Below are 54,720 nucleotides of genomic sequence, written 5' to 3'. Positions count from 1 at the left end.
ATGCTCCAGCGCTGCAACTCGGGGCTGAACACGCGCAGCGCCATGCCCACATATCCGGGCTTCCAGGCCTGGGGCGTGAAGCTGTCGTAGTTGCCGATGCCGGCGGGCAGTGGGTGAACGCTGCCGGTGGCGTCGAACACCTCCCAGTCGTTGCAGCCTGCCAGGCGCCGCACCAGGCGCATGTTGCGGATGCGCCAGGGGCCCATGAGGAAGTCGAAGTCGTTGGCTGCGCTGGGCACAACGGCGGGCGAAGGGATGGTGATGAGATGGGGGGTGATCATGGTGGTGCTGGTGGTGCTGGTGGTGCTCGGGTGGGTTTTCATGCGTGCAAGGCGCTGCGCGCCGTGGGCTGCAGGCGCAAGGTGTGGGGCGGGCCCGCCAGCCAGGGGGCCAGGCCCGGGGCCACGCCGCGCTCCCAGGCGCCGCTGGTGGTCACGGCCTGGGCCGCTGCGGCGTTGCCAAACAGGGCCAGCGCCAGCAGCACGGGCTCGCCCTCGCGCACGGGCAGGCGGGGGAAGGTGTTGGCGCTGGCCTCGGTGCAGTACCACGCCACCTGGCGCGCGCCGCTGCGCTGCAGCAGCGGGGCCATGCGGTGGTGGCAGAAGTCCAGCAGCGCAGGCGTGGGGCTCTCGCGCAGGGCGAAGACAGTGGCGGTGAGCACGCCCGGCGCTGCGCCGCTGCAGCCCGGCGCGGGCCGTGCGTGCTGGGGCAGTGCGATGGCGGCGCCGGGCCATGCGGGGCGCAGCAGCAGCACGTTGTCCGAATCGGCCATGGTGGCGTTGGCCGCGCTGCGGTGCGCGGCCCACACCGGGCCGCCATAGAAGCCTTCGAGCGCGCGGCGGCGAGATTCCATGTGGGCAAAGCCGCGCAGCCACACAAACATGTCGGGCCGGTCCAGGTCGCGGAACTGGCCCAGCACACGCATGCCCTGGGCCTCCTGCGTCTCCACGAACTCGCGGTCGAACAGGTCGATGAGCACCTCGCGCTGCTGCGGGTGCAGTGTGTACTGGCGCAGCTCGACGACGGCGCATTCGTCGGCGGCGGGCGGGGCTGCGCAAGGAGGGGGTGGCGGGGCCATGAGGGCTTCGGGCATGCGGGGCTCCTGGTGTGAAAGGGGCAGAAAAAGCACAACGAGCCCGCAGTCTGCGCCGCCATACCTGCCACCTTGTGGCAGGTATTTGAGATATCTTTGCGCATCGCCTTTTCGAGCGGCTCACAAACTCTTCTGGCCAGAACCGCTTCGCTGAGTTTGTTAGCCGCTCTTTTCGCACCCACCACGCCCTTCTTGCCCCATGCGCGCCAGCCGCCTGCTCTCCCTTCAGATGCTGCTCGAAACCCGGGGCCGCATGAGCGCAACCACGCTGGCCGATGCGCTGGAGGTGTCGGTGCGTACGCTCTACCGCGACGTGGACCAGCTCAGCGCGGCCGGTGTGCCCATCTATGCCGAGCGGGGGCGCCACGGCGGTTTTGCGCTGTTGCCGGGCTGGAAGACCACGCTCACCGGCCTCACGCCATCCGAGGCGCAGGCCGTGTTCTTGAGCGGCCTGCCCGGCCCCGCGCAGGACCTGGGCCTGGGTGGCGATGTGGAGGGTGCGCGGCTCAAGCTGCTGGCCGCGCTGCCCGCCGGGTGGCGCGACGATGCCCAGCGCGTGAGCGCCCGCCTGCACCTGGACCCGGTGGACTGGTACCGCGAAAGCGCGCCCACGCCCCACCTGACTGCCGTGGCCGCCGCTGTGTGGAGCGGCCACCAGATCCGCATGCGCTACGAGAGCTGGACGGACACCGTGGAGCGCACGGTGAGCCCGCTGGGCCTGGTGCTGAAGGCCGGGGTCTGGTATCTGGTGGCGCTGCCCGTAGCGCCCGCCGTGGCGACGGCAGCCTCAGGCACGGCAAAGGGCGAGCCGCGCACCTACCGCGTGTCCAGCATCCGTGCCGCCACCGCGCTGGCGACGCCGGTGCGCCGCCCCGCGCGGTTTGATCTGCCGGGCTACTGGGCCGCGTCCGTCCAGCGTTTTGAAGCGGAGATCTACACCGGCCAGGCGCAGGTGCTGGCCACGCCTGCGGGGCTGCAGGGCCTGCGTGCGCTCAGCAGCGCCGTGGCGCGTGCGGTGGCGGCGGCCCCGCCCTCGCGCCGCGCGGATGGGCGTGTGGCCGTCACCCTGCCCATCGAATCGGTGGAACATGCCTGTGGCCAGCTGATGCGCTTGTCGCCGCAGGTGGAGGTGCTGCGCCCCGCCGCGCTGCGCCGCGCGCTGGTGCAGCGGCTGCGGGACACGGCGCGGTTGTATGGTCTTGGTGTGCTATGAATTGAATAGCTTAAAGGGCAATATGGGTGCGCGCAAAGGGCCTAAAAAGCCTTGAAAAACTTCTGAAAACCCGGGCTCAGAGCCCCCGCTCCACCACGTCCAGCAGCCGCTGCCCCAGCCCGTCCAGCACCGGCTGCGGCGTGCCGCGCAGCGGCCCGTCGATGGCGAGCAGGGCCATGCCATGCACGGTGGACCAGGCCAGGTATTCCGCGCCATGGCGCCGTGCGGCGGGCAGTGCGCCTGCGGTCACCAGGTCGTCGAGCGCCGCGCTCAGGTGCTCGAAGGGGTTGAGCCCCGTGGCGCCGCCCATGGCTGGGTCGGGCTGCTGCAGCACGGTGAAGCGGCCGCCAAACGCGGAGCGGAACAGCCCCGTCTCGGCCTGGGCAAATCGCAGGTAGCCCGCACCCACGGCGCGCACCTTGGCGTGGGCCTGCTGGGTGGCGGTGCCGGTGGCGGGCACCTGGGCCAGTTCGGCCTCCATGAAGCGTGCGGCGGCGGCCACTGCGGCGGCGCGCACGGCGCCCAGCAGGTCGTCGCGGTTGGCAAAGTGGCGGTAGGCCGCGTTGGGCGCCACACCCGCGCGGCGCGTGGCCTCGCGCAGTACCACGGAGTCGGGGCCGCCCTGGCGGGCCAGTTCGATGCCTGCGTCCAGCAGCGCGCGGCGCAGGTCGCCATGGCGGTAGGTGCTGCGGGCCGCAGCGCGGGCCGGTTCGGGCGTGTTGCCGGTGGTTACGTGCATGTTGTTCTGGATGTGGACGCTGTCCATTATCTTTGTTATGGTTTGTGGACGGTGTTCACAATTGTGCGCCGATCGGTTTTTTTGCCCCTCAACCTCGCCAGGAGACCCCATGAAAGTCGAGCCCTATCTGATGTTCGAAGGCCGCTGCGAAGAGGCGCTGGATTTCTACCGCAGCGCGCTGGGCGCCCAGGTCAAGCTGCTCATGCGCTACAAGGACAACCCCGACCCGGCCGGTGCCCCGGGCTGTGCCGATGGCAGCGGCGCCGGGCCCACGCCCGAGATGGTGATGCACGCCGAGTTCTCTGTCGGCCAGACCACGCTGATGGCGTCGGACGGCATGGGCTCGGGCAAGGCGAAGTTCGAGGGCATCTCGCTGGCCCTGAGCCCCGCCAGCGTGGCCGATGCCGAGCGCCTGTTCCATGCGCTGGCCGACGGTGGCCAGGTGCAGATGCCGCTGGGAAAGACCTTCTTCTCGCAGGCCTTTGGCATGGTGGCCGACCGGTTTGGCGTGCCGTGGATGGTGGTGGGGCCGGAGTGAACGTGCGCTGGCCGTGCCTGCATCCAAGCATCCTTTCTTCCTCCCTTTGATCGTCAGGAGACACCCATGATGAATCCCGCACCCCATGCCATGCACCGCTGGCTGCAGCAGTTGCTGGGCCACTGGACCAGCACCTCCAGCTGCGACGCGCCACCCGGCGGGTCGGACGAACAATCCGTGGGCGCCGAACATGGCCGTGCGCTGGGCGATCTGTGGGTGATCCTGGAAGGCACGGGCACCATGCCCGATGGCGGCGAGGCGCGCATGCAGATGACGCTGGGCTACGACCCCGAGAAGCAGGTGTTTCTGGGCACCTGGGTGGGCTCGATGATGAGCCACATGTGGATCTATCGGGGCACGCTCGATGCCGACCAGAAGGTACTGACGCTGGAGACCGAGGGCCCGAGCTTCAAGGGCGACGGCAAGACGGCGCGCTACCGCGACGTGATCACCATCGTGGGGCCGGGCGAGCGCACGCTGACCTCGTTTGGCGAGCAGCCGGACGGGAGCTGGAACCAGATCATGCAAGCAAAATACCTGAGAACCCCCTGAGCCGCTGCGCGGCTTCCCCCGGAAGGGGGACGCACCCGGTGGACTGGCGGAGCCAGATCCACGGGTGCACTGGCCTTGCGCCGCGCCAGTTGCCGCCGCCGCGCGTGACAAACTGTGGGGCGCGTCTTCTGCGCTTTCCACATTCCCATTGACCTCCATGACCCTCTCCATCGAAGGCCGCGCACGCTGGCCCGCGCTCATCCTGCTGTGCCTGGGCGAGCTGATGATCGTGCTCGACACCACCATCGTGAACGTGGCGCTGCCCAGCATCAAGGCTGATCTGGGCTTTACCGAGACATCGCTGGTGTGGGTGGTCAATGCCTACATGCTGACCTTTGGCGGCTGCCTGCTGCTGGGCGGGAGGCTGGGCGATCTGTATGGGCACCGGCGGCTGTTCCTGGCAGGAATCACGCTGTTCACCGTCGCGTCGCTGGCCTGCGGGCTCGCAAATACGCAGGGGCTGCTGGTGGCGGCGCGTGCAGTGCAGGGCGTGGGCGGGGCCGTGGTGTCGGCCGTGGCGCTGTCGCTCATCATGAATCTGTTCACCGAGCCCGGCGAGCGCGCGCGGGCCATGGGGGTGTATGGTTTTGTGTGCGCGGGAGGCGGCAGCATTGGTGTGCTGCTGGGCGGTGTGCTTACCAGTGCATTGAGCTGGCACTGGATCTTTCTGGTCAACATCCCCGTGGGCGTGGCGATCTACGCGGCCTGCCTGGCACTGCTGCCGGGCGGCAAGGGGCAGGCCCACGGGCAGCGGCTGGATGTGGCGGGCGCGGTCACCATCACCGCGTCGCTGATGCTGGCGGTTTACGCCATCGTCAACGGCAACGAGGCGGGCTGGACTTCGCTGCAGTCGCTGGGCCTGCTGGGTGCATCGGCCGCGCTGCTGCTGGTGTTTCTGTACGTTGAATCCCACGTGGCCGCGCCGCTGGTGCCGCTGGCCTTGCTGCGGCTGCGCAATCTGGCCATCTCCAACGTGGTGGGCGTGCTGTGGGCGGCAGGCATGTTTGCGTGGTTCTTTCTGTCGGCGCTGTACATGCAGCTGGTGCTGGGCTACGACGCGATGCAGGTGGGCCTGGCGTTCCTGCCGTCCAACCTCATCATGGCGGGCTGCTCGCTGGGGCTGTCGGCCTGGGTGGTGATGCGCTACGGCATTCGCAGCACGCTGGGCTGGGGCCTGGTGCTGGCCACTGTGGGGCTGGCGCTGTTTGCGCTGGCGCCGGTGGACGGCCAGTTTGTGCTGCATGTGCTGCCCGGCATGGTGCTGCTGGGCGTGGGTGCGGGCATTGCGCTCAACCCGCTGCTGCTGGCCGCCATGGGCGATGTAAAGCCCGAGGATTCGGGCCTGGCCTCGGGTGTTGTCAACACGGCTTTCATGATGGGTGGCGCGCTGGGCCTGGCCGTGCTGGCCAGCCTGGCCGATGCACGCACGGGCGCGCTGCGCGGGGCGGGCGCATCGGCGCAGGTGGCGCTGAACGGCGGCTACCAGCTGGCCTTCTGGGTGGCGGCCGGGGGCTCGCTGGTGGCGGCGCTGCTGGGCGGCCTGGTGCTGCGGCCTGCGCAGCCGCCGGGCTCGGGGGCGCAGGGGGCGTTGCACTGAGAACAGATTGATATCAGAAGTGAAGCTATTGGGGCAATGCCAGCAGGCGGAAGGGCCGAATTCCATTCAGATCCTGTGCTGTGTACACCTGCCAGGGCTGCCCCACTGTCCTGTTCGGCGGCCCCCACTGTTCCACGCAGCGCACTTCTGCTCGGGCACCATTGGCGCCATATTCCACAGGCATGCCGCCCGATAGTGGCGGTGCACAACCCAAGGAGCCTTCCATGCCCTCGTCCACTTCTGCTGTTGCCCCTCTGCTGCCCATCGTGCGTGCGCAGTTGCTGGGCCCGCAGTGGCCCACGATGGACCCGTTTCTTTTCTGCGCCCACCACGACGATGCCTACCCCGCAGGCAACGGCGCCTTTGCGCCTGCCGTGCCCATCGACGACCGCCAGATCGGCAGCGACTTCAGCCGCAAGGACGGCTGGAGCATGTACCACGGTGATCCGGTGCCCGGTTTCCCCGGCCACCCGCACCGGGGTTTTGAGACGGTGACGCTGGTGCGCAAGGGCCTCATCGACCACTCCGACTCGCTGGGCGCGGCCGCGCGTTTTGGCGGGGGCGATGTGCAGTGGGTCACGGCGGGCAAGGGCATCGTGCACTCCGAGATGTTTCCGCTGCTCAACGCCACCGAGCCCAACCCGCTGGAGCTGTTCCAGATCTGGCTGAACCTGCCCGCGCGCAACAAGATGGTGGAGCCGCACTTCACCATGCTGTGGAACGAGCGCATCCCGCGCCTGGTGCATGCCGACGCCGCAGGCCGCAAGACCACGGTGACGGTGGTGGCCGGTGCGCTGCCCGGCGCGTCCGCCCCCTTGGCGCCGCCGCCCGAGTCCTGGGCCTCGCAGCCCGAGGGCGATGTGGCGATCTGGACGCTGCACCTGGAGCCCGGTGCCGAGTGGACCCTGCCCGCCGCGCAGGGCGCGAACGGCGATGAGGGCACGCAGCGCATGCTGTACTTCTTTGTGGGCGACCGCCTGCGCGTGGGCCCGCAAGAGGTGGACCGCCACGCCGCGCTGCAGGTGCGCGCCGGTGAGGACTGGCTGCTGACCAACACCGGCACCACGGCCGTGGAATGCCTGGTGCTGCAAGGCCGCCCCATTGCTGAGCCCGTGGCGCAGTACGGCCCGTTTGTGATGAACACCCAGGCCGAGATCATGCAGGCCATGAACGACTACCGCCGCACCCAGTTTGGCGGCTGGCCTTGGGCCCAGCAGGACCCGGTGCACGGTGCCACACCGCGACGGTTTGCACGCTACCCCGGCCAGACCGAGGAGGAGCGCCCGGCGGAAGAAGCAGCCGCATAGGCCTGAGGCCGATGCGTGAACACGCGGGTCGTGGACAATCCACGGTCCCGATCCGCGTTGTTATCCAAGACCTATGAACATCACCAAAGACTCCGCCGTCACCATCAGCTACAAGGTGACCACGCCCCAGGGCAAGCCGCTGGACGCGGGCAACCTGGCCTACCTGCACGGCGGCTATGCAAACATCTTCCCCAAGGTCGAAGCCGCGCTCGAAGGCCAGGCCGTGGGCTACAGCACCACGTTGCAACTGGCGGTGGAAGACGCCTTTGGCGCGCGCGACGAAAGCCTGGTGCGCACCATCCCCAAGAGCGAGTTCCCGCCCGGCGTGAAGGTCGGCGGCCAGCTGCAGGGCGTGGGCAACGACGGCCAGCCCGCCGTGTTCAACGTGGTCAAGATCAAGGGCCCCGAAGTGCACCTGGACGGCAACCACCCGCTGGCAGGCCAGGCGTTGACCTTCAGCTGCAAGGTCACGGAAGTGCGCGCCGCCAGCCCGGAAGAAATTGCGCACCGCCACGTGCATGGTGGGCATGGCCATCACCATTGACTGGCTCCCGCCAGCGTCAGTCTGGCAACGCCTTCAGAGTTGTCGCGATCGGAGGCTTCACCCCTGCACACTGCGCGGTAGGCAAAGAGCGCAACGGCCTTGGCCGATACCCCCTTCGCGCGCTGCGGCAGATACCGACGCACCCAGCAAAAAAGCCCGCATTGCGGGCTTTTTTGCTGGGTGAGGCGGCTTGAATTACTTGGCCGCTTCAGGCTTGGCGGCGTCGGCTTTTTTCTCTGCCGCTTCCTTGGTCTTCTTGGCCTTCACTTTCTTTTCGGTAGGGGCCGACGCTGGGGCTGCGGCGGGCATCACTGCGGGCTTGGCTTCGGCTTTGGCCGCCGGAGCGGCAGGCGTGGCCGCAGTGGCGGGGGTAGCAGGGGTCGCGGGCATGGCCGATGTGGCAGGTGCCGCTGCCTTCGCGGGAGTTGCTGGCGTTGCAGGCGCCGCAGGGGCTTGGGCAAACGATGCGGTCACAAAGAAACCGGCGAGCAGGGCAGCGAAGAGCTTGTTCATGAGAAATCCTTTCAGATCGGATAATCGCCCGACACAGCGTCAGACTTAGCTATGCAACGGCGCTTGGATGCGGCGCGATGACAGGTTACGAAGTCATTGGCAACAAGGCGTTACCGCGCCCCAGGCCCCGCCCGTTCAGCACCGGTTCCCTTGCCAGGCGCTCGCGTGCCCACTCCACAAAGGCGCGCACCTTTGCCGGGGCCCGCCGCCCTGCGGGGTAAACGATGTGCACGGGCACGGGGGGTAATTCGTGGTCGGCCAGCACGATGCGCAGCCGCCCGGCGCGCAAGCTGGCCGCAGCCTGGTAGGCCAGGCAGCGGGTCAGGCCGATGCCGGCCTCTGCGGCGGCAATGTCCACCTCGTTGCTGTTGCTGATCCATGTGAATTGCGGCTGGCCTGTGGCGCCATCGCGAAACTTCCAGGGCGCTGGCGTGCGTGCGTCGAAGGCGAAGCCGATGGCACGGTGGCTGCTGAGGTCTGCCGGGTGGCGTGGCCTGCCGTGTTGCGCCAGGTAGGCGGGTGACGCCACCAACAGGCGGCGCAGCGCGCCCACCTTCATGGCAGTGAGGCCCGAGTCGGGCAGGTGCGCGATGCGGATGGCGACGTCCATGCCTTCATCCAGCAAATGCACCAGCCGGTTGACGAACAGCGTGCGCACCTGCACACGTGGCTGGGCCTGCAAAAAGCCCTGCACGATGGGTGCCACATGCTGGATACCGAACATCTGCGGCGCGGTGATGGACAGCAGCCCCTGGGCCTCGGCCTGCGCCCCGCTGGCCGCCTGCTCGGCTTCATGCAGGTCGTTCAGGATGGGGCGGCAGTCGGACAGGAAGCGCTCACCCGCTTCGGTCAGCCGCACCATGCGCGTGCTGCGCTGAAACAGCAGCACACCGAGCCGCGCCTCCAGCGCCGCAATGGCGCGCGTGACGGCCGCCGCCGAACAGCCCAGGCGCCGCCCCGCCACGGCAAAGCCGCCCGCATCGGCCACGGTCACAAAGCAGCGCAGGGTGTCGAGGTGGTCCATTGTTGCGTCTCGCGAAATTCTGAAAGCCGCACTATCGCTATTCACGCCGCAAAGTGCAATAGATAAGGTCGAGTCCTTCACAGAACCTGTTTTGACAAGGACGTACCCCATGGCCGCCACCCACCTTCCCGCCGCCCCGTTCACGCTGCACCGCACCGCCATCTCCGGCCACTGCCACCGCGTGGAGCTGCTGCTGTCCCTGCTCGGCCTGCCCCACCGGCTGGTGGAGGTGAACCTGCTGCAGGGCGAGCACCAGCTGCCCGCGCACCGCGCACTCAACCTGCTGGGCCAGGTGCCCGTGCTGGTGGATGGCGACGTGGTGCTGAGCGACAGCAATGCCATCCTGGTCTATCTGGTGCAGCGCTACGCGCCCGGCAGCGCCTGGTTACCGCAAGACCCCGTGGGCCAGGCGCAGCTGCAGCGCTGGTTCAGCCTGGCGGCGGGCTTTCTGGCACCGGGCATCGGTGGGCCGCGCTTTGCGACGTTGACGGGCAAGCCCATCAACGAGGTCGCGCAGGCCCAAGGCCGACGGTTGCTGGACTTCATGGAAGCCGAACTGCAGGGGCGTGGCTGGTTGCTGGGCGGCGCTGCGCCCAGCCTGGCCGATGTGGCGATGGTCAGCTACACCTCGCAGGCGCACCTAGCGGGCCTGCCACTGCCTGCCGCCTACCCGCGCATTGCCGCCTGGGTGGCGCGCGTGCAGGCGCTGCCCGGCTATGTGCCGTTGCTGGACCACCTCAGCGGTGTGACTCCCCCGCCTGCGGAGGCCGTATGACCGCCCTGCCCACAGGCGGCAGCGAAGGCCCCGCCCCCAGCGCCTGGCACGCCGGTGAACAAGCGCTGCAAGCCCGCGCCGGCGTGCACGAGCGCATGGCCGCCGTGGGCGAGGTGGTGGTGCGCGACCACATGCCCGACCAGCACCGCGAGCTGTTCGAAAAGCTGCCCACGCTGCTGCTGGGCGCACTCGACGCGCAGGGCCAGCCCTGGGCCACCATGCTGGCGGGCCCGCCCGGCTTTGTGCACACGCCCCACGCGCAGCGCATGGACATTGCAGCGGCCATCGACCCGGCCGACCCCGCTGACCCCGTTGACCCAGTGATGGCGGCGTTGGCCGCGCACGGCACCGGCGCGCCCGTGGGCGTGCTGGGGCTGGAGCCGCACACACGCCGCCGCAACCGTATGAACGGCCATGTGGTGCGCTGGGGCGCGCAGCAGGGCCTGTCGATCACGGTGGCGCAGAGCTTTGGCAACTGCCCCAAGTACATCCAGGCCCGCGCACCTGGCCTGCGCGCCGCCGTCACGCCGCCGCAGCCCGCGCAACCGTTGGGCCCTTCACTGGATGCGGCGGCGCTGGCACTGATTGCGCGCAGCGACACGCTGTTCATCGCCAGCGCCTCGGCCGCCCGGCCTGGCTTGCAGCGCGGGGAGGGCGTGGACATGTCCCACCGGGGTGGCGAGCCCGGCTTTGTGCAGGTGAGGCACACGCCCCAGGGCCTGGAACTGTGGCTGCCCGACTACCCCGGCAACCTGTTCTTCAACACCCTGGGCAACCTCGCCCAGCACCCGCTGGCCGGGCTCTTGTGGGTGGACTACGACGATGGCGGCCTGCTGCACGTGGCCGCCCGCGCCGAGCTGCTGTGGGGCGAGGCCGAGCGCGCCCCATGGCCCGGCGCGCAGCGCGTGCTGCGGTTGTTGGTGCTGGGTGGGGTGTGGCGCGCCCAGGCGCTGCCCTGGCGGTGGACGGCGGCGCAGCCCGCGCCGCAGTTCAACGCCATGCGCAAGGCCGTTACGGCTGACCCTGCGGCACCGGGCGCTTGAGGGGTTCAATCGCCTTGCGCGGCGTGGTGGCCTCGGCCGCCACCATCTTCGCGCTGCGCTCGTGCGCCGTCTGCGCCAGCTCGGTGATGAGCGCGGCCTCGGGCAGGTTGTGCCAGTAGCGTGTGGGCATTTCCTTTTTCATCATGGCCAGCTTGAGCCGCGCGGGGTTGAAGATGTGGCGGTAGTAGGTGAGCCACAGCGCCTCGCCCGCGTCGGGTGGCGGTGCATCGCTGCGTTGCGCACCCGGGCCGGTGTGCAGCTGCTGGCCGTCCCAGCGCACGCTGGCGTCGGGCGTGAGGATGGCCCAGCGCATCTGCGTGAAGCGGCGATGAAGAAGCCCGCGTTGGCCACGGTGATGTAGTGGTCGGGCTCGAACCAGGCCATGTGCAGGGTCTGGCCGTCGGGCTCCACCACGGGCCGAAAGCGCGCAAACGCGTGCATCTTGTGGATGTCGTGCCCCACGGCGCGGACCATGTGGTGGGCCAACATGCGGTCCGCGTCCAGTGGGTCGTGCCGCGCGGCTTCGGCCTCCGCACCGCCCTGTGCCATGCGCCACAGCAGCCGGTACATCAGCGCAAAGCGGGCGGGGTCGCGGTGCAGGATGAGTTGCTCGCACAGGTGAAAAAAGTCGGGCGGTACGCGCAGTGGCGGCGCATTGGGGACGCGGGGGGAGATGGAGGCGGTGGTGGGGCCGGTGTTGAACAGGTAGGGCGGACTCAGCGGGCAGGCGCCCTGCATAGGACGCCGCTGGCAGGCTGTGCGGACCTTCGCGTCGCGATCGTCCATGGGTACCATGGCTGCGGCCCGCCCGCAGCGGTCAAATGACCGAGGAAGAAAGCACCGCATGAGTGACCCCAAGCCCGCCCCGAAAGAAGAAGTCGCCCCAAAAGAGCGCGAGAGCATCAACCGCCATTTCCTGCGGGAGAGGCGATGGATGGTCTGGCTGGGAGTTGGCCTGCCCGTGATCCTGCTGATTGTTGGCTTCTTGCTGGGCCCAGTGCTCCTCAATGCCTTGAACAAGTAGCGGGGCCAAGGGCGTGCAAGCAGCGCCTGGCCAGACGTGTGGGCAGGCTGCTCCACCGCATCCCCTTCACGCTTCTTGTGCCAGGTCCCTGCGCAACGCCCCGCGCAACAACCGCGTCGCCCTGTCCCGCAACCCCACCGGCTTGCCCGGCCGCACCGGGTGCTCCTTGGCCTGCACACAGGCCGCCAGAAAGTCCTGCAGGATGGCCGTGTCGTCCAGCGTGTCCGAGCCCTGCTTGTGAAACTCCGGGTGCCATTGTGTGGCCGCGATGTAGCCGCGCCCCGGTGCGGGTTTCAGGCGGATGGCTTCGGGCACGCCGTCCGGCTCGCTCAGGGCCTCGACCTCGAACTCCAGGGCCAGGCGCTTGATGCCCTGGTGGTGGATGCTGTTCACGCGCGCACGGGGTGCGTCGGGGTAAAGCTGGGCGAGGCGCGAGCCGGGCACGATCTGGATGTCGTGGAAATGCTGGTCGTAGGTGGTGGCGTTGCGGTGCTGCAGTGCGCCGGGGTGCTGGGTCTCGATGTCCTGGTACAGCGCACCGCCAAAGGCCACGTTGATGAGCTGCAGGCCCCGGCACACGCCAAAGATGGGCTTGCCCACTTCGGCAAAGGCCTTGACCAGGGCCAGGTCGTAGATGTCGCGCACGCGGTCGCCAGTCCATTCCTCGCGCAGGGGCTCCTCACCATAGTTGCCGGGCCACACGTCGGCGCCGCCGTGCATCACCACGCCATCCAGCCACTCGGCGTAGTGCTGCAGCGTCACATCGCCGCGCGCCGTCTCGCCCGTGGGGCAGGGCACCATCACCACGATGGCGCCGGACGACATGATCCAGTGCGCGATGGACTGCTCCACGTACTGCAGCGTCTTGTTGGTGAACAGGGGGCGGGTGGGGTCAGCGTGCTGGAAGCAGGCAGACAGGCCGATCTTGAGGCGGGGGGCAGCGGGCATGGCAAAGGGCTCCGGGCGGCACACGCAGGGCGTGGCGGGCAACAAGAAGAAGGGGGTGGCGGGAGGGGGCGAAAGGGCCCACGGGTTTGTTTGTATCACCGCCTACTTTGGCCGTCTGTAGGAAAGGGCCGTGCGGGGCAGGCTTCGCCGCTGCGCGGCCCCTTCGCCTGTTACACAGTGCTACGAAATGTGGCTTTCTTCATGAAATGCCCGGCAGAGGTCCGTGCGCCGGGGGGGGGGCGCAGGGCGCTCGCGATAATTTCTGCTTGCCGGCTTTGGGGAGGGTCCCGGCGAAGTTGATGTGTTTCCTGCCTTCCACGAAAGCCCCACATGCACCAAAAGAAAAATCGCCTGCCCGCGCTCACTACCCTGGCAGCACTGGCCGCCATGGCCTGGCCCCAGTTCGCCCAGGCCGTTGTGCCCCCAGGTGCCGCTGCCGAGATCGTGAGCCTGCAAGGCACGGGCGACCAGCGCGCTGCGGCTGCGGCCGACTGGGGCCCTGCGCGCCTGGCGCAGCCGCTGACCACGGGGGACTTTGTGCGCACGCGCCAGGCCGCCCGCATGGCGCTGCTGTTTGCCGATGACACGCAACTGCGCCTGCACCAGAACACGGTGCTGCAGGTCAAGGGCGTGGCCACCCCCGCCCAGCCGGTGACCACCTTGCTGCTCAATGCGGGCCGCGCCTGGACCCAGACCAAACGCGCCGATGGCAGCCGCCTGAACCTGGAGACCCCTGCGGCCACGGCTGCGATCCGGGGCACAGATTGGGACATCAGCGTGGAGGACGATGGGTGCACGCTGATCACGGTGCTCTCGGGCACCGTGGAGTTCTCCAACGCACAGGGCGCGGTATCGGTGGGCGCCAACGAAGCCGCCGTGGCCGAGGTGGGCAAGGCCCCGGTCAAGCTGGTGCTGAGCCAGCCGCGCGACCGCATCCAGTGGGTGAATGCGCTGCGCGCCGACCCGCTGCCCTACCTGGCCGCAGAGCCCATGCCCGATACCCTTGCCCCGGTGCGCACCGCACTCGCGGCCCGTGACCTGTCTGCCGCACGCGCCGCCCTGGCGCAGGCCCGCAGCAGCGGCGCCCCCGCCGCCTGGCTGGCGGTGATGGACGCGGCCATTGCCCTGCAGGCGGGCGACCTGCTGGCCGCACGCGAGCAACTGGCGCGCCAGGTGGCGCAGCCTGCGGCGCCGTTCCCCGCCTGGCTCATGCAGTCCGACGTGCAGCTGGTGGAGGGCGAAGGCGCCGAAGCCGCCGACACGCTGCGCACGGCTTTGCAGCGCTGGCCCGCCCACCCCGCGCTGACGGCCCAGCTGGCCCGTGTGCTGATGCTGAGCGACCGTGTGGACGAGGCCAGCGCCGCGCTGGCTCCCGTGCAGGCCACGGCCCACGCGGAGGTGGCCCTGGTGCGCGCCGAACTGGCCCGGCGCCGGGGCGATGCGCCCGGCACGCTGGCCGCCTACACCGAGGCCACGCAGCTGGCCGCTGGCGATGCGCGTGCCTGGCAGGGCCTTGGCAGTGCGCATGTGGAGCGCGAAGACCCGCGCCCCGCCCGCGAGAACTTGCAACGCGCATTGGCACTGTCGCCCCAGCAGCCCGGCGCCTATGGTGAGCTGGGCACACTCGAAACCTTTGTGAACCAGTTCACCGAAGCCGGTGCGGCCTTTGCCACGGCCCTGGGCGACAACCCGGCGGACTACGTGGCACTCACCGGCCAGGGCCTGCTGCACCTTAAGCAGGGCAACCCGCAGGCCGCGCTGGATGCGTTCTTGCGCGCGGGCGTGATGGAGCCGCGCTATGCCCGCGCCAAGACCTGGACGGCCGTCGCCTACTACCAGCTGGGCCGCCACCAGGATGCGCTGTCCACCCTGCACCAGGCCGTCGTGCTGGACGACAAGGACCCCGTGCCGCACATGCTGCTCGCGCAGATCCACACCGACCTGTTCCAGCCCGGTGAGGCCGTGGAAGCGGCCCGCGCTGCGGTGGAGCGCATGCCCTATCTCAAGTCGCTCAACCAGGTCGCCAACGACCAGAAGGGCAGCGCCAACCTGGGTGCGTCACTGGCCTTCTTTGGCATGGAGGACTGGGCGCTGGAGCTGGCGCAGCAAAGCTTTTACCCGTACTGGGGCGGCAGCCACCTGTTCATGGCAGACCGGTATGCGGGCGAGTTCAACAAGAACTCCGCGCTGTTCCAGGGCTTCCTCACCGACCCGATGGCGTTTGGCGCGAGCCAGCGGTATGCGTCGCTGCTGCAGCAGCCGGGGGCGCATGGGGCCGTGGGTGTGACGCTGGACCGCGATCTCTACCGCATGCGAGCCCCCTCCGTCACGCTCAACGGCATGAACAACACCCATGTGCCCGTGTCGTGGTTCTTCAAGGCCCAGTCGGCCAACGCCAGCGAGTTCCCGTTTGATCTGCAGGTCAACAATGCGCCCGCCGTGCGCGGCGGCTATGGCGATGTGCGTGCACGGGCCATCACGGTGGGTGCAGGCATGCAGCCCACCGAACGCATCAACCTGTTTGCCTATGTGAACCAGTTCGACATGCGCCTGGCCAGCCAGAACCTGTTCGAAACGGCCCTGGACAATCAGAGCACCCAGGGCGCCGTGGGCCTGGCCTACCGCTGGGGGCCCACCGAGCAGACCTGGATCAAGCTCGGCCGCAGCGTGGAGCACATCCTGCTGCAGCGCTACCCCACGCTGTACCTGGAGCCCCCGTTCATCAACCTGATGGGCGTGAGCAGCCTGCCCCAGAAGCAGTTCAACGACCTGCAGCTGCGCCACACGGTGGACACCGCCCCTGGCAGCCGCTGGAGCGTGGCGCTGGAGCATGTGCGCGAGCGCCAGCACAACCTGATCGCTGGCGAGGCCGCAGTGGCGGCCGATATCCCGGGCGTGGGCCCCTTCCGCGACTCCCTTTTGGTGGCCGGTTACAACAACGTGGACCGCCGCTACACCGGCCTGACCCTGGCCACCACCCAGCGCCTGGACCCGGCGCTGAACCTGGACGCCGCCCTGGGCTTGCAGCAGATCCGCCACCGGGTGGACGGCCTGACCCAAAGCTACCTGGTGAACCTGGACAGCCTGAGCGAAGAGCAGGCGCGCCGCGCCGAGATGGAGCGGGTGGTCACGCCGCGCGTCGGTGTGGTGTGGCAGCCCGCAGCGGGCACCACGGTGCGCATGGCCTACCAGGACTGGCTGCGGCCGCTGAGCGTCTCCACCCTCACCAGCGTGGAGACGGCGGGCATCCCGGTGGAAGACCGCCTGGTCGAAGCGGGCGGCCGCCACAAGCGTGTGGTGGCGCAGCTGGGCATGGAGCTGGGCCGAAGCACCTTCGTGAGCCTGCGGGCCGACCACCTGCGGGTGCGCAACCCCGGCACCGTGGGTGTGGACCTGCGCACACCCAGCCTGCCGTTTCTGGAGGAAATGCGCAATGTGCAGATGGTCAACCTCTCGACCACCGACCTGCTGGAAGACACACCCAGCTTCGACTCCGGCAAGCTCAAGACCCTGGGCGCGGGCGTCAATCACATGTTCAGCCGCCGCTGGTCGGGCTATGCCAAATACCTGTACCAGGGCAGCGAAAGCCGCAGCTACGACGCCGACGGGGCCGTGGGCCGCATCCCCTACATCCCGCGCCACACGGCCGTGCTGGGCGCGACCTGGGTCAGCCCGCAGCGCTTCTACGTCAGCGGCCGGGCGGTGTACCGGTCGGAGCGTTTTGAAGACGCGGAAAACCTCACGCGCATCGCGCCCGGCTGGGGCGTGGACCTGATGGGGTACTGGGAGTCGCAGGACAAACACTGGGTGGTGGGGGTGGCTGCCATGAACCTGTGGGCGCCCAAGTCCGACCGCCGCAAGACCCGCTATGTCCTGGACGCCCGCTACCGCTTCTGACCGGGCATCGCCTGCCACCTGGCGCAGCCAGCCATGGTGGCCCCTGGCCGCCTGCCTGCTGGCGCTGCTGCTGGTGGGCGCCGCCACGTTCACGCGCACCTGGCATGCGCTGGAGTTCAAGACCTTTGACGTGCTTACCGCGCTGGCGGCGCCGCAGCGCAGCACGCTGCCGGTGGTGATCCTGGCGATCGACGAGCCCACCTTCCAGGAGCTGCAGCAGCCCTGGCCCTTCCCGCGCAGCGTGCACGCAGCCCTGCTGCAGCGCCTGCATGCCGAAGGCGCCGCTGCCGTGGGGTTTGACGTGGTGTTTGCCGAGCCCTCCACCGAGGCCGAGGACGCGGCCCTGGACCGCGCCATTGCCGAGGCGGGTCCGGTGGTGCTGGCCGCCACGCGCGAGAAGATCGACAGCAGCAACGCTGCGCTCTGGCTCGACGTGTTGCCGCTGCAGCGTTTTCTGGATGCGGGCGCCGACGCGGGCGATGCCGGGGTGGAGCCGGACGACGACTTTGTGGTGCGCCGCGCCCCTGTGGCGCGCGAGAGTTTTGCGCTGCGGCTGGCCCAGCGCGCGGCCGAGGCGCGCGGCCAGCCACGGCCCGCGCTGCGCCATTTCGACTGGATTGGCTACCGAGGGGCGCGCGGCACCTTCGACACGCGTTCGTACTACCAGGCGCTGGAGCCGGGCCTGCTGCCTGCGGGCTTTTTCAAGGACAAGATCGTGCTGGTGGGGCGCTCTGCGCGCACGGCCACCGAGCTCACGCGGTCGCAGGCCGATCTGTTCAACTCGCCGTTTGGCACGGCGGGCGGCGAGCGCCTGTTCCCGGGTGTGGAGCTGCAGGCCACGCTGGTGGACAACTACCTCACGGGCGGAGGCCTGCGCAGCGTGCACGAGAGCTGGACGCTGGCCCTGGTGTTGCTCTTGCTGCCCGTGCTGCTGTGGGGCAACCGCAGGCTGCCCCTGGCCGGTGCGGCGGCGCTGGCGGCTGCGCTGGTGGGGGCCATCGCGCTGGGTTCGTGGTGGCTGTTTGCGCGGTTTCAGCTGTGGTGGCCGCCGCTGTTGCCTGCGGCGGCCACAGCGGCGATCTACGGCGGGGCAGCGCTGGCGGGTTATGCGGCGGTGCGCCAGCGCGCGCGCCAGACGCGCGCGATGTTTGCGCAGTATGTGCCGCCCTCCGTGGTGGCGCGCCTCATTGCGCAGCCCGAGCTGATGCGCCTGGGCGGCGAGTCGCGCGAGGTCACGCTCATGTTCACCGACCTGGCCAGCTTCACCACGCTGTCCGAGCAGCTCAGCGCCGACCAGACGGTGGAAGTGCTCACCGCCTACTTCAACGCGATGACGCCCATCGTGCACGCCACCGGTGGCACGCTGGACAAGTTCATCGGCGATGCGGTGATGGCCTTCTGGGGGGCGCCGCTGGACGACGCGCAGCACGCCGAACACGCCGTGGCCGCCGCCGTCGCCATGCAGCAGGCCATGCAGGCGCTGGTGGCGGGCCTGGCCGCGCGCGGGCTGCCGCCCATCCATATGCGCATTGGTCTGCACACGGGGCGCGTGGTGGTGGGCAATGTGGGTTCGGACCAGCGCTTTTCGTACACCGCGATTGGCGACGCGGTGAACCTGGCCGCGCGGCTGGAGGGCGCCAACAAGGCCTTTGGCACCGGCATCCTGCTGTCGGCCTCCACCGCCGCGCAGCTGCCGCCCACGGTGGCGCTGCGCGCGCTGGACGATGTGATCGTCAAGGGCAAGACCGAGCCCGTGCGCGTGTTCACGCCCTGCGACGACGCCACGGTGCGCGAGGCCAGCAGCGCAGCGCTGGCTGCCTTCCATGCCCGCGACTGGCCCGGCGCCGAGGCGCAGCTGGCGCGGGTGCTGGAGCGGCTGCCCGGCGACCTGGCCGCCACCCGGCTGCGGGAGCGTGTGGCCGAGGCCCGGCTGCTCCCCGCCGATGCGCCCTGGTTACCTGCCGTGGCGCTCGACAAGTTGTAGTGCTGGCGAATCCAGCATCCTTTGACATGTGTTTACCGGGGGTATGGACGCCGGTGCCATGATGGGGTCTTCGCAACTTCATCAGGAAGGACCCTCGCCATGCAAGTACAAGTCAACACCGACGACCACATCCACGGCGGCGAATCACTGGCCCGCTGGATCACGGACGAGTGCAAGAGTCGGCTGTCGCGTTTTCAGGACCATGTGACGCGGCTGGAAGTGTTCCTGAGCGACCTGGATGCGGGCAAGTCGGGCGCCAATGACAAGCGTTGCCGCATCGAGGCACGCGTCACCGGCCGCCAGCCCGTCACCGTGACTGACGAGGCCGACAAGATGGCCAACGCCTTTATCGGCGCGGCCGACAAACTGGCCCGCGCGCTCGATACCGACCTGGGCCGCGTGAAGGACCGCAACGGCCGCGAGACCATCCGGGCGGCTGTGGATGAGTGAAATTTGATTAAAAAATGGCTTCTGCGCGCGATGGATAAGCGCTGATAGCTACTGATTTAATAGCATGAAGAAAGGCGCTGCAATCGATGGTTGCAGCGCCTTTTTGCTTGAGACACTCACAGATCCAGCACCAGCAGCTTGCTGCGCGCGCGCGAGCAGCAGGGCATGAACTGCTCGTTAGCGGCTTTTTCCTCGTCGGTCAGGTACATGTCGCGGTGGTCCACCTCGCCCTCCAGCACGCGCGTGAGGCAGGTGCCACACACGCCTTGCTCGCAGGAGGTCAGGATGTCGATGCCCTCTTTGCGCAAGGCCTCCACCACCGATACATCGGCCGCAATCGGGTAGACCTTGCCGGTGCTGGCAATGCGCACTTCAAAGCCCTGATCGCTCGAGGTGTCCTGCGCCGGGGCGCCAAAGTATTCGAGGTGGATGTTGTCCGGCCCCCAGCCCATGGCCTTGGCCGTGCCCACCACATGGTCGATGAAACCTGCGGGGCCGCACACATACAGGCGCTTGTCCGCACCGGGCGCGGCCAACACGGCAGCCAGATCCAGCTTCTGCTCGGGCGCCCCCGCGTCGAAGTGGAAGTGCACATGGGGGCCCATCGCTGATGCCGCAATCTCGCTGGCAAATGCGGTGCGCTCCACCGAGCGGGTGCAGTAGTGCAGCGCAAAGTCGGCGCCTGTGCGGGCCAGCCGGTCGGCCATGCACAGCAAGGGTGTCACGCCAATGCCGCCCGCCAGCAACACGGTGCGCTGCGCCGGGTGCAATGCAAAGTGGTTGCGGGGCGTGCTGATGGTGATCACATCGCCCTCGTGCACGCTGTCGTGCATGGCCACCGAGCCGCCGCGCGATGCCGCGTCGCGCAGCACGGCGATGCGGTAGCGGTGCGACTCGTGCGAGGCATTGCACAGCGAGTATTGCCGCGTCAGCCCGCCGGGCAGGTGCACGTCGATGTGCGAGCCCGCGCTGAACGGGGGCAGCGCGGCGCCGTCCACGCGCGCCAGCTCAAAGCTGGCGATGCCTTCGGCCTCGGTCCGCTTCTGGACGACGCGGACCTGCAGGGTTTCCTGCGCGGTCATGCGGCCACCCCTGGTTGTGGTGCGGGGGCCTGTTCGGCCGCCAGGATGCGGTCCAGCACCTTGCGCGACTGCACGCCGCCCGCGTCGATGTTGAGCATGAGCAGCTTGCGGTCGGGGTAGCGCAGCAGGTTTTGTTGCTGCATTTCCAGCATGTCCTGGTCCTCGGCAAAAATTTTGCCCTGGCCTTCGCGGATCTGGGTGGTGAGCGATGGGTCCTGCGGCTTGAAGTTGCGCGCCATGCCCCAGAAGTAATGGATGGACGTTTCCGTCTCGGGCGTGATGAAGTCCACCACGATGCTGGATGCCTTCTTGTCGGCCGGGGCGTTGTAGCCGCCGTGGCCTGCCAGCGCCACGCCCACCTCGATCAACACATGGCTGGGCGGCGTGAAGTGGCAGATCTGCCAGCGGTCCACCGGCTGGTCGTCGGGCAGGCCGTTCATGCGCAGCGCCATCTGCCAGAAGGGTGGCGGCTGAATGCCTTCCATGAAGCGGCTGGTGATGACCTCGTCGCCCTCCACGCGGGTCTTGCAGGGCACCTCGTCGATCTCCTTCTGGCCGATGCTGGTGGAGTGCACATAGGTCTCGTGCGTCAGGTCCATCAGGTTGTCGATCATCAGGCGGTAGTCGCAGGCGATGTGGTACAGCCCGCCGCCGTAGGCCCATTCGGGGTTGTCGGCCCAGGGCAGGTGGTGGATGGTTGCGGGGTCGGCCTTGTCGGCATCGCCCGGCCACACCCAGATGAAGCCGTAGCGCTCCACCACCGGAAAGCTGCGCGCCTTGGGAAAGCCCTGCACACGCTGGCCGGGCATGGAGACGGACTTGCCCGTGCATTCCACCCGCAGGCCGTGGTAGCCGCACTGCAGGTGGCCTTCGCACACCGTGCCCAGCGACAGCGGGGCGCCCCGGTGGGGGCAGAAGTCGTCCAGCGCCGCGACCTGGTCGGGCGCAGGGCGGTAGAACACGATCTTCTCGCCGCAGATGGTGCGGCCCAGGGGCTTTTCGGCGATCTCGTCGGGGGTGCAGGCGACGTACTAGGCGTTCTTGGGATACATGGGGCTTGTCTCTTTGTGTGGCGGGGCCGCGCTGCGGAACGTGTGTCGCCGCGCGGGGTGGGGCTTGCTGGGCGGATTGTGCGAAAAAGCGGCATCAATGTATACATTGAATGGTGATAAATCAGCTATTGCAACCTGTGATATCGCATAAATCATTGTTTTTAATAGATTTTCATTGAAATCTATGGAGGTGATTCTTTGGTTATGTATACATTAATGGGCGGCGTCTCTCCGGCGGAGCGCCACCCCCAACCTCTTTGACTTGTTTGCTTATGAACCCCAGTGAATCCCCGGTGGCGGAGCCCACCCTTGGCGACGGCGCCGAAGCGGGAGCCTCCCAGTCGGTGAAAGCGCAACTGCGCCTGCGCGAGATGATCCTGGCGGGCGAGCTGCCCGGCGGCGCGCGCATTGCCGAGCTGGCCATCGTCGAGAAGCTGGGGGTGTCGCGCACGCCCATCCGCGCGGCGCTGATGCGGCTGGAGCAGGAGGGGTTGCTGCAGCGCCTGCCCGGCGGCGGCTACGCCGTGCGCACCTTTTCTGAAACCGATGTGGCCGATGCAATCGCGCTGCGCGGCACGCTGGAGGGGCTGGCAGCGCGCCTGGCGGCCGAGCGCGACGTGGATACCGCTGTGCTGGCTGACGCCCATGCCTGCCTGGATGCCATCGACGCCACGTTGGCTCCCCCAGCCCTGGACGACCAGGGCTTTGCGCGGTATGTCGAGCTGAACGCGCAGTTCCATGTGCTGCTGGGCCGCATGCTGGGCGGCAGCGTGGTGGCGCGCGAGCTGGAGCGGGTCAAGGGCCTGCCTTTTGCCTCGCCCTCGGCCTTTGTGCTGGTGCAGACCCATTCCCCCCAGGCGCGCGACATGCTGGTGGTGGCGCAGGACCAGCACCGCCAGCTGCTCGACGCCATCGAACACCATGAAGGCGCACGGGCCGAGGCCATCCTGCGCGAGCACTCGCGCCTGGCCCAGCGCAACCTGCGCGCGGCGCTGTCGGCCCAGGCGGCCGGGCAGGGGCATGCCGGTTTGCCGGCCCTCACGCTCATCCGCCGCCGATGAGCATGTCTTGCTGCCGGTCTGCGGGTTTCACCGGTTTCATAACGGTCTGGCATAGCTGAAAGTCCGCCATAGAACTGGCATGTGGCTGCGCCCGCATGCACAGTGGGGGTGAGATGCACCCCATGTGCCATGCCGCAGGCCCTTCGGGCGCCGGGGCGTGGCCTCGTAGAAAAGATGTGCAGCCCCATCGAGACCGGAGACAAAAAATGAACTTCCTCAAGCGACGCGCCGCATTGACGGCCCTCGGGGCAGCCGCCCTGGCCACGGTGGCGGGCAGCGCCATGGCGCAGACCGTGACCTTGCGGCTGCACCAGTTTCTGCCGCCACAGGCCACCATCCCGGCCAAGGCCCTGGTGCCCTGGGCCCAGAAGATCGAGGCCGAATCGGGCGGCAAGATCAAGGTGCAGCTGTTCCACGCCATGCAGCTGGGCGGCGCGCCCCCGCAGCTGTTCGACCAGGCGCGCGACGGTGTGGTGGACTTCACCTGGACGGTGCTGGGCTATACGCCGGGCCGCTTCCCCAAGACGGAAGTGTTCGAGCTGCCCTTCATGAGCGGCAACGCCGAAGCCTCTTCGCGCGCTATCCAGGAATATGTCGAGAAGTTCGCGGCCGACGAATTCAAGGACGTGAAGCTGATCGCGGTGCACACCCACGGCCCCGGCCTGTTCCACACCAAGACGCCCGTCACCGGCCTGGAAAGCCTGCGCGGCATGAAGGTGCGCGGCGGCTCGCGCATCATCAGCAACATGCTCACCAAGCTGGGTGCCACGCCGGTGGGCATGCCTGTGCCTGCGGTGACCGATGCGCTCAGCAAGGGCACCATCGACGGCACCACCATCCCCTGGGAGGTGACGCCTTCGCTCAAGGTGACCGAGCTGGTGAAGAACCACACCACCTTTGCGGGCAAGGAAGGGCTGTACACGCAGACCTTTGCGTTCTCGATGAACAAGGCCAGCTACGACAAGCTGCCCCCCGACCTCAAGGCCGTGATCGACAAGAACTCCGGCATCGAGACTGCCGCCATGTTCGGCCGCGCCATGGACGAAGGCGACAAGGTGGGCCGCCAGATTGCCGAGCGTGCCAAGAACAACATCGTGGCCCTGGACGTGGCCGAGACCCAACGCTGGCGCCGCACGGCCTCCACTGTCGAGACCGACTGGATCAACGAGGTCAAGAGCAAAGGCATCGACGGTGCCAAGCTTGCCGCCGAGGCGCGGGCCCTGATCGAGAAACACAGCAAGTAAGCGTGGTGTTGCCTTCAGGCGCACCCGGGCGTGCTTGGGGGTGCTTGTGCACGCCGATCCGTTCCGGTGGATGCCGGGACGGATCGGTTTGATTTTTCTGACAGGACCCTGCCTTGAAGTTCCTATCGTTTCTCGCCCAGGCCTGCGCGGTGCTGGCCGGGGTCATTCTCACGGGGGTGACGCTGGTCACCTGCGCAAGCATTGTGGGCCGCAACACCACGGGCTGGACCGTCCTGGGCGACTACGAGCTCACTGCCGTGGCCGCAGGGGCCGCGATCGCACTGTTCATGCCCTGGTGCCAGTTGCGCCGCCAGAACATCATCGTGGACTTTTTCACCGCCCGGGCCTCCTCGGCCGTGAACGCGCGGCTGGACCGCTTCGGCGCGTTGCTGCTGGCCGCCATGTTCCTTGTGCTGGCCTGGCGCACGGCCACGGGGGGGGGCAGCGCCCGCAATTCCATGACCACCACCATGATGCTGGGCTTTCCGGAATGGATCACCTACGCCGCGATGGTGCCGCCCCTGCTGCTGACGGGGGTGATTGCCCTGGTGCAGGCCTTCGGCCCGGCGCAAGACGAGGAGGATGCTGCATGAGCCCGCTGCTCCTCGCCCTTTGCATCTTCGGCGTAATGCTCGCGCTCATGGTGGTGCGTGTGCCCATTGCGGCCGCCATGTTTGCCGCCGGTGCCTTTGGCTACCTCTACCAGGTGGGTCTGCCCCCGTTCCTCAACAACCTCAACGGCCTTGCGTTTGCGCGGTTTGCAAGCTATGACCTGTCGGTGATCCCACTGTTCATCCTCATGGGCAACTTTGCCACGCAGGGGGGCATCTCCAAGGCGCTGTTCCAGTTCGCCAGCGTGCTCATGGCGCGCTTCAAGGGCGGGCTGGCCATGGCGGCCGTAGGGGCGAGCGCGGCGTTTGGCGCTATTTGCGGCTCGTCAATTGCCACGGCTGCCACCATCACTTCCGTGGCGCTGCCCGAGATGAAGCGGCACGGCTACTCCGGTCGCCTGGCCACCGGCACGCTGGCGGCGGGCGGCACGCTGGGCATCCTGATCCCGCCCTCGGTGCCCCTGGTGATCTACGCCATCCTGACCGAGCAGAACATCGCCAAGCTGTTCGCTGCGGCCACCATCCCCGGCATCCTCGCCATGCTGGGCTACATGATCGCGATTGCGATCTACGTGCGCATCCGCCCCGGCCACGCGCCCGACCACACGGTGGATCTTCCCAAGATGTCGTTGCAGGCGCTGCTGGGCGTGCTGCCCATCGCCGTCGTGTTTCTGGTGGTGTTTGGCGGCATCTACGGCGGCCTGTTCACCCCCACCGAGGGGGCGGGCGTGGGCGTGGCCTGTACCTTTGTCGCGGCGCTGCTCAAGCGCGAGCTGACGCTGGAGAAGATCAAGCAGTGTTTCCTGTCCACCGCGTCTGCCAGCGCGATGATCTTCATGATCTTCATCGGCGCCGACATGATGAACACGGCGCTGGCGCTGACGCAGGTGCCTGGCCAGCTGGCCAGCCTGATCCAGGGCTGGAACGTCTCGCCCTACATGGTGGTGGTGGGCATCCTGCTCTTTTACGTGGTGCTGGGCGCGGTGATGGACGAGCTGTCCATGATCCTGCTGACCATCCCCATCTTCTTTCCGGTGATCATGGGCCTGGACTTCGGCATGTCGCAGGAACACACGGCCATCTGGTTCGGCATCATGGTGCTCATGACCGTGGGGTTTGGCCTGCTGGCGCCGCCTGTGGGCCTGAATGTGTACGTGGTCAACGGCCTGGCGAAGGACGTGCCGATTGCCGAGAGCTACAAGGGCGTGATGCCCTTCCTGGCCAGCGATGTGGTGCGCACCACGCTGCTGCTGGTGTTCCCGCCCATCTCGCTGTGGCTGGTGCAGTTCGTGGGCTGAGGGGCTAAGGTGCCGATGGATCGCCGCAAAGCACTCCGCGCGTTGGCCGCAGCAGGACTGGCGTGCTGGGGTGGGCTGCAGGCCCAGCCCGCCTTTCCGTCCAAGCCGCTGCGCATCGTGGTGCCGTTTGCGGCGGGTGGCGTGGGCGACCTCACGGCACGCGCGGTGGCCACCGGCCTGGCGGCGCGGCTGGGGCAGCCGGTGGTCATCGACAACCGCCCGGGCGCAGGCGGTGTGGTGGCGGCCGATGCCGTGGCCCGCGCCGAGCCCGACGGGCACACCCTGTTCCTCATGTCCAACGGCACGGCCGTCACGGCCAGCCTGTTCAAGGCGCTTCCCTACGACACCCTGGCCGACTTCACGCCCGTCAGCACGCTGGGCGTGTTCGACATTGCGGTGCTGGTGCCTGCCGATTCGCCACACCGCACGCTGGGCCAGCTGCTGGCGCACGCGCGTGCCCATCCGGGGCGGCTCAACATCGGCAGCATCAACACCGGCAGCACCCAGCACCTTGCGGCCGAGCTGTTCAAGAGCAGTGCCGCCATCGATGCGCAGGTGGTGCCCTTCAACGGCACGCCCGCGCTCATCACCGCGCTGCGGGGGCGCCAGGTGGATGTGGGCGTGGAAATCCTCGGCCCCGCGCTGCCCCAGGTGCGTGCAGGCGCGCTGCGGGTGCTGGCCGTGGCGGGCGAGCAGCGGTCTGCCACCTTGCCCGATGTGCTCACGGCGGTGGAGTCGGGTGTGAAGGGTTTTGTGGCCGCATCGTGGAACGCTCTGGCCGCGCCCGCACGCACCCCGCGTGCCGTGGTGGACCGCCTGCAGCACGAGGTGGCCGCCACCGTGGCCACGCCTGCGGTACAGCAGCAGCTGCGCGCGCTCAACGTGGAGCCGCGCACCTCCACGCCCGAGCAGGCCGCCGCGCTGCTCAAGTCCGACATCGAACGCTGGCGCGCCGTGATCGAGCGCGCAGGTATCCCCAGGCAGTGAGTGAACACCGACCCCACCATGCAGACTGAGAACCACCACGCCCCGCTCCCATTCGACCGCCTGGGCATCGTCGGCTACGGCGAGGTGGGCCGCATCTTTGCGGCGGGCCTGCGCGCACGGGGTGTGGGCGATCTGGAGGTGTGGGATCTGAAGTTCGTCCACCCCGCGCAGCAGGCGGAGCCGCTGTCCCACGCGCAGGCCGCAGGCGTGCACGCGGCCGACAGTGTGGCCGCGCTGTGCGCCGGGCGCCAGCTCATCGTGTCGGCTGTCACGGCCAGCAGCACGCTGGCGGTGGCCGAGGCGGTGGCGGCGCACATCGTGCCGGGCGCGGTGTTTCTGGACCTCAACTCCGCATCGCCCGGCACCAAGCAGCAGGCCGCGCAATGCATCGAGGCGCGCGGCGGGAGGTATGTGGAGGCGGGCGTGATGACCTCGGTGCCGCCCTATGGCATGGCCGTGCCCATGCTGCTGGGCGGCCCCCACGCTGCCGCGCTGGCGCCCGTGCTGCAGGCCTGGGGCATGGATGCCAAGCCGGTCAGCGACCGCCTGGGCGTGGCCAGCGCCATCAAGATGTGCCGCAGCGTGATGATCAAGGGCCTGGAGGCGCTGGTGATCGAGAGCTACGCCACCGCCCGCCACTACGGCGTGGAAGACCATGTGCTGCCCACACTGGCCGAGACCTTTCCGTCCATCGACTGGCACCAGCAGGGCCGCTATTTCTTCAGCCGCGTGGTGCAGCACGGCCAGCGCCGCGCCGAGGAGATGCGCGAGTCGGCCCGCACCGTGGGCGAAGCCGGCATGGAACCGCTGATGACATCGGCCATTGCCGACAAACAGCAGTGGGTGGCCGACCTGGCGCGTGCCGGTGTGTTTGCGGACCTGCCCAAGGATGCGCGCTGGCAGGACTATGCGGACAGGGTGTTGGACATCTTGCGCAAGGAAACCCCTGAGCGCTGAGGAGGTTGCGCGGGCCCGAACGGAGACTCAGCCCGGCGCCTTGTACAACGCCTGTAGCGTGGTGCGAATCAAGTCGGCCATCGCCTGCTGCGTGAGCGTCGCCGGGCGCTGCGAACTCACGGCCAGGTAGAGCTTGCTGCGCAGGCGGGCGCCGTCGTCGTTTCCGTCATCGCTGCTCGCGCCGTGGATGGGGCGGGTGCTGAACACCTCGGGCTTGCCCGAGGTGGTGACCGCGTTCATGGGCAGCACGGCGCAGCCCGCGCCGTCGGCCACCAGGTCCAGGATGGCGGCCACGCCGTCGATCTCCAGGCTGATCTGCGGGCGTTTGCCGCGTGTGGCCAGTTCAGACTCCACCAGCATGCGGATCGAGTTGGGGCGCGTGGGGATGACCAGCGGATACCGGGGCAGATCGCCCAGGGGCAGCGGGGTGCTGGTGTCGGCCTCGGCACCGGGTTGTGCGCCACCGCGCCGCTGCACCAGGAACAGGTCCTCCTCCAGCAGCGCCGTGATCTCGATGCCCGGCGCGGGGGGCGTGTTGTAGAGCAGTGCGATGTCAAGCAGCCCGGTGGTCAGCGACTCGCGCATGGCCACCGACAGCCCTTCGCTGATGGCCAGCGCCGCATCGGGCATCTTCACGCGGAAGGCGCGCGTCAGTGGCACCGTCAGCACCTTGGCAATGCTGGGTGGCAGACCAATGGCCACACGCCCGGCCAAGGCGCCGCGCACGCGGCCCAGCTCCTCGCGCGCGCGCTCCACCTGGTGCAGGATGCCGCGCCCATGCTCCAGCAGCAGTTTGCCCGCCTCGGTGGGTGTGGCACCCCGGCCGTTGCGCACCAGCAGGTTCTGGCGCAGCTCCACCTCCAGCAGGCGCACCTGGCGGCTCAGCGCGGGCTGGGCTATGTCCAGCACTACCGAGGCGCGCGTGAAGCTGCCCAATTCGGCCACCCGCACAAAGTATTCGATCTGCTTGAGGTCCATGGGCAAGGCTCTCTGCTATTTGCAATAGCTGTGGGTCAACAATCACGGAATGATATAGCTGGTAGTGCGGGTGCCGACTTCATGAATGCAGCCGCCCTCTCCACAATCGGTGCCACAGAAAGCCCCGTTGCGGCTTTCCACGAGGCCCCTCAGGAGCCCGCGCAGAGCCCGCCAGGAGACAAACACCCATGACCACCGCACCGCTGCTTCGCGGCATCTCTTCCATGGCCACCCGCCAGGTGCTGGCCGAGCTGACGGCGGCCTATGCCGCCAGCGCTCCTGAGGCCAGCCCGGTGCAGATCGAATCGGTGGGTGGTGTGGATGCGGCCAAGCGCGTGGCGGCAGGCGAGGTGTTCGACGTGGTCATCCTCGCTGCCGACGCCATCGACAAGCTTTTGACCGCAGGCCACCTGCTGCCCGGCAGCAAGGTGGACTGGGTGCACTCCGGCGTGGCCGTGGCCGTGCCTGCCGGCGCGCCGCTGCCCGACCTGTCCAGCGAAGACGCTGTGCGCGCTGCCGTGCTGGCTGCGCCCAGCATCAGCCTGTCCACCGGCCCCAGTGGCGTGGCACTGGCCAAGCTTTTTGAGCGCTGGGGCATTGCCGAACAGATCGCACCGCGCATGGTGCAGGCGCCCCCGGGGGTGCCGGTGGGTTCGCTGGTGGCCAAGGGTGAGGTGGCGCTGGGCTTTCAGCAGTTGAGCGAGCTGCTGCATGTGCAGGGCATCCAGATCGTGGGCCCGCTGCCACCGGCCATCCAGATCACCACCACGTTTTCAGCGGGCGTCGGCGCGTTGTCGCAGCAGGTGGATGCCGCGCATGCACTGCTGGCCTACCTGGCTTCGCCCGCTGCGGCCGAAGCCAAGCAAAAGCAGGGCATGACCCCTGCCTGACCAATCACAAGAACACCTTCCAGGAGCACCCCAAAATGAGCCTCATCATCGACTGCCACGGCCACTACACAACGGCCCCCAAGGCGCTGGAGAACTGGCGCAATGCGCAGATCGTCGGCATCAAAGACCCCGCAGCCATGCCCAAAGTGGCGGACCTGCACATCAGCGACGACGAGTTGCGCGAGTCCATCGAGACCAACCAGCTCAAGCTGATGAAGGAGCGCGGCAGCGACATCACCCTGTTCAGCCCGCGCGCCAGCTTCATGGCCCACCACATTGGCGACTTCAATGTGTCCAGCACCTGGGCCGCCATCTGCAACGAGCTCTGCTTTCGCGTCTCCACGCTGTTCCCTGACCACTTTGTGCCCGTGGCCATGCTGCCGCAATCGCCTGGTGTCGATCCCGCCACCTGCATCCCCGAGCTGGAAAAGTGCGTGCACGAATACGGCGCGGTGGGCATCAACCTGAACCCCGACCCCTCTGGCGGCCACTGGACCAGCCCCCCGCTGACCGACAAGCACTGGTACCCCATCTACGAAAAGATGGTGGAGTACGACCTGCCCGCCATGATCCACGTGAGCACCAGCTGCAACGCATGCTTCCACACCACCGGCGCGCACTACCTGAACGCTGACACCACGGCCTTCATGCAGCTCATCCAGGGCGATCTGTTCAAGGACTTCCCCACGCTCAAGTTCCTGATCCCGCACGGCGGCGGCGCGGTGCCTTACCACTGGGGCCGCTTCCGGGGCCTGGCGCAGGAGATGAAGAAGCCGCTGCTGGACGACCATGTGATGAACAACGTGTTCTTCGACACCTGCGTGTACCACCAGCCGGGCATCGACCTGCTCAACACCGTGATCCCGGTGAAGAACGTGCTGTTCGCCAGCGAAATGATCGGCGCGGTGCGCGGCATCGACCCCACCACCGGCAACTACTACGACGACACCAAGCGCTACATCGAGGCGTCCACGATCCTGAGTGCGCAAGACAAGCACCAGATCTACGAAGCCAACACGCGCCGCGTGTTCTCCCGACTGGATACCCGTCTGAAAGCAAAGGGGCTTTGATATGTACGAACTAGGCGTTGTCTACCGCAACATCACCCGCGCCGACCGAGCAGCCGCCGACGGCCTTGGCGCTTTGGGCTCGGCCACCGTGCACGAGGCCATGGGCCGTGTAGGCCTGCTCAGGCCCTATATGCGCCCCATCCAGAGCGGTGTGCAGGTCAGCGGCACGGCCGTCACCGTGCTGCTGCACCCGGGCGACAACTGGATGCTGCACGTGGCGGCCGAGCAGATCCAGCCCGGCGACATCGTGGTGGCGGCCATCACGGCCGAGTGCACCGACGGCTACTTTGGCGACCTGCTGGCCACGTCCTTTCAGGCGCGTGGCGCGCGGGCACTCATCATCGACGCCGGGGTGCGCGATGTGAAGACGCTCAATGAGATGAACTTCCCGGTGTGGAGCAAGTGCATCTCCAGCAAGGGCTGCATCAAGGCCACCATCGGTTCGGTCAACATCCCCGTGGTGTGTGCAGGCCAGCTCGTCACGCCCGGCGACGTGATCGTGGCCGACGACGACGGCATCGTGTGTGTGCCCGCCGCCCGCGCCGTGCAGACGCTCGAAGCCGCGCAAAAGCGCGAGAGCTTTGAGGGCGAGAAGCGCGCCAAGCTGGCCAGCGGCGTACTGGGCCTCGATATGTACAAGATGCGCGAGCCGCTGGCGGCAGCGGGGCTCAAGTACATCGACTGAACCTACTCTTACAAGCTTTTCAGGCCGTCTGCGCGCGTCCATCCTGCGTGGATTGCTATCAATTTTGATTATTCTCTGTCCCTGATCCCATGACTTCCTCTTCTGCTGCTTCCTCTTTCCGTATCCGCCGCACGCTGGCCCTGGCGCTGGGTGTGGCCGCCGTGGCGGGCACGCTGGTGCAAACCGCTGCCGCGCAGCAGTTCCCCACCAAGCAGGTGCGCATCATCAGCCCCTTCCCCGTGGGCGGCGGCCCCGACGGCGTGGCCCGCCTGGTGGCCGACAAACTCTCGCGCACCTGGGGCACGGGCGTGATCGTGGAGAACCGCCCCGGTGGCAACGGCTTCATCGCCATCGATGCCTGGAAGCGCGGAGCCAAGGACGGCCACGACCTGCTCATCCTGGACAACGTGCACCTGGCTGCCTACCCCAGCCTGTTCAAGAAGCTGCCCTACGACGTGGCCAAGGACTTCGACACGCTGCTGCCGCTGTTCAAGACGCATTTCTTCTTCACCGTGGGCACGGGCAGCAAGTACAAGACCGTGGGCGACATCGTGGCCGATGCCAAGGCGCGCCCCGGCAAGCTCAACTACGGCAGCTGGTCGGTGGGCAACCCGGTGCACCTGGGCTCGGAGCTGTTCGAATCGGCCACCGGCACGCAGATGGAGCATGTGATCTTCAAGGAGACCACGCAGCTCTACACCTCGGTCTCCACCGGCGAGATCGACTTTGCACTGGGCAGCGCCGCCACCGCAGGCCCGCTGTACCGCGCGGGCAAGCTGCGTCTGCTCGCGTTTGCCGGGCCCCAGCGCTCGGCCGAGTTCCCCGACGTGCCCACCGTGGCCGAATCGGGTGGCCCCAAGGACTTTGCCGTCACGGGCTGGAACGCCATCGCCGTGCCGCCCGGCCTGCCCGCCGCCGTGGCCGACAAGATCCGCAAGGACATCGAACAGGCCCTGACCGGCCCCGAAGTGGCCGAGAAGTTCAAGACCTTTGGTTACGAGCAGTTCCCCACCACCCGCGCCCAGTTCAACCAGTTCGTCAAGGACGAGAGCCAGCGTTTTGGCGACGTGATCCGCAAGGCCAACGTGTCCCTCGACTGATCTGCGAGCCTGCAAGAAACCAAGGAGTACGCGCATGAGCGAATTCACAAAAACCCCTGGCTGGCTCGACTGGTACGCGGGTCCGAGCAAACCCCGGTTCCAGGTGCCTGCCGGTGCGGTGGACGCGCATTGCCACGTGTTCGGCCCCGGGGCCGAGTTCCCCTACGCCCCCGAGCGCAAGTACACGCCCTGCGATGCCAGCAAGCACCAGCTGTACGCGCTGCGCGACCACCTGGGTTTTGCGCGCAACGTGGTGGTGCAGGCCACCTGCCACGGCGCTGACAACCGCGCCATGGTCGATGCGCTGGTGCACTCGGGCGGCAAGGCGCGTGGCGTGGCCACCGTCAAGCGCTCGGTCAGCGACGAAGAGCTGCAGGCCATGCACGCGGCCGGTGTGCGCGGCGTGCGCTTCAACTTCGTCAAGCGCCTGGTGGACTTCACGCCCAAGGACGAGCTGATGGAGATTGCCGCGCGCATCCACCAGCTGGGCTGGCATGTGGTGATTTACTTTGAAGCGGTGGACCTGCCCGAGCTGTGGGACTTCTTCACCGCCCTGCCCACCACGGTGGTGGTGGACCACATGGGCCGCCCTGATGTGAACAAACCGGTGGATGGGCCGGAGTTCGAACTGTTCCTGAAGTTCATGCGCCAGCACCCCAATGTGTGGAGCAAGGTGAGCTGCCCCGAGCGCCTCTCTGTGACCGGCCCCAAGGCCCTGAATGGCGAGCAGAACGCCTACACCGACGTGATCCCCTTCGCCCGCCGCGTGGTGGAAGAGTTCCCCGACCGTGTGCTCTGGGGCACCGACTGGCCCCACCCCAACCTCAAGGACCACATGCCCGATGATGGCCTGCTGGTGGACTTCATCCCGCACATCGCAACGACACCGGAGTTGCAAAAGAAGCTGCTGGTGGACAACCCCATGCGCCTGTACTGGCCCGAAGAAGTCACCGTGGAGGACTGACACCATGTCTCTCGATAAACCCTACCTCGACGTGCCCGGCACGACCATCTTCGACGCCGAGCAAAGCCGCAAGGGCTACTGGCTCAACCAGTTCTGCATGAGCCTGATGAAGGCCGAGAACCGCGTCCGCTTCAAGGCCAACGAACGTGCCTACCTGGACGAATGGGCGATGACCGAAGAACAAAAGCAGGCCGTGCTGGCGCGCGACCTCAACTGGTGCATTCGCCTGGGCGGCAACATCTACTTCCTGGCCAAGATCGGCTCTACCGACGGCAAGAGCTTTCAGCAGATGGCGGGCAGCATGACCGGCATGACCGAAGAGGAATACCGCAACATGATGATCAATGGCGGCCGATCGGCCAATGGCAACCGCGTGATCGGTGAAGATGGCGACGCCCAGGCGCACCGCCAGCCGCAGGGCAGCGCGGGCAAGAAAGGAATTTGACAATGGCCAGAATCACCGCCTCCGTCTTCACATCGCACGTGCCTGCCATCGGCGCAGCCATGGACCTCGGCAAGACCCACGAAGACTACTGGAAGCCCGTGTTCGCGGGCTACGAGTTTGGCAAGCAGTGGGTCAAGGACAACAAGCCCGACGTGATCTTCCTGGTCTACAACGACCACGCCACGGCCTTCAGCCTGGACCTGATCCCCACCTTCGCCATCGGCACCGCAGCCGATTACGAAGTGGCCGACGAGGGCTTTGGCCCGCGCCCCGTGCCCAAGGTCATCGGCCACCCCGACCTCGCCGCACACATTGCGCAGTCGGTCATCCAGCAGGACTTTGACCTCACCATCGTCAACAAGATGGCGGTGGACCACGGCCTCACGGTGCCCCTGTCGCTGATGTTTGGCGAGCAGGACCCGGTGAAGGGCGCCTGGCCTTGCCCGGTGATTCCGTTCGCCGTGAACGTGGTGCAGTACCCGGTGCCCAGCGGCCGCCGCTGCTACAACCTGGGCCAGGCGATCCGCAAGGCCGTGGAGAGCTACGACGAAGACATCAACGTGCACATCTGGGGCACGGGCGGCATGAGCCACCAGCTGCAGGGCCCGCGCGCCGGCCTCATCAACAAAGAGTTTGATAACGCCTTCCTCGACAAGCTCATCAACGACCCCGAGGCCGCAGCCAGCATTCCGCACATCGACTACGTGCGCGAGGCGGGCAGCGAGGGCATCGAGCTGGTGATGTGGCTCATCGCGCGCGGCGCCATGGCCGATGTGACCGGCGGCAAGCCCCCGAAGCTGGCGCACCGCTTCTACCATGTGCCTGCGTCCAACACCGCCGTGGGCCATCTGATTCTTGAGAACACGTAAAAGGACACACACCATGACCATCAAAGTCGCACTCGCAGGCGCTGGCGCCTTCGGCATCAAACACCTGGACGGCATCAAGAACATTGACGGCGTCGAAGTCGTCTCCCTCATGAGCCGCGACCTGGCCAAGACCCAGGAAGTGGCCGACAAGTACGGCATCAAGCATGTCACCACCGAGCTGAAGGACAGCCTGGCCATCAAGGAAGTGGACGCCGTCATCCTGTGCACACCCACGCAGATGCACGCCAGCCAATCCATTGCCTGCCTGGAAGCGGGCAAGCATGTGCAGGTCGAGATCCCGCTGTGCGACGTGTTGGCCGATGGCGAGAAGGTTGTTGCCCTGCAAAAGCAGACCGGCCTGGTGGCCATGTGCGGCCACACCCGCCGCTTCAACCCCAGCCACCAGTACGTGCACAAGAAGATCACGGCTGGCGAGTTCAACATCCAGCAGATGGATGTGCAGACCTACTTCTTCCGCCGCACCAACATGAACGCGCTGGGCCAGGCCCGCAGCTGGACGGACCACCTGCTGTGGCACCATGCTGCGCACACCGTGGACCTGTTCGCCTACCAGGCGGGCAGCCCCATCGTGAAGGCCAACGCCATCCAGGGCCCCATCCACAAGGACCTGGGCATTGCCATGGACATGAGCATCCAGCTCCAGGCCGCCAATGGCGCCATCTGCACGCTGTCGCTCAGCTTCAACAACGACGGCCCGTTGGGCACCTTCTTCCGCTACATCGGCGACACCGCGACTTACATCGCCCGCTACGACGACCTGGTGAACGGCAAGGAAGAGAAGATCGATGTGTCGAAGGTGGACGTGTCGATGAACGGCATCGAGCTGCAGGACCGCGAGTTCTTCGCCGCCATCAAAGAAGGCCGCGAGCCCAACGCCAGCGTGGCCCAGGTGTTGCCGTGCTACCAGGTGCTGCACAACCTGGAACTGCAGCTCAACGCAGGCTGATTTCAAGAGAAACTGGCCGCTACCGCCTGTCTATCAAGCGCTATAAGCTATTGGTTTGATAGCAATTCGGTGAGGCAGCGTCACGCTCTCAACGCGGCCTTGTTCTCAATGATGCGCGAGACCAGGCCGTAGTCCACTGCCTCTTCGGCCGACAGCCAGTGGTCGCGTTCGATGTCGGCCAGCACCACCTCCAGCGGCTTGCCCGTCTGCCGGGCGATGGTGCGCGCAATGCGCTCGCGGGCTTTCACGATCTCCCGCGCCTGGATGGCAATGTCGCTGGCCGGGCCACCTGCGCCGCCGCTGGGCTGGTGGATCAGAAAGCGTGTGTTGGGCAGGCAGAGCCGCCGCTCACGCGGCGCGGCCAGGTACAGGTGCGTGGCCGCGCTGCCCACCCAGCCGGTGCCGATCATGTTCACCGGCGCGGTGATGAAGCGCACCAGGTCATGCATCGTGTCGCCCGACTCCAGGTGCCCACCGGGCGAGCTCACCAGCATGTCGATAGGCTCTGCACTCTCGGCATCCAGCGCAATCAGCCGCCGCGCCACATCGGCGGCCAGGGTGTCGGTGATGGTGCCGAAGACCAGCAGGGTGCGGGCCTTGAAGGCCTTTTCTTCCAGGTACGACGTGCGCGGCTCGGCGCCTTGGGTGGAGGATGGGGTGTTGGTGTCTGGCGTGTCCATGGGGGCAGGTCCTTGAAAAGAGTGACAGGACTGCCATGACGAACGAGACACGCCGGGCGTGACACCCCTCAGCCTGCGGCCACGCGTTGCCCCGGCGAAATGGTGGGCGGCGCCGCATTCAGCGTCTCGATCGCAAAGCCCGCCGCCGCCTTGTAGCGGGCCATGAAGCCCTCGCGCTCCTCGCGCGGCAGCACGTCGTCGATGTGGTCGAACACCCCGCCGCAGCGCTCGTCCACCAGCCCCAGCAGCCCAAAGGGGCCGGAGCCCCGGTTGCGAAGCACCAGCGCCGAGATGTCCTTGCACAGCTGGTCGTCATAGGCACGCAGCGCCTGCGGGCCCACGCCATGCGCGATGAACTGCGCCCCCAGCACGCGCGCATCCACGATGGCCTGGCTGGCACCGTTGGAGCCCACGGGGTACATCACATGCGCCGCGTCGCCCAGCAGCGCCACGCGGCCGTCTACCCAGGTGGGCACGGGGTCGCGGTCGATCATGGGGTACTCAAAAATGTCCTTGGCGCCGCGCAGCATGGCGGGCACGTCGAGCCAGCTGTAGTTCCAGCCATCAAAGTGGTGAGCGAATTCCTCCAGCGCCACACGCCGGTTCCAGTCGCCTTGCTGCCAGCCGCCCTGGTTGTCCACCGTGATCTCGGCGATCCAGTTGATGGTGGCCAGGCCCGTGGCCGGGTCGGGCGGTGTGATGGGGTAGAACACCACACGGTGCCGCAGCGAGCCCACGCCCACAAACGAAGCGCCCGTTCGCACGGGCACCCCCGGCGTGGTGCCGCGCCACATGATGGCTCCGCCCCACTGGATGGGCGGCTGCGTGGGGTGCATCTGCGCCCGCACGGCTGAGTGCAGGCCGTCGGCGGCGATCAGCAGCGATCCGTCCACCTCCCGGCGTTCACCATCGCGCGCCTCAAGGATCGCGGTCACACCATCGGCATCTTGCCGGTAGCCCACCACCCGCTGCCCCAGTTGCACGGCATCGTCACCCAGGCGTTCTCGCACGGCGTTGAACAGCATCATCTGCAGCTGCCCCCGGTGCACCGAATACTGCGGCCAGTGGTAGCCCGCTTCCAGGCCGCGTGGCTCGGCGTACACCTCGTTCCCGTTGCGGCCCACCAAGGCCCATTCGCGCGCCTGCAGGCCAATCGTGTCCAGCACCTCGTTGCCAAACCCCAGGTCATGCAGCTCCCGCACAGCGTTGGGCTGCAGGTTGATGCCCACGCCCAGCGGCTGCAGCTCGGGCACCGATTCAAAGACGATGCAGGGCACGCCGATCTGGTGCAGGGTGAGGGCGGTGGCCATGCCACCGATGCCACCACCGGCGATCAGGACGGGGCGGGCGGAAGAGGGGTGTGAAGTAGAAGATGCGCCAGACATGCCGGGATTGTCCATGCAATGGCGGGTGGAGCTTGTCGCGGACGCCGCAGGCCAATGCGGCGCTGGGCGCATGCCGGGGTGGGTGCTGCGGGTGGGGTACACCCGTTCAGAAAGCCGTTCTTGTCAGGCGTAGGTATCGACGTTGTTGCCCAGCCCAGCGGGTTGATTCTTTGCCGATAGGGCTTTCTGCTGCTGCGCGGCACTGGCCGCCGCGCCTTCGGCCTTTGCCACCTGGGCCCGTTGCTGCTCTTGCTGCTGCGCGCGCTGTATCGCCGTGATCTGGGCTTGCACCATCTGGATCTGGGCCTGCAGCAACTTGGCCTTCTGTTGCTTGGCCTTGGCATCCATGTCGGAGCTGGCCACGCCCTGGAGCTGCTCGGTCAGCTCGCGCAGCTGCTTTTGCAGCTTAGCGATGTCGCTGCTGCCACTGGAGGAAGAGGCTTGGCCGGTGGTGGAGATGGTGCTGGCGATTTGCATCCCTGGTTATCGGCAAGGCGCAGGGAAAGTTGAACATATCCCTTGCGCTGCGGGCTGCTGAACGCCGCCAACCCATGCGATGGAGGTCGTGACCACACCCTGCGAGTCATTGTCTGCCGATGTGCGGCCTGCTTCAGCCTGTGGCACCATGCCTCGATGCAGAACGATGAACACCTGTTGGCGCTGGTGAATGTCAGTCGCAACACCTTGTTGCGCGCCGCCATGCGCCTGCTCGGCCCAGCCGATGCCGAGGACGCCGTGCAGGACGCCTATGTGCGTGCGCTGGAGGCCCAAACCCCGGCGCTCAATGCGGCTCAGGCGTGGCTGCTGACGGTGGTGCGCAACCTGGCCATCGATCGCTTGCGGCGGCGCCTGTGGATGGCGCAGTGGTTGGCCGAAGCGGTGCAGATGGCGCCGGGCGATGCCTCTGGTACGGTCGCGCCCTCGGCGGAGGCTGATGCCGTTCTGGCGCAGCAGGCCACGCTGGCACTGCGGCGGCTGGCGGTGTGTGTGACTCCTGCAGAGGGCGCTGCGGTGCTGCTGCATGCGGTGTTCGAGGCCAGCCACGCCGAGCTGGCGCAGGCCAGTGGCCGTTCTGAAGCGGCCAGCCGCCAGCAGCTGCGCCGCGCGTTGCTGCGCCTTCGGCAGGCTCGGGAAGGCGACGACGCCCGCCATGGCGATGGGCGCGATGAACCCAACGGCGCCGACCCTGCGGTGCTGCGCCTGTACCTGCAGTCGCTGCAATCACGGGATCCAAAGGCCCTGTGGGCTCTGCTGCGTCAGCCGCCCGTGAGTGCGTTGGCTACGCATCGCTCCGAGCAACCCACGCCACCGCGTGCCTCGCATGCACCGGCCACGGTGGGTGGTGTGGTGCAGGTGGGTGGGCAGTTGGGGCTGGTGCTCACTCTGGATGGCGTGACACTTTGTGTGGTGCCGCTAGGGCCGCATGCCGAGCAAGCGCAAGAAGCCGTGGTGGCCTAACCTGCGCATCCGCAGTGGCAACCGCCGGGAAGATGGCACGAAGCAAGGAGGTTTGCCGCACCATGACACAGCCGCCCACGCCCACCTTCTTTGCCACCTCGCAGGCGTTCCGCGATTGGCTGGAGCGCCATGCCGCCAGCACGCAGGAGTTGCTGGTGGGTTTTCACAAGGTGGGCTCGGGCCGCCCCAGCATGGGCTGGTCGGAGTCGGTGGACGAAGCCCTGTGCTTTGGCTGGATCGATGGCATCCGGCGGCGCATTGACGAGCACATGTATTCGATCCGCTTCACCCCGCGCAAGCCGTCGTCGATCTGGAGCGCGGTCAACATCGCCAAGGTAGAGCAGTTGCAGGCGGCGGGCCGCATGACGCCTGCGGGGCTGGCGGCCTTTGCCCACCGCAAGGCGCACAAGTCGGCCATCTACTCCCATGAGCAGTCGGGTGTGGCCGAGCTGCCCGCGCCCATGCTGCGCGCATTCCAGCGCAACAAGGCCGCGTGGCGGTTCTTTCAGGAATCCACCCCACCCAGCTACCGCAAGAGCATGCTGCACTGGGTCACGTCGGCCAAGCGCGATGCGACCCGGGAGGCACGGTTTGTGGAGCTGGTGGCTGCCTGCGCTGCGGGCGAGCGCATTGAGCTGTGGGCCAAGCGGCCACCTGTCGCAAAGCCTTAGACCCGCACCCAAGCCCGAGCCACCCGGTGGGTTGCCGCGCTTGCCGTAAGCTCGCGGCATGCAACAAAGAACCCTTGGACCTTTCTCCGTCTCGGCCATCGGCCTGGGCTGCATGAACCTTTCGCACGCCTATGGCGCGCCCGTGTCTGCCGAGCAGGGCGAGCGTGTGCTGCTGGCCGCACTCGACGCGGGCGTGACGCTGTTCGACACCGCCACGCTCTATGGCTTTGGCGCCAATGAAACCTTGGTGGGGCGCGTGATGAAGCACCACCGCAGCCGCTTCACCCTGGCCAGCAAATGTGGCATGCAGGGTGTGGATGTGAATGGCGACGGCAAGCTGGTGCGCGTGATCGATGGCCGCCCGGCCACGCTGCGCCAGACCTGCGAACACAGCCTGCGCCGCCTGCAGACCGATGTGATCGATCTGTACTACCTGCACCGCTGGGACAAGGGCGTGCCCATTGAAGACAGCGTGGGCGGGCTGGCCGACCTGGTGCGCGCGGGCAAGATCCGCAGCATTGGTTTGTCGGAGGTGTCGGCCACAACACTGCGCAAGGCACACGCCGTGCACCCCATCGCGGCGGTGCAGACCGAGTATTCGCTGTGGACGCGCAACCCCGAGATTGCGGTGCTGGACGCCTGCCGCGAGCTGGGCTCGGCCTTTGTGGCTTTCAGCCCCGTGGCGCGCGGATTCTTGTGCGGGGACTTGCGCGATGTGAGCACCCTGGACGCCAAGGACATCCGCTGCGCCATGCCGCGTTTTGCGCCCGCGGCCTACGCAGCCAACCTGCAGCTGCTGGACGGCTACCAACAGGTGGCGCGCGATGTGGGCTGCACGCCTGCGCAGCTGGCACTGGCCTGGCTGCTGCACCGGGGCGAGCACATCATCCCCATCCCGGGCACGACGAGTGTGGAGCACCTGCACGACGATTTGGGTGCTGTGGATGTGACGCTGGACGCAGCGACGATGCAGCGCCTGGACGGGCTCATCAACCAGCACACGGTGGTGGGCGCACGCTACAACGCGCAGAACGCGAGCGAGGTGGACACAGAGGCTTTTGCGGGCTGAGTGAGTTCCGGGCAAAAAAAAGCCGGTGGCCCTTGCAGGCGACCGGCTTGAACAGGGTAGTTGCTTCTAGCGCTTCGTCATCATCATCTTGAGAAGTGTCCACTGCGCAGGGGTAGCCCCGCGCAGTGGTCCGTGGCGTGGTTACTTGGCAACCACGCGCACCATTTCCAGGCACTTGTTCGAGTAGCCCCATTCGTTGTCGTACCAGCTCACGATCTTGACGAAGGTGCCGTCCAGCGCGATGCCCGCGTCGGCGTCAAAGATCGAGGTGCGGGTGTCGCCACGGAAGTCGGTGGCCACCACCTTGTCTTCGGTGTAGCCCAGCACGCCCTTCAGGGCGCCTTCAGACTGGGCCTTCATTTCGGCCTTGATTTCATCGTACGTGGCGGCCTTGTCGAGTTCCACGGTCAGGTCCACCACCGACACGTCGGAGGTGGGCACGCGGAAGGACATGCCGGTCAGCTTCTTGTTCAGCGCAGGGATCACCACGCCCACCGCCTTGGCAGCACCGGTGCTGGAGGGGATGATGTTTTCCAGAATGCCACGGCCGCCGCGCCAGTCCTTGTTCGAAGGGCCGTCCACGGTTTTTTGCGTGGCGGTGGCTGCGTGCACGGTGGTCATCAGGCCGCGCTTGATGCCCCACTTGTCGTTCAGCACCTTGGCCACGGGGGCCAGGCAGTTGGTGGTGCACGATGCGTTGGAGATGATGGCCTGGCCCGCGTAGGTGTCGTGGTTCACGCCGAACACGAACATGGGGGTGTCGTCCTTGGAGGGGGCCGACAGCACGACCTTCTTGGCACCAGCGTCGATGTGCTTCTGTGCGGTGACCTTGTCCAGGAACAGGCCGGTGGATTCGATCACGATGTCGGCGCCGACTTCGTTCCACTTCAGGTTCGCGGGGTCGCGCTCTTGCGTGAGGCGGATCTTCTTGCCGTTGACAATCAGGGTGTTGCCCTCGACAGCCACGGTGCCGTCAAAACGGCCGTGCACCGAGTCGTACTGCAGCATGTAAGCCAGGTAGTCGGGCTCCAGCAGGTCGTTGATGCCCACGACTTCGATGTCGCTGAAGTTCTGGATGGCCGAGCGCAGCACGTTGCGGCCGATGCGGCCGAAGCCGTTGATACCAATCTTGATCGTCATAGGGAGCCTCTTCAAAGTTGCAAAGTCGAAATCGGGAATCTGCCACTGCGCGCCCGCTGGCAGCGGGGCGCAGCGGGCAGGAGAAGGTTTAGCGGGCCTTCTTGGCGGGCTTCAGGCGCGCAGCGCCAATGGCCACCAGCACCGCATCAGCCACGTTTTCTTCGGTGAAGCCGAAGTGCTTGAACAGCACAGGCGCAGGGGCCGATTCGCCGTAGGTGTCGATGCCCACCACGGCAGCGCAGCCGTATTTCCACCAGCCATCCGTCACGCCCATTTCCACGGCCACGCGGGGCACGCCAGCGGGCAGCACGCTGCTCTTGTACTTGGCGTCTTCGCGGTCGAAGGTGGTGGTGCTGGGCATGGAGACCACGCGCACGCCGATCTTCTTGTCGGCCAGCAGGCGCTGGGCCTTGAGGGCCAGCTGCACTTCAGAGCCGGTGGCGATGATCACGGCCTGGGGCTTCTTCTTGATGCCCACGTCCGCAGGTTCGCTCAGCACATAGGCGCCGCGCGAGATCTCGCCCAGGTCGCGCTTGGGGGCGTAGGGAAGGTTTTGGCGCGACAGGGCCAGCACGGTGGGCTTGTTGCGGTTGGACAGGGCCACGCTCCAGGCCACGGCGGTTTCGGCCGTGTCGGCGGGGCGCCAGACGTCCAAGTTCGGAATCAGACGCAGGCTGGCCACATGTTCGATGGACTGGTGCGTGGGGCCGTCTTCGCCCAGGCCGATGGAGTCGTGCGTGAACACGTGGATCACACGCTGCTTCATCAGCGCGGCCATGCGGATGGCGTTGCGGCTGTAGTCGCTGAAGGTCAGGAAGGTGCCGCCGTAGGGGATGAAGCCACCGTGCAGCGCCACGCCGTTCATGATGGCGGCCATGCCGAATTCGCGCACGCCGTAGTTGATGTGGCGGCCGCCCACGCCAGCCTCGTTCTTCACCACGTGGCCTTGCATGTCAAAGCGCAGGTTGGGCGTGCTCTTGGTGTTGGTGAGGTTGGAGCCGGTCAGGTCGGCGCTGCCGCCCAGCAGTTCGGGCAAGGCGGCGGTGAAGGCTTCCAGGGCCAGCTGGCTGGCCTTGCGGCTGGCCACGGTTTCGCCCTTCGTGTGGGCAGCCACCACGGTGTCCACGGCCACCTGGGCAAAGTTGGCGGGCAGGTCGCCGTTCATGCGGCGCGTCAGCTCGGCAGCCAGCTCGGGGAAGGCGACGGTGTAGGCGGCAAAACGCTCGTTCCAGGCGGCTTCTGCGCTTTGGCCACTGGCCTTGCCGTCCCAGCTGGCGTACACGTCTTCGGGGATCACGAAGGGTTCGCTGGCCCAGCCCAGGGCTTCGCGGGTCAGCGCGATTTCTTCGGCGCCCAGGGGTTCGCCGTGGGCCTTGGCGGTGTTGGCACGGTTGGGGCTGCCCTTGCCGATGTGCGTCTTGCACACGATCAGGGTGGGGCGCTCGGTCTGCTTCTTGGCTTCGGCGATGGCTGCGGCCACTTTGTCGGCGTCATGGCCATCGATGGGGCCGATCACGTTCCAGCCGCTGGCCACAAAACGCAGGGGGGTGTTGTCGGCAAACCAGGGAGCAACCTGGCCGTCGATGCTGATGCCGTTGTCGTCGTACAGGGCGATCAGCTTGTTGAGCTTCCAGGCGCCTGCGAGAGACACGGCTTCGTGGCTGATGCCTTCCATCAGGCAGCCGTCGCCCAGGAAGGCGTAGGTGTGGTGGTCCACCACGGCATGGCCTTCGCGGTTGAACTCGGCGGCCAGCAGCTTTTCGGCCAGCGCAAAGCCCACGGCGTTGGTGATGCCCTGGCCCAGCGGGCCGGTGGTGGTCTCGACGCCGGCGGTGTAGCCCACTTCGGGGTGGCCGGGCGTCTTGCTGTGCAGCTGGCGGAAGTTCTTCAGCTCGCCGATGGGCAGGTCGTAGCCGGTGAGGTGCAGCAGCGCGTACAGCAGCATCGAGCCGTGGCCGTTGGACAGCACAAACCGGTCGCGGTCAAACCACTGGGGGTTGGTGGGGTTGTGCTTGAGGTGGCGGCTCCACAGCGCCACGGCCATGTCGGCCATGCCCATGGGGGCGCCGGGGTGGCCCGAATTGGCTTGTTGAACGGCGTCCATGGCCAATGCGCGGATTGCATTTGCCATCTGTTGGGATTGCTGGGTGTTGGCCATGGGGTGTGGTTCGGGGTGGGTGGTTCAGGGGAAACCCGGCATTTTACCGGGGCGGCTTTCGCCCGCCTGAATTGGCATGGCAACGCCCCGGGGCACGGCGGCAATGCACTACAGTGCGGGCCATGCAAGGACTGCACCTCACCGCCGATCTCCAGGGCTGCCGCTGCGCCAGCGCCTGGCTGCTGGACGCCACCGCTCTGGGCCGTGCCTGCACCGACGCCGTGCGCGCCGCCGGGCTGCAGGCCGTGGGGCAGTTGTTTCATGAGTTTCCGGCCACTGCGCGCGGCCCTGGCGGGGTGACAGCTACTGTTTTGCTAGCGGAGTCGCACCTGTGTGTGCACACTTGGCCCGAGCAGCGTGCCGTCACCCTGGATGTGTATGTGTGCAATTTCGGCGCCGACCATTCGGCCAAGGCGCACGCGCTGATGGACGCCCTGCTGGCCTTGTTTCAGCCCACCACCACAGATCGCCACGCGCTGCAGCGGGGTGTGGTGAGCGAGGTGGCCGCATGAGTTCCGCCCACCACCAGGTTCCCGCCCTGCTGCTGGCCGCAGGCCGAGGCGAGCGCATGCGCCCCCTGACCGACACCACGCCCAAGCCCCTGCTGCAGGTGCAGGGCCAGCCGCTGCTGCAGTGGCACCTGCAGGCTTTGCGGGATGCGGGTGTACGGCGGGCGGTGATCAACACCGCCTGGCTGGGCAGCCAGATCAGCGACTATTTTGCAGATGTTTTTGGCCCTTCCCGCGCGACTGGTAAGCCTGAGCAGCTATCAATTTCATACTCGCACGAAGGGGAGGACTTTGGTGTTGCGCTGGAAACCGCTGGCGGCATCGCGCGTGCGCTGCCCCAACTGGGGGCCGTGTTCTGGCTCGCTGCGGGCGATGTGTTTGCGCCCGACTTCGTGTTCGACAGCGCCGCCGTGGCGGCCTTCGAGGCCAGCGACTATCTGGCCCACCTGTGGCTGGTGCCCAATCCGGCGCACAACCCGCGTGGCGACTTTGGCTTGTCGGCAGACGGGCTGGCGCTGAACCTGCCCGCCGACGACCCCGCGCCACGCTACACCTACAGCACCATCGCCCTGTTGCGCGCCGAGCTGTTTGCGGCGCCCTGGTGCGACATTCCGCCCGGCAACCCCGGCGGCATCAAAGCCCCGCTCGCGCCGCTGCTGCGCCGTGCGATGGACAATGGCCGCGTCAGCGCGCAGATCTACACCGGCCGCTGGACCGATGTGGGCACGCCCGAGCGGCTGGCCGAACTCAACTCCCTTGCTTGCGACCCCCTCCCATGACCACCACCGTGCCTGCTTCCGTCTACGCCCAGCGCCGCGCGCACCTGGCTGCCCAGCTGGGCCCAGGGGGAATCGCCATCATCCCCACAGCGCCCGAGCGCCCGCGCAACCGCGATACGGATTTTCTGTACCGCCACGACAGCTACTTCTATTACCTGACCGGCTTCACTGAGCCGGGCGCCTGCCTGGTGCTGGCTCACGATGGCCGCAGCACGCTGTTCTGCCAGCCCAAGGACCTGGAGCGCGAGATCTGGGACGGCTACCGCCTGGGCCCCGCCGCCGCGCCTGCTGCCCTGGGCGTGGACGCCGCACATTCGATGGCCGAGATGGACAGCAAGCTGCCGCGCCTGCTCGAAAACACGGCCTGCGTCTGGTACCCGTTTGCCACGCACAGCGGCCTGGCCGCGCGCGTGGAGGGCTGGCTCAACGTGGTGCGTGGGCGCGTGCGCTACGGCGCGCTGTGCCCCGCCGCGCAGAACGACCTGTGCACGCTGCTCGACGAGATGCGTCTGTTCAAGGACGCCTACGAGCAGGACATCATGCGCCGCGCGAGTAGCATCAGCGCGCAGGCCCACATCCGCGCGATGCAACGCGCCGCCCGCATGCTGCGCGCTGGAGAGGATGTGCGCGAGTACCACCTTGAAGCCGAACTGCTGCACGAGTTCCGCCAGCACGGATCGCAGTACCCCGCCTACAACTCCATCGTGGCTGCCGGGGCCAACGCCTGTGTGCTGCACTACCGTGCCGATGCCGCGCCGGTGCGCGCCGGCGAGCTGGTGCTGATCGACGCGGGCTGCGAGCTGCATGGCTACGCCAGCGATATCACGCGCACCTTTCCGGCCAACGGCAAGTTCACTGGCCCCCAGCGCGCGCTGTACGACCTGGTGCTGGCCAGCCAGGATGCGGCCGTGGCGGCCACCAAGGCGGGTGCCCGTTTCAATGACCCGCACGACGCCACCGTGGCCGTGCTCGCGCAGGGCATGCTGGACCTGGGCCTGCTCGACAAGAACAAGGTGGGCACCGCGCAGGACGTGATCGATCAGCGCGCCTACTTCCAGTTCTACATGCACCGAACCGGCCATTGGCTGGGCATGGATGTGCACGACTGCGGCAGCTACGTGGAGCCCGGCGAGGTCGGCCAGACCAGCGAACGCAAGGACCCGCTTTCGGGCGAAACCATCACCAACCGGCCCAGCCGCATCCTGCGGCCCGGCATGGTGCTGACCATCGAGCCCGGCATCTACGTGCGCCCTGCCGAGGGTGTGCCCGAGCAGTTCCACCACATCGGCATCCGCATCGAGGACGACGCCATCGTGACCGACACCGGGTGCGAGCTGATCACACGCGGCGTGCCCGTCAAGGCCGACGAGATCGAGGCCCTGATGCGATGAACGGGGCGCAAGGGGCGCTGGCCCGCTCGCCTGGGTGGCGCCTGGGCGTGCTGCTGTGGCTGCTGGGCCTGCCCGGTGTGGTGGCCGTGGTCTGGACGCTGCTGCCGCCCCTGCAGGCCAATGCGGCCTTGCTGCCCTTGCCCCTGTGGGCGGTGCTGCTGCTCAGCGGCTTGCAGACAGCCGTGCTGCTGGCGCTGGCCGTTGCCATCGGCGTGTGGCTGACGCCCCGCGTGGGGCTGCAGGTGCCGGTGCTGGCTGCGTGGCTGGGCGGCGGGCCCGTGGGCCCTGCACTGCGCGCGGTGGTGGCACCTGGCGTGATGGGCGGCGTGGCAGGCGCCGCGTGGCTGTGGGCGCTGGCCCAGGTGGCGCCGCAGGCGCTGCAGCCGTCCGACCCCGCCAGTGCGGTGCCGCTGGTGGTCAAGCTGCTCTATGGTGGCATCACCGAGGAACTGCTGGTGCGCTGGGGCGTGATGACCCTGCTGCTGTGGCTGGGCTGGCGCGTGGTGCAGCGTGGGCAGGGCCTGCCCGGCAAGGCCCTGGTGGTGGCGGCGGTGGTGCTCAGCGCCCTGTTGTTTGCGGTGGGGCACCTGCCAGCCGCCCAGGCCATGGCCGGGGTGCTGACGCCGCCGGTGGTTCTGTTTGTGCTGGTTGGCAACACCGCGTTTGGCCTGCTGGCCGGTGCGCTGTATGCCCGCCGTGGGCTGGAGGCGGCCATCGTCGCGCATGTGCTGGCGCACCTGTTGTCGCATCCCCTGCTGTGACGGGTGCTGCGGGTAACCCGCATGTAACCGCTTCGTGTGAGAATTGAAACTCGATTACATCCCAACGACCGAGAGAAAGAGACATGTCCATGCCTACCCGCCGCGCCACCAAGATTGTTGCCACCCTGGGCCCCGCATCGAGTGACCCGGCGCTGCTGGAGGCCATGATCCGAGCGGGCGTGAACGTGGTGCGGCTGAATTTCAGCCACGGCAAGGCGCAGGACCACATCGACCGCGCCGCCACCGTGCGCGCTGCGGCCCAGCGTGCGGGCCGCGAAGTGGCCATCATGGCCGACCTGCAGGGCCCCAAGATCCGCGTGGGCAAGTTTGCCGAGGGCAAGGTGATGCTCGAATCCGGCGCTCAATTTGTGCTGGATGCCTCGCGTACCGAGCTGGGTGATATCGAAGGTGTGGGCCTGGACTACAAGGAGCTGCCGCGCGACGTGAAGGCGGGCGACGTGCTGCTGCTCAACGACGGCCTGATCGTGCTCACGGTGGATGCCGTGCGTGGCGAGGCCGTGCACACCACGGTGAAGGTGGGCGGCGAGCTGTCCAACAACAAGGGCATCAACAAGAAGGGCGGCGGCCTCACGGCACCGGCCCTCACCGCCAAGGACATGGAAGACATCCGCACGGCCATGAGCTTCCAGGCCGACTATGTGGCGGTGAGCTTTCCCAAGAACGCGACCGACATGGAAATGGCGCGCCAGCTGTGCAACGTGGCGGCGTCCGAGTTCCGCCACAAGCCGGGCCTGATCGCTAAGATCGAGCGCGCCGAAGCCATTCCGCACCTCGAAGCCATCCTGCGCGTGAGCGACGGCATCATGGTGGCGCGCGGCGACCTGGCCGTGGAGGTGGGCAATGCCGCCGTGCCCGCGCTGCAGAAAAAGATGATCCGCATGGCGCGCGACATGGACAAGGTGGTCATCACCGCCACGCAGATGATGGAAAGCATGATCACCAACCCCGTGCCCACGCGCGCCGAGGTGAGTGATGTGGCCAACGCCGTGCTGGATGGCACCGATGCAGTGATGCTGAGCGCCGAGACGGCTGCGGGCCGCTACCCGCTCGAAACCGTGGAAGAAATGGCCACCATCTGCGCTGCCGCTGAAGCAGCCGAAGACCACCAGCTGGATGCCGACTTCACAGGCCAGACCTTTGGCCGCATCGACCAGTCCATTGCCATGGGCGCGCTGTTCACGGCCCACCACCTGGGGGCCAAGGCCATCGTGGCCATGACCGACAGCGGTGCCACGGCGCTGTGGATGAGCCGACACAGCATCCGCATCCCCATCTATGCCCTTACCCCCAAGGTGGCCACGCAGCGCAAGATGGCCATGTACCGCAACGTGCGCCCGCTGCTCATGGACACCAGCGCCGACCGCGACACCGCGCTGGAACAGGCCGAGCGCCACCTCAAGAACCGCAACATCGTGCAAAAGGGCGATGTGTACGCGATCACCTGCGGCGAACCCATGGGTGCGCCGGGCGGCACCAACATGCTGAAGATCTGCGTGGCGAGCTGACTGGCCAGGCTCTGAGTCGTTAGCTGGCCGCGTGCGGCGGGCCGTTGACGAGAGACAACGCCGCCAGGCGTGGGCGCAGGGCCGACGCGGCCAGGTCGCACAGCCAGCCCACCGTCCAGCACAGCCAGCCCGTCCACAGCGTGTGGCTCATGAAGTGCGCGCCCCGCACCTGCTGGGCCCCGCCCAGCGCCAGGCCCGCGAGCACTGCGCCCGCCAGCCACCAGCGTGCGGCAATGGGGGCTTTGCGGCGCAGCACGAAGTAGCCCCCAACGAAGGCAAACCCTGCTGAGGCATGGCCTGCCGGAAAACAACGCCCGCCGCCACCGTCGATCACCCCCAGCGCCCAGTGGGAGGCATAGCGCGCCACGCCGCCGAACTCCGCCAGATCCCAGGGGCAGCTGGTGGTGCTCAGGTTCTTGCCCACGCTCACGGCCGCCAGCGCCAGCAGGGCGCTCAGGGCCATCTGCAGGCGCTCACCCGCATCCAGCCGCCGCAGCACGCCCTGGGGCCACCACACCCCCAGCGCCAGCAGCAGCACCAGCAGCCACCCCAGGCGGCGCCCGCCTTCATGGAGCACCTGCACAAAGAACCAATGGTCCCGCAGGGGGAATCCGGTGTCCGAGCCAAACAGGCGGGCCAGGGGAATGTCCTGCGCGCCCAGGTCCCAAGCCACCACGGCGGCCAGGAGGCAGAGGGTCCACAGGAACAGGGTGTGGTGGCGGCGGGCCGAACGGCGGGACGGGGGCTGCGTGGTCATCATCCCCGGGACCATAGGGCCCGTCACTTAACACCGTCTTAATGGCCCCCGGTGTGCGGCACCCGGTGACAATGGCGCCATGCGAATACTCGTTGTCGAAGACGATGCGGGCATTGCCACGGGCCTGCGCACCAACCTCCAGCAGCGTGGCTATGCGGTGGATGTGTGCGATGGCGTGGCCAGCGCCTGGGGGGCATTGCGCGCAGAGCGTTTTGATGCCGTGCTGCTGGACCTGGGGCTGCCCGATGGGGACGGTGCGGAGCTGCTGCGGAGGCTGCGCCTGAGCCCGGCTGCGGGAGCGGCGGCTGCAGCGGCCCTGCCCGATCCCTCCACCCCTGTGCTCATCGTCACGGCCCGCGACCAGGTGCACCAGCGCATTGCGGGGCTGGACGGGGGCGCCGACGACTACCTGGCCAAACCTTTTGACATGGACGAGCTGGATGCGCGCCTGCGCGCCCTGCTGCGCCGGGCTGCAGGCCGCGCGTCGCCCACCATCCGCCATGGCGACATCGAGATGGACCCCGCGGCGCGCACCGTGCACCAGGGCGGCAGGCTGGTGGAGATGTCGCCCCGGGAGTTTTCGGTGCTGCTGGTGCTGCTGGAGGCGCGGGGGCGGGTGCTGTCGCGCCAGCAGATCGAGGAGCGCCTGTACAGCTGGGATGCGGCCATCGAGAGCAATGCGGTGGAGGTCCATATCCACCATCTGCGGCGCAAGCTGGGCAGCGCCTGTATCCAGACCATGCGCGGCGTGGGCTACTTTATGCCCCAGGAGGCGGCCGCATGAGCGCCGCCGCACCGCCCAGCGCCGGTGTGCGCAGGCCGTCGCTGACCCGCCAGCTGCTGCTGTGGTCGCTGGGGGCGCTGGTGCTGGTGTGGGGCAGCTTTGTGTTCATGGGCTACCAGACGGGCGTGCACGAGGCGGACGAGCTGACCGACGGGCACCTGGCCAGCGTGGCCGCCCTGCTGCTGAACCTGCGTGCCAACGAGTTGGGCGAGGCGCCCCAGGTCACCCCGCGCGTGGCCACGCCCTGGCTCAAGTCGCACGACTACCAGCAATCACTCAGCGTGGTGCAGTGGGATGCACAGGGGCGGCTGTTGCACCACAATGGCTCGGCGCCCATGCCCGCCTTCAGCGCTGCCGAAGGGTTTGCCAACATGGCGCTGGGGGTGGAGGGCGTGGTATGGCGCAGTTTTTCGCAGTGGGATGCAGCCCGCGAGCGCAAGGTCATGGTGCTGCTGGAGCTGCGCGAGCGGGACGAGCTGGCCCAGGACATTGCCGAGCAGATGATTGAACCCGGCCTGTGGCTGCTGCCTGTGGTGTCCCTGGCCCTGGGGCTAGCGCTGTGGCGCGGCCTGCGCCCGCTGTATGCCTTGTCGGCCGATGTGGCGGCGCTGGACCCCGCCAGCACGCAGCGCCTGGCCTCGCGCCATGCCTGGAGCGAGTTCGAGTCGGTGGTGGCGTCGATCAACACCCTGCTCGACCGGCAGCAGGCCGCCATGGTGCGCGAGCGCCGGTTGGCCAACGAGGTGGCCCACGAGCTGCGCACGCCGCTGTCCTCTATCGCTCTGCAGGCCAGCGCCCTGGGCGGAGCGCTGGACGCAGACGCCCGGGCCCAGGCCATCGCCCGCATTGGCCAGGACGCGCTGCGGGCGGGGCATGTGCTCAACCAGCTGCTGGCCCTGGCGCGTGCCAGCCGGGCCGAGCTGCACGAGGCCAAGGTGCCGGTGGACCTGTGTGCCGTGGCCCGCCAGGTCTGCGCTGACTTTGCCCAGGCGGCCTGGCAGGGGGGGGATGACATCGCGCTGTCGGCGCCACAGGCGCTGTGGGTGTCCGGGCATGTGCTGCTGCTGGACATTGCGGCCCGCAACCTGGTGGAAAACGCGCTCAAGCACACGCCGGACGGCACCCACATTGCCGTGCAGGTAGGGGCATCCGAAGGGGGCGGTGCATGGCTGCAGGTGTGCGACGACGGCGCCCGCAGCCGGGACGATGGCCCCCCAGCCGAAGGTGCGGGAAGCCCCCCGGACAGCTTGCATCTGGGCCATGAAATCCTGCGGCGGGTGGCAGACATCCACGGTGGCGAATTCGGCCCGGCGCCCGCCGTGCCGCCCTTTACCACCTGTTTCCGGTTGGATTTGCCTCCTTCGGCTGTCACGCCCCCCGGTTAAAATCACGGGTTACCAAGCGGTTACCACCGCCCAGCCCGGCTCACAGCGCCTTCCCCAACCCTCAACGGACCCCACGACCATGCCTCTCGTTTCGATGCGCGAACTGCTCGACCATGCCGCAGCCAACAGCTACGGCATCCCTGCCTTCAACGTCAACAACCTGGAGCAGGTCCAGGCCGTGATGGCCGCCGCCGACGAAGTGGGCGCCCCGGTCATCCTGCAGGCCAGTGCCGGTGCCCGCAAGTACGCGGGTGAGCCCTTCATCAAGCACCTGATCCAGGCGGCGGTCGAGGCCTTTCCTCACATCCCGCTGGTCATGCACCAGGACCACGGTACCTCGCCCAAGGTGTGCGCTGGCGCCATTGACCTGGGCTTTGGCTCGGTGATGATGGACGGCTCGCTGATGGAAGACGGCAAGACGCCCTCGTCCTTCGAATACAACGTGGAAGTGACCCGCAAGGTCGTGGACATGGCCCACAAGGTCGGCGTCACCGTGGAGGGTGAACTGGGTTGCCTGGGCAACCTGGAAACCGGCGAAGCCGGTGAGGAAGACGGCATCGGCGCCGAGGGCAAGCTGGACCACAGCCAGATGCTGACCGACCCCGAAGAAGCGGCCGTGTTTGTGAAGGCCACCCAATTGGATGCATTGGCCATTGCCATCGGTACCAGCCACGGCGCCTACAAGTTCAGCCGCAAGCCCACGGGCGACATTCTGGCCATCAGCCGCGTCAAGGAAATCCACAAGCGCATCCCCAACACCCACCTGGTGATGCACGGCTCTTCCTCGGTGCCTGCCGAGCTGCTGGCCATCATCAACCAGTACGGCGGCAAGATGAAGGAAACCTACGGCGTGCCCGTCGAGGAAATCCAGGAAGCCATCAAGCACGGCGTACGCAAGATCAACATCGACACCGACATCCGCCTGGCCATGACCGGCGCGGTGCGCAAATTCCTGGCCGAGAACCCCGACAAGTTCGACGCGCGCGAATGGCTCAAGCCCGCCCGCGAAGCCGCCAAGCAGGTCTGCAAGGCCCGCTACCTGGAGTTCGGCTGCGAAGGCCAGGGCGCCAAGATCAAGGGCCACAGCCTGCAGGTGGTGGCCGCCCAGTACGCCTCGGGTGCGCTGGCCCAGGTGGTGAACTGATTCTCCCGGCACAGGCCCCCGCAGGGCCCTGCACAGCCTGGCTGCGTTCTGCAGCCAGGCTTTTTTTTGCCTGAACGGGACGTGGGCTGGGGAGTTCCCTCTACATCAGACAAAGGCGACAGCGATAAGAATTTCTTCATGTAAGCTCGCGGTCAGCTTTTCCGGAAGGGGCTGTGCAGGGTCTGATACCAGGGCGTGCACCGCAAATACCTCACCGGTTTTGCTCTACCCGAACGGAATGGGGTGGCATTGGATGGGATGATGGAAGGCGAATCCGCATGAACCTTTTTCTATGACTCTGATGATTTCGAAGTTCCGGTATCTGTTGCCCTGCGCCCTGGCTGTCCTGGTGGCTGGATGTGCGCCGTTGACTGTTCCGCCCAAGGCGGAGTACCCCGTGGGCCGTGCGCGCCTCGTGCTGCCGCCGGGGGCCTGGCAAGACCTGGGCTCCACCGACGAAGCCCGTGCCACGCTGCAAACCCGGGCCGTGGGCCTGAGCGGTGCGCAAGGGGAATGGCTGGCCGTGCTGCGTGTGCAGACCAACCGCACTGGCGACCTGGCCGGGTTTCCGATCGGGCCCGGTGACTGCCCGCTCCAGCAGAATGTGACGGTGGTGGATGCTGCGGCTGGCAGCCCAGTGCGTGCAGACTGCTTGCGCCTCAAGAACTGGGGAAGCAGCGCCCAATGGCTCGAAAAGAACCGCCCCGACCTGGCCCAATGGCTGAGCGGCCGCCAGATCATGCTGAAGCAGCCGTATTCGTACCTGAGCTACCGCTACGCCACCCCCACTGGCGCCTGGGTGGTGGTGGATGCGCTGGTGGACCAGCGGCTGCTGGGCACCCGGCCCCGCAACAACGAAGAGTTCCTGGTCGCGGGACGGCCCGCCCAGCAGTGGGGCCAGGATCTGGCCCAGGCCGCACGCCTGAGCGTCAGCATGATGGACGGCTACCTGGCCGTGCCGCCGTTTCCGTTTGCCGAAGCCGCATCCAAAAAATAAGCGGCGCAAACAGGCAGTCGAACAATAAAACAGTAAGACAACACGAGAGAGGGAGATTCACCATGGGCGTGATCCTGCAAATTCTGGGGCTCATCATCACCTTCACGATGGCGATGGAGGCCCTGCGCCGCTTCGGCATCGATGTGGGCTGGCTCAACCCGCTGGCCTTTTTCCGCCGCCGCGCCTGGGCCAAGAAGGTAGAAACGCCGCCCCTGTATGCGCTGGAGCACCCGGTGGATGTGGTGGCGGTGATGGCGTTGGCCATGGTGCAGGCCACGGGCGCCGTGACCCTGGAACAGAAAGAAGGCGTGCAGGCCCTGCTGCGCCAGCACCTGGGCCTGGGGGACGCCGATGCGAACAACCTCTGGGTGGCCAGCTCCCACATGCTGCGAAACCGCGCGCTGGCACCCACTGAGGTGCCTGCTGTACTGGAGCGCAGCATCGAAAAGTTCACCGATTACCACGTACAGACCCTGCGCTCCGTGATGCAGGGCGCGGCGCAGATCGTGCCCCCGGCCAGCGTTGCGCAGCAGCAGCTCCTGGAGGCCGTGGACGCCTGCTTTGCCAAGAAGCAGGCCGCTGCGCGCCCCTGGGCGGGCTGACGCTGCGGCAGGCGCACCGGCCT

The 54,720-nt window shown here is 67.4% G+C and carries 53 protein-coding genes and 2 pseudogenes (1 of these 55 only partly in view); 39 read left to right on the top strand and 16 right to left on the bottom strand.

Annotation, left to right across the window (positions count from 1 at the left end):
- Together ACYZGB_RS00530 and ACYZGB_RS00525 are read right to left on the bottom strand one after the other, a co-directional pair.
- On the bottom strand, positions 1-323 hold the 5' portion of the coding sequence (locus ACYZGB_RS00530; protein ID WP_462386176.1) for a hypothetical protein. The gene continues 253 nt to the left of window position 1, outside the view; 323 of the gene's 576 nt are visible here — the first part of the coding sequence; its start codon is at positions 321-323; its stop codon lies off the left edge, out of view.
- Positions 320-1,093 carry an NIPSNAP family protein gene (locus ACYZGB_RS00525; protein ID WP_462386175.1) on the bottom strand — a complete coding sequence of 258 codons (774 nt, stop codon included), beginning with the start codon at positions 1,091-1,093 and terminating at the stop codon, positions 320-322. The genes ACYZGB_RS00530 and ACYZGB_RS00525 overlap by 4 nt, the downstream gene beginning before the upstream one ends.
- Positions 1,094-1,292: 199 nt before the next feature.
- On the opposite strand from ACYZGB_RS00525, the gene ACYZGB_RS00520 reads away from it, so the two are divergent.
- On the top strand, positions 1,293-2,306 hold the full coding sequence (locus ACYZGB_RS00520; RefSeq protein ID WP_462386173.1) for a helix-turn-helix transcriptional regulator: 1,014 nt from the start codon (positions 1,293-1,295) through the stop codon (positions 2,304-2,306).
- A 76-nt stretch (positions 2,307-2,382) separates the two neighbouring features.
- On the opposite strand, the gene ACYZGB_RS00515 is transcribed toward ACYZGB_RS00520, so the two are convergent.
- Entirely contained in the window at positions 2,383-3,045 is a 663-nt protein-coding gene (locus ACYZGB_RS00515) for a TetR/AcrR family transcriptional regulator (protein ID WP_462386171.1), read from the bottom strand.
- A gap of 109 nt (positions 3,046-3,154) precedes the next feature.
- Between ACYZGB_RS00515 and ACYZGB_RS00510 the strand changes: the two genes are divergently transcribed.
- The 5 genes from ACYZGB_RS00510 to ACYZGB_RS00490 all read left to right on the top strand — a co-directional run bounded on the left by ACYZGB_RS00510 (position 3,155) and on the right by ACYZGB_RS00490 (position 7,583).
- Positions 3,155-3,583 carry a VOC family protein gene (locus ACYZGB_RS00510; protein ID WP_462386170.1) on the top strand — a complete coding sequence of 143 codons (429 nt, stop codon included), beginning with the start codon at positions 3,155-3,157 and terminating at the stop codon, positions 3,581-3,583.
- A 66-nt stretch (positions 3,584-3,649) separates the two neighbouring features.
- Positions 3,650-4,135 carry a DUF1579 domain-containing protein gene (locus ACYZGB_RS00505; protein ID WP_462386169.1) on the top strand — a complete coding sequence of 162 codons (486 nt, stop codon included), beginning with the start codon at positions 3,650-3,652 and terminating at the stop codon, positions 4,133-4,135.
- Between the two features lie 157 nt (positions 4,136-4,292).
- Positions 4,293-5,732: an MFS transporter gene (locus ACYZGB_RS00500; protein WP_462386168.1), complete on the top strand. Its 1,440-nt coding sequence runs from the start codon at positions 4,293-4,295 to the stop codon at positions 5,730-5,732.
- A gap of 224 nt (positions 5,733-5,956) precedes the next feature.
- On the top strand, positions 5,957-7,039 hold the full coding sequence (locus tag ACYZGB_RS00495) for a pirin family protein (RefSeq protein WP_462386167.1): 1,083 nt from the start codon (positions 5,957-5,959) through the stop codon (positions 7,037-7,039).
- A gap of 73 nt (positions 7,040-7,112) precedes the next feature.
- On the top strand, positions 7,113-7,583 hold the full coding sequence (locus tag ACYZGB_RS00490; RefSeq protein ID WP_462386166.1) for an FKBP-type peptidyl-prolyl cis-trans isomerase: 471 nt from the start codon (positions 7,113-7,115) through the stop codon (positions 7,581-7,583).
- 195 nt (positions 7,584-7,778) lie between these two features.
- On the opposite strand, the gene ACYZGB_RS00485 is transcribed toward ACYZGB_RS00490, so the two are convergent.
- Together ACYZGB_RS00485 and ACYZGB_RS00480 are read right to left on the bottom strand one after the other, a co-directional pair.
- Positions 7,779-8,096: a hypothetical protein gene (locus ACYZGB_RS00485; RefSeq protein WP_462386164.1), complete on the bottom strand. Its 318-nt coding sequence runs from the start codon at positions 8,094-8,096 to the stop codon at positions 7,779-7,781.
- An 85-nt stretch (positions 8,097-8,181) separates the two neighbouring features.
- Positions 8,182-9,120 carry a LysR family transcriptional regulator gene (locus ACYZGB_RS00480; RefSeq protein WP_462386163.1) on the bottom strand — a complete coding sequence of 313 codons (939 nt, stop codon included), beginning with the start codon at positions 9,118-9,120 and terminating at the stop codon, positions 8,182-8,184.
- A 109-nt stretch (positions 9,121-9,229) separates the two neighbouring features.
- Between ACYZGB_RS00480 and ACYZGB_RS00475 the strand changes: the two genes are divergently transcribed.
- Positions 9,230-9,895, top strand: a complete 666-nt coding sequence (locus tag ACYZGB_RS00475) for a glutathione S-transferase family protein (protein WP_462386162.1) — start codon at positions 9,230-9,232, stop codon at positions 9,893-9,895.
- Complete coding sequence (locus ACYZGB_RS00470; protein ID WP_462386161.1) at positions 9,892-10,938, top strand: flavin-nucleotide-binding protein; 1,047 nt, start codon at positions 9,892-9,894, stop codon at positions 10,936-10,938. Before ACYZGB_RS00475 ends, ACYZGB_RS00470 begins: the two co-directional genes overlap by 4 nt.
- Here ACYZGB_RS00470 and ACYZGB_RS00465 read toward each other — a convergent pair.
- A pseudogene (locus tag ACYZGB_RS00465) lies at positions 10,907-11,733 on the bottom strand (TIGR03915 family putative DNA repair protein). The gene ACYZGB_RS00470 and the pseudogene ACYZGB_RS00465 overlap by 32 nt on opposite strands.
- Positions 11,734-11,782: 49 nt before the next feature.
- On the opposite strand from ACYZGB_RS00465, the gene ACYZGB_RS00460 reads away from it, so the two are divergent.
- A complete protein-coding gene (locus tag ACYZGB_RS00460) occupies positions 11,783-11,962 on the top strand; it encodes a hypothetical protein (protein ID WP_462386160.1) in 180 nt (59 codons plus the stop codon).
- 66 nt (positions 11,963-12,028) lie between these two features.
- Here the strand turns inward: ACYZGB_RS00460 and ACYZGB_RS00455 are convergent, their stop codons facing one another.
- The gene (locus ACYZGB_RS00455) at positions 12,029-12,910 is read right to left on the bottom strand and encodes a gamma-glutamyl-gamma-aminobutyrate hydrolase family protein (protein ID WP_462386159.1); all 882 of its coding nucleotides are present in this window, start codon (positions 12,908-12,910) and stop codon (positions 12,029-12,031) included.
- A gap of 330 nt (positions 12,911-13,240) precedes the next feature.
- Between ACYZGB_RS00455 and ACYZGB_RS00450 the strand changes: the two genes are divergently transcribed.
- The 3 genes from ACYZGB_RS00450 to ACYZGB_RS00440 all read left to right on the top strand — a co-directional run bounded on the left by ACYZGB_RS00450 (position 13,241) and on the right by ACYZGB_RS00440 (position 19,241).
- Positions 13,241-16,807: a TonB-dependent receptor domain-containing protein gene (locus ACYZGB_RS00450; protein WP_462386158.1), complete on the top strand. Its 3,567-nt coding sequence runs from the start codon at positions 13,241-13,243 to the stop codon at positions 16,805-16,807.
- A complete protein-coding gene (locus ACYZGB_RS00445; protein ID WP_462386157.1) occupies positions 16,779-18,791 on the top strand; it encodes a CHASE2 domain-containing protein in 2,013 nt (670 codons plus the stop codon). The genes ACYZGB_RS00450 and ACYZGB_RS00445 overlap by 29 nt, the downstream gene beginning before the upstream one ends.
- A gap of 99 nt (positions 18,792-18,890) precedes the next feature.
- Complete coding sequence (locus ACYZGB_RS00440; RefSeq protein WP_462386156.1) at positions 18,891-19,241, top strand: HPF/RaiA family ribosome-associated protein; 351 nt, start codon at positions 18,891-18,893, stop codon at positions 19,239-19,241.
- A gap of 116 nt (positions 19,242-19,357) precedes the next feature.
- Here the strand turns inward: ACYZGB_RS00440 and ACYZGB_RS00435 are convergent, their stop codons facing one another.
- Together ACYZGB_RS00435 and ACYZGB_RS00430 are read right to left on the bottom strand one after the other, a co-directional pair.
- Positions 19,358-20,323, bottom strand: a complete 966-nt coding sequence (locus ACYZGB_RS00435) for a PDR/VanB family oxidoreductase (protein WP_462386155.1) — start codon at positions 20,321-20,323, stop codon at positions 19,358-19,360.
- Positions 20,320-21,375 (bottom strand): annotated as a pseudogene (locus ACYZGB_RS00430) (aromatic ring-hydroxylating dioxygenase subunit alpha). Before ACYZGB_RS00430 ends, ACYZGB_RS00435 begins: the two are co-directional and overlap by 4 nt.
- Before the next feature lie 272 nt (positions 21,376-21,647).
- Between ACYZGB_RS00430 and ACYZGB_RS00425 the strand changes: the two are divergent.
- The 6 genes from ACYZGB_RS00425 to ACYZGB_RS00400 all read left to right on the top strand — a co-directional run bounded on the left by ACYZGB_RS00425 (position 21,648) and on the right by ACYZGB_RS00400 (position 27,533).
- Entirely contained in the window at positions 21,648-22,436 is a 789-nt protein-coding gene (locus ACYZGB_RS00425) for a GntR family transcriptional regulator (protein ID WP_462386153.1), read from the top strand.
- Between the two features lie 206 nt (positions 22,437-22,642).
- Entirely contained in the window at positions 22,643-23,680 is a 1,038-nt protein-coding gene (locus ACYZGB_RS00420) for a TRAP transporter substrate-binding protein (protein ID WP_462386152.1), read from the top strand.
- 113 nt (positions 23,681-23,793) lie between these two features.
- Positions 23,794-24,273, top strand: coding sequence for a TRAP transporter small permease (locus tag ACYZGB_RS00415; protein WP_462386150.1), 480 nt, complete (start codon positions 23,794-23,796; stop codon positions 24,271-24,273).
- Entirely contained in the window at positions 24,270-25,589 is a 1,320-nt protein-coding gene (locus ACYZGB_RS00410) for a TRAP transporter large permease (RefSeq protein WP_462386148.1), read from the top strand. Before ACYZGB_RS00415 ends, ACYZGB_RS00410 begins: the two co-directional genes overlap by 4 nt.
- A gap of 15 nt (positions 25,590-25,604) precedes the next feature.
- Positions 25,605-26,576: a Bug family tripartite tricarboxylate transporter substrate binding protein gene (locus ACYZGB_RS00405; protein WP_462386147.1), complete on the top strand. Its 972-nt coding sequence runs from the start codon at positions 25,605-25,607 to the stop codon at positions 26,574-26,576.
- 18 nt (positions 26,577-26,594) lie between these two features.
- The gene (locus ACYZGB_RS00400) at positions 26,595-27,533 is read left to right on the top strand and encodes an NAD(P)-dependent oxidoreductase (protein WP_462386145.1); all 939 of its coding nucleotides are present in this window, start codon (positions 26,595-26,597) and stop codon (positions 27,531-27,533) included.
- A gap of 27 nt (positions 27,534-27,560) precedes the next feature.
- On the opposite strand, the gene ACYZGB_RS00395 is transcribed toward ACYZGB_RS00400, so the two are convergent.
- The gene (locus ACYZGB_RS00395) at positions 27,561-28,511 is read right to left on the bottom strand and encodes a LysR substrate-binding domain-containing protein (protein ID WP_462386143.1); all 951 of its coding nucleotides are present in this window, start codon (positions 28,509-28,511) and stop codon (positions 27,561-27,563) included.
- Positions 28,512-28,699: 188 nt separating this feature from the next.
- Here ACYZGB_RS00395 and ACYZGB_RS00390 point away from each other — a divergent pair, with 188 nt between their 5' ends.
- The 8 genes from ACYZGB_RS00390 (at position 28,700) to ACYZGB_RS00355 (ending at position 35,501) form a co-directional block, all read left to right on the top strand.
- Positions 28,700-29,401 (top strand): substrate-binding domain-containing protein, encoded by a 702-nt coding sequence (locus tag ACYZGB_RS00390; RefSeq protein WP_462386141.1) that lies wholly within the window; start codon positions 28,700-28,702, stop codon positions 29,399-29,401.
- A gap of 35 nt (positions 29,402-29,436) precedes the next feature.
- A complete protein-coding gene (locus tag ACYZGB_RS00385) occupies positions 29,437-30,471 on the top strand; it encodes an amidohydrolase family protein (RefSeq protein ID WP_462386139.1) in 1,035 nt (344 codons plus the stop codon).
- Between the two features lies 1 nt (position 30,472).
- Entirely contained in the window at positions 30,473-31,156 is a 684-nt protein-coding gene (gene ligK, locus ACYZGB_RS00380) for a 4-carboxy-4-hydroxy-2-oxoadipate aldolase/oxaloacetate decarboxylase (RefSeq protein WP_462386137.1), read from the top strand.
- Between the two features lie 89 nt (positions 31,157-31,245).
- On the top strand, positions 31,246-32,256 hold the full coding sequence (locus ACYZGB_RS00375; RefSeq protein WP_462386136.1) for a Bug family tripartite tricarboxylate transporter substrate binding protein: 1,011 nt from the start codon (positions 31,246-31,248) through the stop codon (positions 32,254-32,256).
- A gap of 34 nt (positions 32,257-32,290) precedes the next feature.
- Entirely contained in the window at positions 32,291-33,220 is a 930-nt protein-coding gene (locus ACYZGB_RS00370; RefSeq protein WP_462386134.1) for an amidohydrolase family protein, read from the top strand.
- A 4-nt stretch (positions 33,221-33,224) separates the two neighbouring features.
- Positions 33,225-33,665, top strand: coding sequence for a protocatechuate 4,5-dioxygenase subunit alpha (gene ligA / locus ACYZGB_RS00365; RefSeq protein ID WP_010464344.1), 441 nt, complete (start codon positions 33,225-33,227; stop codon positions 33,663-33,665).
- 2 nt (positions 33,666-33,667) lie between these two features.
- Positions 33,668-34,534 (top strand): class III extradiol dioxygenase subunit beta, encoded by an 867-nt coding sequence (locus ACYZGB_RS00360; RefSeq protein ID WP_462386133.1) that lies wholly within the window; start codon positions 33,668-33,670, stop codon positions 34,532-34,534.
- 13 nt (positions 34,535-34,547) lie between these two features.
- Positions 34,548-35,501, top strand: a complete 954-nt coding sequence (locus tag ACYZGB_RS00355) for a Gfo/Idh/MocA family oxidoreductase (protein ID WP_462386132.1) — start codon at positions 34,548-34,550, stop codon at positions 35,499-35,501.
- A gap of 80 nt (positions 35,502-35,581) precedes the next feature.
- Here the strand turns inward: ACYZGB_RS00355 and ACYZGB_RS00350 are convergent, their stop codons facing one another.
- The 3 genes from ACYZGB_RS00350 to ACYZGB_RS00340 all read right to left on the bottom strand — a co-directional run bounded on the left by ACYZGB_RS00350 (position 35,582) and on the right by ACYZGB_RS00340 (position 38,043).
- Positions 35,582-36,181, bottom strand: coding sequence for an ATP-dependent Clp protease proteolytic subunit (locus tag ACYZGB_RS00350; protein ID WP_462386130.1), 600 nt, complete (start codon positions 36,179-36,181; stop codon positions 35,582-35,584).
- A gap of 68 nt (positions 36,182-36,249) precedes the next feature.
- A complete protein-coding gene (locus ACYZGB_RS00345) occupies positions 36,250-37,566 on the bottom strand; it encodes a flavin-dependent oxidoreductase (RefSeq protein ID WP_462386128.1) in 1,317 nt (438 codons plus the stop codon).
- A gap of 123 nt (positions 37,567-37,689) precedes the next feature.
- Positions 37,690-38,043, bottom strand: coding sequence for a FlxA-like family protein (locus ACYZGB_RS00340; protein ID WP_462386126.1), 354 nt, complete (start codon positions 38,041-38,043; stop codon positions 37,690-37,692).
- A 156-nt stretch (positions 38,044-38,199) separates the two neighbouring features.
- Between ACYZGB_RS00340 and ACYZGB_RS00335 the strand changes: the two genes are divergently transcribed.
- The 3 genes from ACYZGB_RS00335 to ACYZGB_RS00325 all read left to right on the top strand — a co-directional run bounded on the left by ACYZGB_RS00335 (position 38,200) and on the right by ACYZGB_RS00325 (position 40,764).
- Entirely contained in the window at positions 38,200-39,024 is an 825-nt protein-coding gene (locus ACYZGB_RS00335) for a sigma-70 family RNA polymerase sigma factor (RefSeq protein WP_462386125.1), read from the top strand.
- 62 nt (positions 39,025-39,086) lie between these two features.
- Entirely contained in the window at positions 39,087-39,695 is a 609-nt protein-coding gene (locus ACYZGB_RS00330) for a YdeI/OmpD-associated family protein (RefSeq protein ID WP_462386124.1), read from the top strand.
- 58 nt (positions 39,696-39,753) lie between these two features.
- Positions 39,754-40,764 carry an aldo/keto reductase gene (locus tag ACYZGB_RS00325; RefSeq protein WP_462386123.1) on the top strand — a complete coding sequence of 337 codons (1,011 nt, stop codon included), beginning with the start codon at positions 39,754-39,756 and terminating at the stop codon, positions 40,762-40,764.
- 141 nt (positions 40,765-40,905) lie between these two features.
- On the opposite strand, the gene gap is transcribed toward ACYZGB_RS00325, so the two are convergent.
- Together gap and tkt are read right to left on the bottom strand one after the other, a co-directional pair.
- Complete coding sequence (gene gap, locus ACYZGB_RS00320; protein ID WP_063461695.1) at positions 40,906-41,904, bottom strand: type I glyceraldehyde-3-phosphate dehydrogenase; 999 nt, start codon at positions 41,902-41,904, stop codon at positions 40,906-40,908.
- Between the two features lie 88 nt (positions 41,905-41,992).
- A complete protein-coding gene (gene tkt / locus ACYZGB_RS00315; RefSeq protein ID WP_462386122.1) occupies positions 41,993-44,062 on the bottom strand; it encodes a transketolase in 2,070 nt (689 codons plus the stop codon).
- Positions 44,063-44,184: 122 nt separating this feature from the next.
- Between tkt and speD the strand changes: the two genes are divergently transcribed.
- The 5 genes from speD (at position 44,185) to pyk (ending at position 49,028) form a co-directional block, all read left to right on the top strand.
- Positions 44,185-44,574, top strand: coding sequence for an adenosylmethionine decarboxylase (gene speD / locus ACYZGB_RS00310; protein ID WP_462386121.1), 390 nt, complete (start codon positions 44,185-44,187; stop codon positions 44,572-44,574).
- Positions 44,571-45,350 (top strand): nucleotidyltransferase family protein, encoded by a 780-nt coding sequence (locus ACYZGB_RS00305; RefSeq protein ID WP_462386120.1) that lies wholly within the window; start codon positions 44,571-44,573, stop codon positions 45,348-45,350. Before speD ends, ACYZGB_RS00305 begins: the two co-directional genes overlap by 4 nt.
- Positions 45,347-46,741, top strand: a complete 1,395-nt coding sequence (locus ACYZGB_RS00300) for an aminopeptidase P N-terminal domain-containing protein (protein WP_462386119.1) — start codon at positions 45,347-45,349, stop codon at positions 46,739-46,741. The genes ACYZGB_RS00305 and ACYZGB_RS00300 overlap by 4 nt, the downstream gene beginning before the upstream one ends.
- Positions 46,738-47,502 (top strand): CPBP family intramembrane glutamic endopeptidase, encoded by a 765-nt coding sequence (locus ACYZGB_RS00295; protein WP_462386117.1) that lies wholly within the window; start codon positions 46,738-46,740, stop codon positions 47,500-47,502. Before ACYZGB_RS00300 ends, ACYZGB_RS00295 begins: the two co-directional genes overlap by 4 nt.
- Before the next feature lie 89 nt (positions 47,503-47,591).
- Positions 47,592-49,028 (top strand): pyruvate kinase, encoded by a 1,437-nt coding sequence (gene pyk, locus ACYZGB_RS00290; protein WP_462386609.1) that lies wholly within the window; start codon positions 47,592-47,594, stop codon positions 49,026-49,028.
- A gap of 19 nt (positions 49,029-49,047) precedes the next feature.
- Here the strand turns inward: pyk and ACYZGB_RS00285 are convergent, their stop codons facing one another.
- The gene (locus ACYZGB_RS00285; protein ID WP_462386116.1) at positions 49,048-49,788 is read right to left on the bottom strand and encodes a phosphatase PAP2 family protein; all 741 of its coding nucleotides are present in this window, start codon (positions 49,786-49,788) and stop codon (positions 49,048-49,050) included.
- A gap of 76 nt (positions 49,789-49,864) precedes the next feature.
- Between ACYZGB_RS00285 and ACYZGB_RS00280 the strand changes: the two genes are divergently transcribed.
- The 5 genes from ACYZGB_RS00280 to ACYZGB_RS00260 all read left to right on the top strand — a co-directional run bounded on the left by ACYZGB_RS00280 (position 49,865) and on the right by ACYZGB_RS00260 (position 54,697).
- Entirely contained in the window at positions 49,865-50,569 is a 705-nt protein-coding gene (locus tag ACYZGB_RS00280) for a response regulator transcription factor (protein ID WP_462386115.1), read from the top strand.
- The gene (locus tag ACYZGB_RS00275; protein WP_462386114.1) at positions 50,566-51,954 is read left to right on the top strand and encodes a histidine kinase dimerization/phospho-acceptor domain-containing protein; all 1,389 of its coding nucleotides are present in this window, start codon (positions 50,566-50,568) and stop codon (positions 51,952-51,954) included. The genes ACYZGB_RS00280 and ACYZGB_RS00275 overlap by 4 nt, the downstream gene beginning before the upstream one ends.
- Before the next feature lie 79 nt (positions 51,955-52,033).
- Positions 52,034-53,098 carry a class II fructose-bisphosphate aldolase gene (gene fba / locus ACYZGB_RS00270; protein ID WP_094291852.1) on the top strand — a complete coding sequence of 355 codons (1,065 nt, stop codon included), beginning with the start codon at positions 52,034-52,036 and terminating at the stop codon, positions 53,096-53,098.
- 292 nt (positions 53,099-53,390) lie between these two features.
- Positions 53,391-54,095, top strand: a complete 705-nt coding sequence (locus ACYZGB_RS00265) for a hypothetical protein (RefSeq protein ID WP_462386113.1) — start codon at positions 53,391-53,393, stop codon at positions 54,093-54,095.
- A 62-nt stretch (positions 54,096-54,157) separates the two neighbouring features.
- Entirely contained in the window at positions 54,158-54,697 is a 540-nt protein-coding gene (locus ACYZGB_RS00260) for a phenylacetic acid degradation protein (RefSeq protein ID WP_462386111.1), read from the top strand.
- The last annotated feature ends 23 nt before the right edge of the window (positions 54,698-54,720 follow it).

The organism is Acidovorax sp. Q11 (assembly GCF_054950075.1).
The sequence above is the reverse complement of the archived record's forward strand: the minus strand, read 5'-3'. Positions and strand labels throughout refer to the sequence as shown.

Bases quoted from the DNA above. Each gene is read 5' to 3' on its own strand.
- ACYZGB_RS00525 (WP_462386175.1), bottom strand. From the start codon at position 1,093: ATGCCCGAAGCCCTCATGGCCCCGCCACCCCCTCCTTGCGCAGCCCCG.
- ACYZGB_RS00520 (WP_462386173.1), top strand. From the start codon at position 1,293: ATGCGCGCCAGCCGCCTGCTCTCCCTTCAGATGCTGCTCGAAACCCGG.
- ACYZGB_RS00515 (WP_462386171.1), bottom strand. From the start codon at position 3,045: ATGCACGTAACCACCGGCAACACGCCCGAACCGGCCCGCGCTGCGGCC.
- ACYZGB_RS00510 (WP_462386170.1), top strand. From the start codon at position 3,155: ATGAAAGTCGAGCCCTATCTGATGTTCGAAGGCCGCTGCGAAGAGGCG.
- ACYZGB_RS00505 (WP_462386169.1), top strand. From the start codon at position 3,650: ATGATGAATCCCGCACCCCATGCCATGCACCGCTGGCTGCAGCAGTTG.
- ACYZGB_RS00500 (WP_462386168.1), top strand. From the start codon at position 4,293: ATGACCCTCTCCATCGAAGGCCGCGCACGCTGGCCCGCGCTCATCCTG.
- ACYZGB_RS00495 (WP_462386167.1), top strand. From the start codon at position 5,957: ATGCCCTCGTCCACTTCTGCTGTTGCCCCTCTGCTGCCCATCGTGCGT.
- ACYZGB_RS00490 (WP_462386166.1), top strand. From the start codon at position 7,113: ATGAACATCACCAAAGACTCCGCCGTCACCATCAGCTACAAGGTGACC.
- ACYZGB_RS00485 (WP_462386164.1), bottom strand. From the start codon at position 8,096: ATGAACAAGCTCTTCGCTGCCCTGCTCGCCGGTTTCTTTGTGACCGCA.
- ACYZGB_RS00480 (WP_462386163.1), bottom strand. From the start codon at position 9,120: ATGGACCACCTCGACACCCTGCGCTGCTTTGTGACCGTGGCCGATGCG.
- ACYZGB_RS00475 (WP_462386162.1), top strand. From the start codon at position 9,230: ATGGCCGCCACCCACCTTCCCGCCGCCCCGTTCACGCTGCACCGCACC.
- ACYZGB_RS00470 (WP_462386161.1), top strand. From the start codon at position 9,892: ATGACCGCCCTGCCCACAGGCGGCAGCGAAGGCCCCGCCCCCAGCGCC.
- ACYZGB_RS00460 (WP_462386160.1), top strand. From the start codon at position 11,783: ATGAGTGACCCCAAGCCCGCCCCGAAAGAAGAAGTCGCCCCAAAAGAG.
- ACYZGB_RS00455 (WP_462386159.1), bottom strand. From the start codon at position 12,910: ATGCCCGCTGCCCCCCGCCTCAAGATCGGCCTGTCTGCCTGCTTCCAG.
- ACYZGB_RS00450 (WP_462386158.1), top strand. From the start codon at position 13,241: ATGCACCAAAAGAAAAATCGCCTGCCCGCGCTCACTACCCTGGCAGCA.
- ACYZGB_RS00445 (WP_462386157.1), top strand. From the start codon at position 16,779: ATGTCCTGGACGCCCGCTACCGCTTCTGACCGGGCATCGCCTGCCACC.
- ACYZGB_RS00440 (WP_462386156.1), top strand. From the start codon at position 18,891: ATGCAAGTACAAGTCAACACCGACGACCACATCCACGGCGGCGAATCA.
- ACYZGB_RS00435 (WP_462386155.1), bottom strand. From the start codon at position 20,323: ATGACCGCGCAGGAAACCCTGCAGGTCCGCGTCGTCCAGAAGCGGACC.
- ACYZGB_RS00425 (WP_462386153.1), top strand. From the start codon at position 21,648: ATGAACCCCAGTGAATCCCCGGTGGCGGAGCCCACCCTTGGCGACGGC.
- ACYZGB_RS00420 (WP_462386152.1), top strand. From the start codon at position 22,643: ATGAACTTCCTCAAGCGACGCGCCGCATTGACGGCCCTCGGGGCAGCC.
- ACYZGB_RS00410 (WP_462386148.1), top strand. From the start codon at position 24,270: ATGAGCCCGCTGCTCCTCGCCCTTTGCATCTTCGGCGTAATGCTCGCG.
- ACYZGB_RS00405 (WP_462386147.1), top strand. From the start codon at position 25,605: ATGGATCGCCGCAAAGCACTCCGCGCGTTGGCCGCAGCAGGACTGGCG.
- ACYZGB_RS00400 (WP_462386145.1), top strand. From the start codon at position 26,595: ATGCAGACTGAGAACCACCACGCCCCGCTCCCATTCGACCGCCTGGGC.
- ACYZGB_RS00395 (WP_462386143.1), bottom strand. From the start codon at position 28,511: ATGGACCTCAAGCAGATCGAATACTTTGTGCGGGTGGCCGAATTGGGC.
- ACYZGB_RS00390 (WP_462386141.1), top strand. From the start codon at position 28,700: ATGACCACCGCACCGCTGCTTCGCGGCATCTCTTCCATGGCCACCCGC.
- ACYZGB_RS00385 (WP_462386139.1), top strand. From the start codon at position 29,437: ATGAGCCTCATCATCGACTGCCACGGCCACTACACAACGGCCCCCAAG.
- ligK (WP_462386137.1), top strand. From the start codon at position 30,473: ATGTACGAACTAGGCGTTGTCTACCGCAACATCACCCGCGCCGACCGA.
- ACYZGB_RS00375 (WP_462386136.1), top strand. From the start codon at position 31,246: ATGACTTCCTCTTCTGCTGCTTCCTCTTTCCGTATCCGCCGCACGCTG.
- ACYZGB_RS00370 (WP_462386134.1), top strand. From the start codon at position 32,291: ATGAGCGAATTCACAAAAACCCCTGGCTGGCTCGACTGGTACGCGGGT.
- ligA (WP_010464344.1), top strand. From the start codon at position 33,225: ATGTCTCTCGATAAACCCTACCTCGACGTGCCCGGCACGACCATCTTC.
- ACYZGB_RS00360 (WP_462386133.1), top strand. From the start codon at position 33,668: ATGGCCAGAATCACCGCCTCCGTCTTCACATCGCACGTGCCTGCCATC.
- ACYZGB_RS00355 (WP_462386132.1), top strand. From the start codon at position 34,548: ATGACCATCAAAGTCGCACTCGCAGGCGCTGGCGCCTTCGGCATCAAA.
- ACYZGB_RS00350 (WP_462386130.1), bottom strand. From the start codon at position 36,181: ATGGACACGCCAGACACCAACACCCCATCCTCCACCCAAGGCGCCGAG.
- ACYZGB_RS00345 (WP_462386128.1), bottom strand. From the start codon at position 37,566: ATGTCTGGCGCATCTTCTACTTCACACCCCTCTTCCGCCCGCCCCGTC.
- ACYZGB_RS00340 (WP_462386126.1), bottom strand. From the start codon at position 38,043: ATGCAAATCGCCAGCACCATCTCCACCACCGGCCAAGCCTCTTCCTCC.
- ACYZGB_RS00335 (WP_462386125.1), top strand. From the start codon at position 38,200: ATGCAGAACGATGAACACCTGTTGGCGCTGGTGAATGTCAGTCGCAAC.
- ACYZGB_RS00330 (WP_462386124.1), top strand. From the start codon at position 39,087: ATGACACAGCCGCCCACGCCCACCTTCTTTGCCACCTCGCAGGCGTTC.
- ACYZGB_RS00325 (WP_462386123.1), top strand. From the start codon at position 39,754: ATGCAACAAAGAACCCTTGGACCTTTCTCCGTCTCGGCCATCGGCCTG.
- gap (WP_063461695.1), bottom strand. From the start codon at position 41,904: ATGACGATCAAGATTGGTATCAACGGCTTCGGCCGCATCGGCCGCAAC.
- tkt (WP_462386122.1), bottom strand. From the start codon at position 44,062: ATGGCCAACACCCAGCAATCCCAACAGATGGCAAATGCAATCCGCGCA.
- speD (WP_462386121.1), top strand. From the start codon at position 44,185: ATGCAAGGACTGCACCTCACCGCCGATCTCCAGGGCTGCCGCTGCGCC.
- ACYZGB_RS00305 (WP_462386120.1), top strand. From the start codon at position 44,571: ATGAGTTCCGCCCACCACCAGGTTCCCGCCCTGCTGCTGGCCGCAGGC.
- ACYZGB_RS00300 (WP_462386119.1), top strand. From the start codon at position 45,347: ATGACCACCACCGTGCCTGCTTCCGTCTACGCCCAGCGCCGCGCGCAC.
- ACYZGB_RS00295 (WP_462386117.1), top strand. From the start codon at position 46,738: ATGAACGGGGCGCAAGGGGCGCTGGCCCGCTCGCCTGGGTGGCGCCTG.
- pyk (WP_462386609.1), top strand. From the start codon at position 47,592: ATGCCTACCCGCCGCGCCACCAAGATTGTTGCCACCCTGGGCCCCGCA.
- ACYZGB_RS00285 (WP_462386116.1), bottom strand. From the start codon at position 49,788: ATGATGACCACGCAGCCCCCGTCCCGCCGTTCGGCCCGCCGCCACCAC.
- ACYZGB_RS00280 (WP_462386115.1), top strand. From the start codon at position 49,865: ATGCGAATACTCGTTGTCGAAGACGATGCGGGCATTGCCACGGGCCTG.
- ACYZGB_RS00275 (WP_462386114.1), top strand. From the start codon at position 50,566: ATGAGCGCCGCCGCACCGCCCAGCGCCGGTGTGCGCAGGCCGTCGCTG.
- fba (WP_094291852.1), top strand. From the start codon at position 52,034: ATGCCTCTCGTTTCGATGCGCGAACTGCTCGACCATGCCGCAGCCAAC.
- ACYZGB_RS00265 (WP_462386113.1), top strand. From the start codon at position 53,391: ATGACTCTGATGATTTCGAAGTTCCGGTATCTGTTGCCCTGCGCCCTG.
- ACYZGB_RS00260 (WP_462386111.1), top strand. From the start codon at position 54,158: ATGGGCGTGATCCTGCAAATTCTGGGGCTCATCATCACCTTCACGATG.